The organism is Timonella senegalensis JC301, assembly GCF_000312125.1.
Lineage (GTDB): Bacteria > Actinomycetota > Actinomycetes > Actinomycetales > Cellulomonadaceae > Timonella > Timonella senegalensis.
The window spans coordinates 845,743-898,222 of sequence record NZ_HE978641.1 but is presented as its reverse complement, the minus strand read 5'-3'; the positions used below and the strand labels follow the sequence as shown (position 1 = coordinate 898,222).

Genomic DNA, 52,480 nt, shown 5'->3' with positions numbered 1-52,480 from the left:
CGGCGCAGTTCAAGGCATCGTGGTCCTCCGCGACCCACTCAAGGAGACCTCCGCCGCGGCGATCGCCGAGCTCAAGGAACTGGGGCTCACCCCCATGCTTCTGACCGGCGACAACCTCGGCGCGGCTCGAGTCGCGGCTGTGGCTGCGGGGATCGATGAGTCGAACGTGATCGCACAGGTCCTGCCCGACCAGAAGGTCTCGGTAGTGGAGAAGCTCCGCGCCGAGGGCAAGGTCGTGGCGATGGTGGGCGACGGCGTGAACGACGCCGCTGCGCTCGCCACCGCAGACCTTGGCCTCGCCATGGGAACCGGAACCGACGTGGCCATCGAGGCCAGCGACATCACGCTGGTGCGCGGAGACCTGCGGGCGGCAGCAACCGCGATCCGGCTGTCGCGCCGAACCCTGCAGATCATCAAGCAGAACCTGTTCTGGGCGTTCGCTTACAACGTGGCGGCCATCCCGCTCGCCGCATCGGGGCTGCTGAACCCAATGATCGCAGGGGCCGCCATGGCCGCGAGCTCCGTGATCGTGGTGGGTAACTCGCTGAGGCTGCGCTCCGCCAAGTAGCCTGTACTACCCAGCTCTACCCCGCGAGATTGCACTTGGGGGTCCGAGATTGCCCGGCGGCCGTGCAATCTCGCACCCCCGGGTGCAATCTCGCCTCGGTGAAGGGCGAGGTTGCACCCGCATGTTCACCGCTTCCGCACGTACGCTCCTCGTGCAGCGCAAGGTTGGCCGGTAGACTTTAGCGCGGAAACCGGCCCATTTTCGCCATAGTTGCTAACCCAAGGACACTGACTTGTCGCACTCTGCTCTGCTCTCCGTTGCCGCGACCGCCGCCGACACCGCGAGCACCGACAACCTCAATGGAGTCGCCCAGTGGGCGCTCAACCTCATGGAGAGCCTCGGGGCGCCAGGCGCCGGTCTTGCCATCGCGCTGGAGAACCTCTTCCCTCCGCTACCAAGCGAGATCATCCTTCCCCTCGCAGGTTTCACCGCCTCCCAGGGCACGTTCAACATCGCATCCGTGCTGTTCTGGACCACTCTCGGTTCCGTGGTGGGCGCGCTCGCGCTCTACGGCCTCGGTGCGCTCCTCGGCCGCGAGCGCCTCATCGCAATCGTGGCCAAGGTGCCACTGCTCAAGGTCTCCGACGTTGAGATGACCGAACGCTGGTTCGATAGGCACGGCACCAAAGCCGTGTTCTTTGGCCGCATGATCCCAATCTTCCGCTCGCTCATCTCGATCCCCGCTGGGCTGGAAAAGATGAACATGGGCAAGTTCCTCGGCCTGACCCTAGCGGGTAGCCTCATCTGGAACTCCATCTTTGTCACCGCCGGGTACATCCTGGGTGAGAACTGGCCAAAGGTCGAACACATCGCCGGATACGTCAGCGATGGCGTGCTCTACCTGATCATTGCGGTCATCGTGGTGTTCGTTCTGGTCCGCCTGCGCTCCACGTTCGGCGCCAAGAAGGTCAACCAGCAGGCCGAGAAGCCGGCCGATAAGCAGTAGCTCGCACAGCGGGCGTTCCACGCCCGCTCACCTCGGACTCAGTCGAGCCCCAGATTCAATGGCTAGCATGGTGTCATGCGCGCTCTTTCGAATCCTGCCATCTCCCCGACCGCACCCACACGGCTGGGTGCGTCAATCGTCGAGAATAAGACCCCACGGACCATCCTGGCAGCGGCATTTGCCGCGCTACTCGCCGTGTTTCTGCTGCTCGGCCAGGGGCCGGCAGCAGCGCACGACGTGCTGGTCAAGTCGAACCCGGCCAACGGCGCGACCCTCAAGACGGCGCCAAAGTCCCTGATCCTCGAGTTCAACAACGACATCCAGACTCTCGGCGGTCAGGTCCTGGTCAAGGACGCCTCGGGGGCGGAGATCGCCTCTGGCGCTCCCGCAACTGACGGCAAGATGGCCACGTACGCGCTGCCAGCGCTCGCGAATGGCACCTACACTGCCGCATGGCGCGTAGTGTCCTCCGACGCGCACCCCATTGAGGGCGTAGTGACGTTCACGGTTGAGGACCCGGCTAATCCGATATCCGACGATTCTGCCGCGCCAACCAGCGCACCCGAAGAACCAGCGGAAACGGAATCGTCTGGCTCTGCCGAGCCGACGACCTCACCATCGGCGACCACTTCCTCCACGCAGGACGCTGCGCTCAACGACTCGACCCCGCAGCTGCCTTGGACCGGAATCATCATCGGCGGCGTACTCGGCCTGATTGCGGGGATCATCGGCATGGTCGTAGCCAACAAGCGTAAGAAGTAGGCGCGTGACCGCCGCGCTCCCGCAACTCACCCGCCGCGACCGGCTCATGCTGGGCGCGGAAGTGTGGATCGTCCTGGGCCTGTCCCTAGGCAAGTCGGGCGTGTATGCGGTGGTCAACATCATCGCCCGGCTGACGGCGGAAACCCCGCTGGGTGAGCAGAGCGCGCAGATCAACACGTCGCAGTCCCCGCGCCCGTACCTCGACCTGACCTACCAGGTGCTCTCGCTGTTCTTTGCGCTCATGCCCGTGGCGCTCGCACTGTTCCTGCTGTCGCAGTCGGGGAAGGGTGCGCTGCGCAGGATCGGGCTCGACGGGTCACGGCCGTGGCGAGATACCGGAATCGGGTTCGGGCTGGCGGCGCTCATCGGTATCCCCGGACTCGCACTGTACGCATTCGGGCGGGCCGTGGGCATCACCGTTGAGGTCCAGCCCGCGACCCTCGACTCCCACTGGTGGGCCGTACCCATCCTGATCTTCGCGGCGCTCAAGAACGGGCTGCTCGAGGAAATCATCGCGGTGGCCTACCTGCACGATAGGCTCACCCGGCTTGGATGGAGCACCTGGGGCATCATCGCCGCCAGTTCGATCTTGCGCGGTTCCTACCACCTGTATCAGGGCATCGGACCGTTCTTTGGCAACGTCGCGATGGGCATTGTGTTCGCCTGGTTCTACCAGTCCAAGTGGGGCAGGACGCGCGTGATGCCGCTCGTCATCGCGCACACCCTACTCGACGTGGTGGCCTTCGTGGGCTATGCGCTGCTGCCCGCATCCTGGCTCGCCGCATTGGGTGTTGGCTGAGGCTTACTGGCACGTCCGGGCACCTGCGGTGTGAGTCGAAAAAGAAATGCGTCGACCGGATGGCTTTCCATCCGGTCGACGCATTTCTTGTCTGTCTTCTACCCACCCAACGGTGCTCACGGGAAGGCGGGCCGGGGCTGGGGCGTAACCAGAATCGTCGAAAATCAGTTCTTATTGCGCTGGGCCGTCCTGCTGGTCGGTGTCCTCAACCGTCCGCTCAGCATTCCGCTGCTGCTGCTTAAGCTCGCGCTCGGCCTGCTTCTCTGCCTCTCGAGCAGCCCGCTCCGCATCCTTTTCCGCAGCACGATGCGCCTTCTCAGCCTCATGCTCCGCCACGCGCGCGGCCTCCTGAGCGGCGCTGTTCTGCTCACGCTCAATGATCGCGGCAAGCACAGGCGACTCCCCCTTGAGGGCAGAGTCAATATCCCGGGCCATCGAACGCACGGAGAACGCCGTGACGATCTGGACACTACCCGCAATGAACGCAAACACACCGAGCAACAGACCCACCACGTTAATGGTGCCGGACAGCGAGTCGCCGCCACGGAGGAGCAGCATCACACCGAACAGGACCGCAACCAGACCAAACACGAGCAGCCATGGCCATGCCAAGTCCTTGTTCTTGGCCAGAGTCGCCGAACCAATGATCGCGGTCGCTCCCAGGGCGATCGTCCAGACCACCAGCAGGTAGAAGAACACAACCACCGTCAGGTTTGGCCATAGGAGGATCAGGCCCGCAAAGACTAGGTCCACGAGCCCCTGAACCAGCCACCACTTCCAGCCTGGCTGCTTCCGGTTTGCCACCGCGTGGGCAACCGTAATTGCGGCGTCCACCAGCAGGAATATTCCAAAAATGAGGGTCAACGCAATCAAAGTATTGAGCGGGCGAACCATTACCAAAATACCCAGGGCAATGAGTGCGAGACCGCGCAGCAATGGAATCCACCAGACGGCTTTTAGAGCCGCGCTGACCGACGAAACTACGCGTGCAGAACCTTCATTGGACATTGCTTCTCCGCTGGTTGAGGGTGAAATTTCGGCCGATTGGGCCGCTCACAAGCATCTTTACTCCATGGAATCACAGCAAGAGTGCATTTGCATGACATTCGCGATACGAATTATCGATGTCTTTGCAGGCCATTTCTCATAGACTCGATTCATGCCGTACTCGGAACCCCCCACAACCTCCTCGCACAACGTGGGCGATTATTACCGTTACGGCGATGACTCACGCACCATGATTGACCTGCCTGCAGTAACACTGATCGACGATGAAAAGGTCCGGGTACGTCAGCCACGTGATCTCTTTGGGATGGTGCTTGCACTCCTCGGAGTAGCGGCGCTCATGGTCATCGCCGTGTTTGCGCGCGGCACCGCAGAGGGGGTCCAAGAGGACGTTAAGTCCGCAACCTCCTTTCTCTCCACCATCCTTTCCGTTCCCGTGGTTGTGCTGGAATCGCTGGTCACGCTGCTGATTCCTGCCGCAGTACTTACGGAACTCGCACTGCGCAGACTCGGCCGCCAGGTGCTTGAGGCGGCCGCCGCGTTGGCCCTTGGCCTGATCTTCGCACTGCTGTTCACCTACGGAGTCAGCGCGTGGGGTTCCACCACGCTCATCCACGGGCTTTCCGTGCTCCTCCCCACCGGCTGGATCATTACTGTTCCCGGTTACGTGGCGGGGTTGTGCGGGCTTCTGACCGCAGCAGGTCCACGTCAGCGCCGACGCACGGTGAGCGCATCGTGGAGCGCACTGTGGATCTCGTTGGCGATTGTCCTGATCTTCGGCCAGGTCAACATCATCGGCGTGTTCTGTGCCGTCCTGCTCGGCCGTGTTGCCGGACTGACCGTCCGCTACCTTTCCGGGGTTGCCAGCGAACGTGCACAGGGCGAAGAGCTCATCGCCGCCGTGCGCAAGGCCGGCTTTGATCCCATCTCCCTCATGCGCATCCACGAGTACGCTGACTACGGTCAAGACATCTCGGAGCTCGCAGTCCCCGAGGATGCACCCCTCCCAACCTTCTCCAACGACGCTGAAACGCGCGTGTACGCGATGCAGCGCCTGGACGGCCCCCGCCTAGACGTCTTCGTCCTGGACGGCGACCGACAGATCATCGGTTTCCTGCAGCGCCTGTGGCGGTCCCTGCGCGTGCGAGGCATCGAGGGTCGCTCCGCGATCTCCCTGCGTGCAGTCGCCGAACGCGCCGCGCTACTGAGTTACGCGTCCACCGCGGCGGGCGTACGCACGCACAAGCTTCTGGGCGTCTCGCAGGCAGCCGACTCCATGCTCCTCGTGTTCGAGCACCCAGAGCGCACCGTTCCGCTCTCCTCCATGACCGAGGAGCAGGTCACCGACGACATCATGCGCGAGGCGTGGCGCCAACTCGACATCGCGCACAAGGCAGGGTTGGCACACCGCAACCTCGCCGCCGAGGTCCTGCTCGTGTCCTCGCCCTCTTCGATCGACCCTCACTTTATTCACCCCGAAGCTCCCAAGGTGTGGCTCTCGGGCTGGCAGTCCGGAGACATCGCGGCGGCCACCCTCAGCAAGCACATGGACAACGCCCAGATGCTGTCCCTGCTGGCGCTCAAGGTCGGCCCCGACCGCGCGATCGCGTCAGCCCGCGAGGTCCTGCGCGAGGAAGACCTCATGGCTGTTGGCCCGCTCTTGCAGTCTGTGGTCCTGCCTCGGACCACACGCACCCAGCTTCGAGCGCGCAAGAACCTCATCAACGAGATCCGCAGTGCACTGGTTCAAGAGATCCCGGAGACGGACATTGAGCCTCGCGCCCTCATCCGGTTCGGCGCCAAGACCATCCTCACGTGGGCTGTCACGATCATCGCCGTGTTCATCGTGTTCACCACGATCAAGCTCGACGAGATCACGGCAGCCGTGTCCGAGGCCAACTCGATGTGGGCGATCGTTGCCCTAGTGCTCGGCCTGCTCACGTGGTTCGGCGCCGCCCTCACGCTCATCGGATTCTCCCCGGTCAAGCTACCCATCATCCGCACGACCCTGGTTCAAGCGGCGGCATCCTTTGTGGCGCTTGCTGCTCCCGCGGGGATTGGCCCGGCCGCACTCAACCTGCGCATGCTGACCAAGCGAGGTGTCGCAACGTCACTCGCAGTGGCAACGGTTGCGCTGGTCCAGGTCTCCGCGTTCGTGGTGACTGTTGCGATCCTTGCGGTCCTGTCGGTCTTCACGGGACAGGGCGGCGGCGCGCTGAGCGCCCTGCCATCCACCACCGTGATCGTGGCGATCATCTCGATCGTTGCCGTGGGTGGCATTGTCTTCACCATCCCCAGCCTGCGCAAGTGGTTGCTAGTCAAGATCGAACCCACCGTCCGCCAGGTGTGGCCACGCCTGACCGAGCTCCTCTCGAACCCGTGGCGGCTGACTGTAGGTATCCTTGGGCACGTCGTCCTGACGCTCGGGTACGTTTTTGCGTTCGACGCATCGCTGGCCGCCTTCGGCTTCAATCTCACGCTGCTCGACGCGGCGATCGTGTACTTGATCGGTAACACGCTCGGCGCGCTCGCTCCAACACCCGGCGGCATGGGCGCGATCGAGGTCGCGCTCATCACGGGTCTGACCACCACCGCCGGTGTACCCGCCGCGATTGCGACCTCCGCAGTCATCCTGTTCCGGTTTGCCACCTACTGGATTCAGATTCCGCTTGGCTGGATGGCAATGCGCTACCTGCAGCGCAAGGGCGAGCTCTAGCCCACTCTCGCCTCACCCAACCCCCTCGCAACCCCCACCCTCGCATCGAGAGTATTCCTGAGCCCACTCTCGTCATCGAGAGTGGGCTCAGGAATACTCTCGATAGAAAGAGTGGGTGGGCGCTGCCCCACGAACACAACAGGGCCGTCCGCACAGCCCCGCACACCCCCCCACAAACACAACAAGGCCGCCCGCGCTCAGTGAGTGCGGACGGCCTTGTTATTAGCGAAGCTAGTTAGTTCCCTGTGAGGGGAAAAATCACTTAGCAACAGCCTTCTTGAGGAGGCTTCCAGCGGAGATCTTCACGCCGAAGCCTGCTGGGATCTCGATCTCTTCACCGGTGCGTGGGTTGCGGCCGGTGCGTGCCTTACGCTCTACGCGCTCTGCGGAGAACAGACCGGTGACCTTTACTGCCTCGCCTGCACCGAGCTGCTCGATGAGAACTTCCTGGAATGCGGAGAGTGCTGCGTCTGCGTCGGTCTTGGTGAGGCCGGACTTAGAGGCAATTGCCGAAACGAGTTCGGAGCGGTTCAGAGCCATGAACTTCCCTTCTTCGGTCTGGGAGTAATGACGACCCTCAGACGTACCTTGCCCAGCCGTTCGGCGGGCTTACCAGCATAAGACTAAGGGAAGTTTTGGCGTGCGCGGGGCCATTTCTCGCGGTTTTGCGGGAAAATCTTGAAATTAGTAAGTGCTCAGAGCGTAATCTCCCCCAATCGCGTTCATTTTGCCCTTTTTAGCCGCTTTCCGGAGCCACAATTGGCGTGTTTACTACCTTGCGTGGCGGGTGTCACGCCGATCGTGTTGGTCAGTGGTCGCGGCGTGTCGCCGGGATCGGGGACACTGGATTCATGGCTCTGCAATCCAAGTTGGCGGCTTCCTCCGCGTCCGATTCCGCTCCTACCCTCGATGGGGTGGACCGCCTCCTGCTGGCGCAGGCTGAGGAGGCAGTGGCGGACTCTGTCCGCCGGATCGTGGTGGTGGACGCTGAAGCGCCCCAGATTTTCGACGATCTTGGTCACCTCTTCCCCTCCGCCACCTTGGTTGCGCACAACGATTCGCTGGTTGACCAGCGCGCCGTTGCCTCGTCAAAGGCGGTTATCGCCACCGAGTCGTCAGCTTGCTCGTCGAGCCTCTATCCAAGCGACCTGTTCGCAGAGGCAGACCTCGTGCTCGTGCGCTTGCCCAAGTCGCTGGACGCCTTGGATGAGCTCGCGCAGGCTGCTGCGGGTGCGCTTAGCCAGCACGCGGTATTCATTGGGGCCGCGCGTACTAAGCACATGACGCCCACCCAGAACGATGTACTGGGCCGTTACTTCTCGAGCGTCAGCGCCTCGCTCGGCAGGTTCAAGTCGCGCGCGCTGATCGCCAGCGCTCCAAAGGCCGCAGACCATGGCGCGCTCTCGCCCGTCCACGCGGGAGCAGGCACGTGGCCTCGCACCGTCTACAACGCCGAGGTCGATCTCGACCTCGTGGCACACGGTGGTGTGTTCGCGGGCACGAGGCTAGACATTGGCACGAGGGCGCTGCTGCGCGAGCTCGGCGAGCTTCTAGAGGTGTTTCCTGAGGCTATCGACTTTGTGGACTCCGGCTGCGGCAACGGAGTGCTCGCGGCGGCCGTAGCCAAGGCCCGCCCAGATGCCCGCGTAACAGCAGTGGACGTCTCGCGCGCCGCCGCCTTCTCAGCCACCGCCACGGCGCAGGCAAACGGGCTAGCTGCCAATATCGTCGTGAATCAGGACGACGCCCTGACAGGGCTACCCACTGCGAGCGCCGACGTGGTTGTGTGCAACCCGCCATTCCACACCGGAACGTCGCTGGATACGGACGTGGCCGAGCGCATGTTCGAGCAGGCCCGCAGGGTTCTGCGGCCGGGCGGGGAACTGTGGACGGTGTTCAACACGCCGCTGCCGTATCAAGGCGTGCTGCGCCGCACTGTGGGTCGCACGAGCACCGTGGCGCAGGACCGGAAGTTCACGGTCACGCGGTCGGTGACGCCACTCGCGCGCGACTAGCAACCAGCGTAGAGGGCACCTGAGCGGCCTTGCGGCTAGCGGCCGAGGGCCGTGGCGATCCGGCGCAGGATCTCGGCGATGGCCTCGCGCGAGGTCGCGAGGTTGACGCGTACGAACCCCTCACCACCCGCGCCAAAACTCAGCCCCGGGTTGAACGCTACTTTGGCGTGCTCCAGCAGGAACGCGCCAGGGTCCTCGCCGAGTGGTTCACCGTCCGGGCCGGGGACTCGGGAGAAGTCGACCCAGGCAAAGTACGTGGCCTCGGCGGGCTGAACCCACGCCTCCGGGGCAATCCGGTCCAACCCCTCAATGAACTGTGAGCGGCGGTCGTCGATGTCGGCGCGGACTTGTTCGAGCCAGTCATCACCGTAAACCAGCGCGGCCGTGTGCGCGGCGAGCGAGAGTGTGCCGGCGCCGTGCGTAATGAGCTCGGGGATCTCTGCGACGAACTGGGCGGCGTCCGCCCCTCCAACCATGAGAGCCGACTTGAAGCCCGCGAGGTTGAACCCTTTTGCGGCCGAGAACAGCACGATCGCGCCCTCGCTGCCCGGTACGGACAGGGTCGGGGTAAATGGGTCGGCGCCGCGTTCTACCTCAGCAGCCGGCGAGGTGAGCGGCGCGTGGATCTCGTCCACGATGACGCGGATGCCGTGGGTGTTGGCCAGTTCGAAGACCCGAGTCAGTTCTTCACGCGTGTGGGCCACGCCGGAAGGATTGTGCGGGTTGCACAGGAGGAAGCCGTCCGCGTCCTTAAACACGCGTTCCAACTCGTCAAAGTCGAGCCGTCCCTCGCTGGTCATTCCCGCCTCGATGACTTGGGCACCGGAGGCCGCAGGGAAGGCGCGGAACGGCGGGTAGACGGGGGTCGTGATCGCGATGCGCTTCAGGCCAAGTAGCGCCACCGCGTGCCCGATGCCCTGCATGACGTCTGGCATGAGCGCGATCGCGTTGGGATTAACCTCGACGCCCCAGTGCCTGCGCGCAAAGTCGACATAAGCGTCCTGGTAGCGAGGGAGTTTGCGGTAGTCAACGGGGGCCAGGAGATCGACCGCCACTGCGGGATCTGCTGCACCGGGATAACCGGTGTCTCCAGCGGTCAACATCTGTCCAACAACCTCGGTGACCGCAGGAACCGTGGTCGCATCCATCTCAGCCACCCACGCGGGCAGCACGTCCTGCGGATAGAAAGACCACTTGACGGAGGTGCGCGTCCGGAGCTCTTCAAGCGTGAAGCAATCCAGCGGTCTAGCAACCTCCCCGAACGGGGTAGCGGCATCTTGGCGGGCGGTGTGTGCAGACGTGCTTTCCATGCCTCAAACCTAGGCCATGAACGGTTGCGGATGGAACTTTTCAGGTGGACCATATGTTGGTACTTAATAGAACCTGCGTCAGCTGCCTCGCACTGGACATCGACCGAGAAGATCGAACCATAAGCGCCGAGGGACCGGCGCACGAAGGGTCCAGTGCACGCACTTGACCACACCAATATGACGAGACGAAGGTACTGAACGTGAGCAGCTCCGCCCACACGTCACACACGCCAGGCACCGCCCACACCAGCGAGAGCACTGAACTCCGGCTCCTTCCAGAAAAGGACCTCGTTGCCGTGGCACGGCAAGAAATAGCTTCCGTCCCCGTCAACGATTCGGCCACCACTGCGGCCTTCATCGAGCGCTTCGAGCGCATCCGCCTCGTACTGGACGGGCTCAACCACGGCCTCGAACAGTTCACGTCCATCAAAACCAGCCAGCACTTGGTGCTGCAGGCGCTGTCTAGGGGTGTCACGCACCCTCGCCACATTGGCAAGCAGATCGGCATGGACGTTGCAGCGGTGCAGGTAACCGTGGAAAAGCTCGAGGAAAAGGGTCTGGTCTCGATTGATGAGCGGCAAGGCTCCCGCATCATCGAGGTCACGCTCACGCACGCTGGTGAGGCTGCGCTCAGCCAAGCCGAAGCGGTCCAGTTCCGAGCGCTCGACGCCATCCTCCAGCAGATCTCCACTGAGGACCTTGAACGCCTGATCACGCTTCTCGATGAGGCCGACTCAATCACCTCGCGACTGCTCAATGCGCTGGTTCGCCAACAGGGCTAGTCTCCACGCTGGAACCCGACTTTTGGCCGATGCTCAAGCAGAATCGCTAGTAATCAATTGTGCGAAAGGCTGATCCGGGGCCACTGCACCCGGACGTAGGCTTGGATCATGCCCCCGCATTACCAACCGCTGAACTTCCTGCAGAACGCCGCTGCGCGGCTGCGTTCAGCGATGTCCCCACCTATCATCAAGCCCGCACCGCTCACTGTGTGGGGGCATGTCTGGCGATGGACGCTTGCGCTAGTGATCGGCGTGTTCGCCTCATTCATGATCATCGGCCTGCACGTCAGCGACTCCTCCGAGGAGATTCCGGGATTCGTCCGGCTGGACGACCGGGCCATGGCGATCTTCATTACCGTGGACGTAATCGCCGGAATCATTGCGTTCGTGTGCATGGGTTTGCGCCGCAAGTTCCCGCGTACAGCGGGGACCATCAGTGCACTGACGGCGAGCCTGACCGCGTTCGGTTCGATCGCCAACATGATCACGCTCATATCGGTGGCGGCCCGCCGTCAGTGGCGCGAGATCGTGCCAATCTCCCTGCTGTGGATCGTCTCGGCGCTGGCGGTCGAGCAGTACTACTTCGGGACCTACCTCCCCGGCCTCAGTTCCAGTTTGCTCGGTGTACTCTCCTCAACCACTGGGCTGGTCGGAGTTGCACTGGCGATTGGTGTTGCCATCGGCTCTCGCCGCGAGACACTGGCCAACCAGCGCTCCCAGCTCATGTTCTTGCAGGAGACCCGAGAGGCCCGTGAACAGGAGGCCCGCGTGGCCGAGCGAGCCCGCATTGCGCGCGAGATGCATGACGTCCTCGCCCACCGCATCTCTCTGGTGTCGCTCCACTCCGGTGCCCTTGCCTACCGCACGGACCTCACGCCGGAGCAGGTCCGGGAGACCGCCCAGCTCATCCGGGACAACTCCCACCAGGCTCTCTCCGAACTTCGACAGGTGCTTGGTGTTCTACGCGATCCCAATTCGCTAGACATGGACGGCCCGCCCGACGCGCCGCAGCCCACGCTGACCATGATCAACAGCCTGATTGGAGACGCCCAAGCCGCGGGCGCCTCCATCACCCTGAACGTCACGCCCGAGCTCGCGGATCAGCTGGACAACCTGCTCGATGCCACCAGCCGTAACGTGTACCGCGTGCTGCAGGAATGCCTGACAAACGCCCGCAAACACGCGCCTGCGGAGACGGTGTCCGTCTCGATGTACCGCCCCACCGACGGACCGCTGACCCTCGAGGTCGCGAATGCCCTACCCACCAACGAGAACGAGGTGCCGGCCGTCCCCGGCTCCGGACTTGGCCTGGTTGGTATGGCAGAGCGCGTACGCTCATCAGGAGGAATGCTCTCGAGCGGCAAGATTGGCGGGCTGTTCTTTGTGTTTGCCGAGTTCCCTTGGATTGAAAAGGATGACAAATAGTGACTACCGTTGAGGGTGCTAGCGCACCCATCCGTCTGATCTTGATTGACGACGATGCCCTCGTCCGTGCGGGACTGCGCCTGATCCTTGGTGGTCACCCTGAGATCGAGGTTGTCGGCGAGGCGGGGAATGGTCGCGAGGGTGTCACCCTGTTCAACGAGGTTAAGCCCGATGTGGCGCTCATGGACATCCGCATGCCGGAACTCGACGGCCTTGCCGCGACCGCGGAGATCTTGCGCTCCCACTCCAGCGCGAACGTGATTGTGCTGACCACGTTCGACACCGACGAGTTCATTGTGAAGGCGCTGCGGGTGGGTGCTCGGGGATTCCTCCTCAAGGACACGAGCCCCCAGGAGCTCGTGCGCTCGGTGACACTTGCGGCTGCCGGCAAGACCACGCTTTCCCCCACCGTGACGGCCCAACTCGTGGCAAAGATTACGCAAGAGCACCCGGATGACACTGCCCAACGCGAAGCTATGGAACTGGCGGGTCGACTAACGGAGCGAGAGTATGAGGTTGCCCAGGCAATCGGCCGAGGGCTGTCCAACTCTGAGATCTCCGCGGAACTGTACATGTCTGTTCCCACCGTGAAGACCCACATCTCCCGGATCTTTACCAAGTTTGGCGTGGAAAACCGTGTGCAGATTGCCATCAAGGTACACGAGGCCAACCGCGGTTCGTAGGTAACCCACCTCACTTACTTGAAGATTCAAGCAAATCTGGTAGAATTGTCAGCATGACAGACTCGACGACAGAAGATGTACAGTGGCTCAACTCCGCCGAAAACCGCGCGTGGGTTTCCCTTGCTGACCTTCTGTTCCGGCTGCCATCAACCCTAGACTCCGACCTTCAGCGCGAGACCAACCTGAGCTTCTACGAGTACATGGTGCTCGCCATGCTCTCGGAAACGCGCAACCGCACGCTCGGCATGGGGGAACTCGCGGGGCTCACCTCCGGCTCGTTGTCCCGACTGTCCCACGTGGTCAAGCGCCTTGAGGTTGCAGGCTTTGTCACCCGCACCCGCTCCGACCACGACAAGCGCCACACCAACGCGCACCTGACCGAGGCCGGCTGGGAAAAGATCGTCGCCAGCGCACCAAGCCACGTGACCAAGGTTCGCGAGATCGTCTTCGACGCCCTCACCGAGGAGCAGGTAACCCAGCTCGCAGAGATCACCACCGCAGTTCGCGAACGCCTTGGCTCAGCTCGCCTTCCCGGTACCTGCACCGAGGATGACGCCGACTGCGAAACCGCCTAAGCTCCTACGCACCCTCAGGACGCGGCTCGCGATCTTCCTCGCGCAGACGGGGCTCCGTGCGCAGTTCCGGCTTGTAGCCGGCCTTGTCCTTGTAGAACTCTCGGACAATGTCCATGTCCTTGTGGACGTCACCCGTCACCTCGAACGTCATGCCCAGGCCCGTGGTCATAGTGGTCTTGTCCACGTATCCCAGCGTCACGGGAAGCCCCGTCTGCTGGGCAATGCGGTAGAAGCCCGACTTCCAGTACTTGCCCGCACCACGAGTGCCCTCCGGCGTGATCACGAGCAGGAACGCATCGTCGCCTTCCGCCTGCTTGATCAGGTCCTCCACCAGGCCGTAGGGACGCTTCCGATCCACAGGGATACCGCCAAGTGCGCGCATCAGGATTCCCAGCGGGAACTTGAACAGCGAGTCCTTGCCCAGGAACCGGACCTTCACGCCCAGATCCCACGCGATCCCCAGCATCAAAATGAAGTCCCAGTTGGACGTGTGGGGCGCACCAATCAGAATGCCGGGCTTACCTGGCTCCGGGACCACAATCGACTTGTGCTCCCACTTGCTCATCTTCCAGCCCAGCTTGGCGACTCCGCGCCTTAATCCACCGCTCATACGGCCTATTCTCCCACGGCTACGTGCCCGGATTTCCCGGTCCCGCTGGGACCTGACCCACTTATCGACGATTGACCTGGCTCGGTCCTACCAAGCCGGGTCAATCGTCGATAATTTTGTGCGCGAAAGTGCGCCTAAGCCGTGATGGCGAAGACGTTGCGTGCCTCTTCGAAGGCACGACGGGCATCCTCGTTGCGTTCGAGTGCGTGGTAGATGTCCGCGAGCGCTACCATGCATTCGCCGAACTGATGCTGCTGCTTGCGAGACTTGAAGCCCTCACTTGCGGCGAGGAAGTACGGCTCGGCCTCTTCGTAGTGGTTGCCGTTCAGCAGGACGCGGCCAATGCCCAAGCGGCATTGTCCGATGCGGCGCTCATTGCCTGATTCGAGGTAGTACTCAAGCGCGTCCTTGTATGCGGCGAGCGCGAAGTCAAACTCCTCGAGGGCCTCGTGGACGCCAGCCAGTGAGAGCTTGGCCGAGACTGCCTCCTTGGGCGAGCCCGTGGACTCGTAGTACGCGAGTGCGTCAAGGTACAGGGCGCGGGCAGCGGACAGGTCACCTGTGCTCCACCGCACCATCGCGAGGTTCATGTTTGCGCTGGCAACCTCGTGCGGCATGCCGGCAATGTCGAACTCGTCGCGGGCGGTCTCGTAGTAGGAGGTGGCGGTGTCAGCGTTACCTTGGCTCCAAAACAGGTCGCCAAGGTTGAGTGCGCAGGTTGCTGCCTGCGGGTACGCCTGCTGGGAACTAAAGAACGTGCGAGCCTGCTTGAGGGCCTCCACGGTATTGCCCTCAGCAATGCCGTGCGATTCTTTGAGAGCCTCAACCGCGCGCTGCACTGCGTCTGCGGCGCCGGAGGATCCAGCGTGATCAGGAGAAGTCATGGTGAAGACCTTAGTTGTTTTTTGGGGCCACTGGTAGGACGTGTGACCCGTGTCTTAGGCGGCAAACTACACGGGGAGATCAGCACGTGCCGATCACCCCATGCACTACTGTGGCAAATCGCCCTACTACTGCTGCATGTCGACAAAACGCGAGTAGTGGCCTTGGAAAGCAACCGTGATATCTGCGGTAGGACCGTTACGGTGCTTGGCCACAATCAGGTCTGCCTCGCCCGCACGAGGGTGTTCCTTTTCGTAGGCATCCGGGCGGTGCACCAGAACCACCATGTCCGCGTCCTGCTCAATCGAACCGGACTCACGGAGGTCGGAGATCGCCGGGCGCTTATCCGTACGCTGCTCCGGTCCACGGTTCAGCTGCGAAATCGCGATGACCGGAACTTCTAGCTCCTTGGCCAACAGCTTGAGCGCACGGGAGAACTCAGAGACTTCCTGCTGACGGGACTCCACGCGCTTACCCGAGCTCATGAGCTGGAGGTAGTCGATGACCACGAGCTTGAGGTCATGGCGTTGCTTGAGCCGGCGGCACTTAGCCCGGATCTCCATGAGGGACATGTTCGGGGAGTCATCTATGAAGAGCGGCGCGTCCTGCATCTTGGTCTGTGCCGCGGCGAGGCGCTGCCAGTCGGACTCGTCCATGTCACCGTTACGGAGCTTCTGCATGTGGATGCGCGCCTCGGCGGCAATCACACGCATCGCGATCTCGTTACGGCTCATCTCAAGTGAGAACACAACAGCAGTTTGGCCGTGCTTGATGGCCGCCGAGCGTACAAAGTCGATGCCGAGCGTGGACTTTCCCATTGCTGGTCGGGCCGCGATGACGATCATCTGTCCAGGGTGCAAACCGTTGGTGAGACGGTCGAAGTCCGCGAACCCAGTGGGAACGCCGACCATACCCTCGGTGCGGTTCTGGGCGGCCTCGATCTCGTCGATTGCGTCCGAGATGAAGTCACCAATAACCACGTAGTCTTCCGACTGCTGGTTCTCGGTGACGTTGTAGACCTCGGCCTGCGCATTGTTGACAACCTCGTCAACGTCCGCGCCGTCCGTGGCGTATCCAAGCTGAACAATTCGGGTCCCCGCCTCAACGAGGCGTCGCATGATGGAACGCTCGCGAACAATGCGTGCGTAGTAGCCTGCGTTGGCCGCGGTGGGCACCACGGCGATGAGGTCGTGGATGTACGGGGCACCGCCGATGCGGCTCAGCTCTCCGCGCTTGTTGAGCTCGGCCACCACGGTGATCGCGTCGGCTGGCTCGCCATGCCCGTACAGATCGATGATCGCGTCAAAGATGGTCTCGTGGGCGGGCTTGTAAAAGTCGTGGGCCTTGATCTGGGAGATGACGTCCGCGATCGCATCCTTGGACATGAGCATTCCACCGAGGACTGACTGCTCGGCTGCGATGTCCTGCGGGGGTGTCCGGTCGAACTTCCGCTCGTTATCGCGTGGCTCTGGCGCATAGGGCGGTTCCATTGGCTCGATCGACATGCCTTACCTTTCACACTCCGGTGTTGCTCCGGCTTCACTCTGGCTGTGCACAGGCCGTGCTCGGGCCGGGTATGGCCTTGCACGGGCCTGGTGTGGGCACGCATGGGCCGCGAGTGGCGCAGACTCGACCCCTCCAAGATGAGGGGCCACCATATGAAGGTTAGTCGCTTTACACTCACCCAACCTAAACATGCAAGAGTGAGTTTTCTACATCCCATGAATCCTCATCCACAGGTTTTTGCACACCCCTGGGGATAACTGTGCGCGATCGCATAAACACGCCATCCACAGTTGTGGACAAGAATGGGGATAACTGTGGATACCTGTTGTTAACTCCGCAACACCTGTCCATCATCCGCCATATTTAGCCAATATCTCTGTGGATAGGTAGGTTAGACGAGGAACTCCGAGCTTCACCCATAGAAAGACCAACAAGTGGACAGCAACCAAACAAGACGTGGATACGACCGCCAGATCCTCGCGCTCGCCATCCCCTCCCTCGGCGCACTCATCGCCGAACCGCTGTTCATCCTCATCGACTCCGCGATCGTCGGCCGACTCGGCACTCCCGAACTGGCCGGGCTCTCGGTGGCCTCGACACTTCTCATGACCATCGTGGGACTGTGCGTTTTTCTCGCATACGCAACTACATCGTCGGTAAGCAGGCTCCTCGGCGCAGGGCGCCGCGCAGAGGCGCTGCGCTCCGGCGTCGACGGCATGTGGCTCGCGCTGGGACTCGGAGTCCTCCTCGCCGTGGGCTTCGGGCTTGCGGCGCCGTATGTCCTGGGCGCACTCGGCGCCTCCGACGAGGTCCTCACGCATGCCACCAGCTACCTGCGCTGGTCGGTGCCGGGACTGCCTGGAATGCTCCTCGTCATGGCGTCCACGGGCGTGCTGCGCGGCTTCCAAGACACCAAGACTCCACTCATCGTGGCAACCGCCGGAGCCATCGCGAACACGATCCTCAGCTTCACGCTGGTCTACGGCGCTGGAATGGGGATCGCCGGTTCGGGGCTTGGTACCGCGATCGCACAAATCGGCATGGGAGTTGTGCTTTCCGTCGTGGTCGTTGCACGGACGCGCTCGGAGGGCGTCTCCATCCGCCCCGCGATCCATGGGATCCTCTCCAACGCCAAGTCCGGCGCGCCCCTGTTTATCCGCACGATCTCCCTGCGCGTGGCCATCCTCGCCACCGTGTTCGTGGGCACCCACTTGGGTGCGGTGGCGCTCGCCGGACACCAGGTGGTCAACTCCCTGTGGAACTTTGCGGCCTTCGGGCTCGATGCCCTCGCAATCGCCGCGCAGGCCCTCGTGGGGCACGCAGTTGGTGCACGCGACAAAGCCGCCACCTCCGCCGTGCTGCGCCGCGTCCTGCAGTGGGGCGTGGGCGCCGGGGTGGTCCTCGGACTGGTCATGGCAGCGGCTTCGCCTCTGATTGCTCCCCTATTTTCCGACGATCCTGCCGTCCGTCACGCCATCATCGTTGGCCTGATTGCCGCGGCAGTTTTCATGCCGATAGCGGGCTGGGTGTTCATCCTGGACGGCGTCCTCATGGGGGCAGGTGACGGCCCATACTTGGCCAAGGTTGGTGTCATCAACGTGGCGGTGTACCTTCCTGTGGCCGCGCTCGTCTACTTCTTCGCCCCCTCCGGGGCCGCGGGACTAGTCTGGCTGTGGGTCGCGTTTGGGCTCGTCTACACGGGTGCCCGTGCGGTGTCCAACGGTGTGCGTCTGCGCTCGGAGGCGTGGACCGACCACGCAATGTAGCTCCCCCCAAAAAACCAACGAGAGTATTCCTGAGCCCACTCTCGACGTCGAGAGTGGGCTCAGGAATACTCTCGTTGGGAAGTGGCAGGAAGCGCAGGGGCGGGACTTTGGCCCGTGGCCCCGGGGGACGAGTGGTGGTTTGATTGAGAAACGGACAACGCTGTCCGCAGAGTTCTCGGATAGGAGTTTCTCATGGCACCAACCACGCTCTCCGCTCAGTCCACCGTCGGCGAATGGCTCGAACACCCCGTTGGTGGGCCGAACCTTCGCGCGCTTTTAGCGAAGGGTGGGACAGACGAGTCATCGCTCGCCCCGGTACGCGGCCTCCCACTGGCCAAGCTTGTCGAGATGAGCAAGGGCGCGATGCCCATGGAGGTAGTCGATCACCTCATCGCCCAGGTCGAGGCAGGAATCGTGCCCGAGGATGCTCCTCCGGCCCCCGAAAAGCCAGCCGAGCCCGCCCCAGTCCCCTTCGCGTTCAAGGAGTATCTGTCTCAGGGCAGGTTCGAGGGAAAGACCATCATCGTCACTGGCGCAGCCTCGGGCATTGGGCGCGCAACCGCGAGCCGCATTGCCCGCGAGGGCGGGCGTGTCATCGCCACGGACATCACCGAGGCGGGGCTCGAGACCCTCAAGGCTGAACTCGAGGGCCACGCCGTAGAGACCGTCGCCGGAGACGTAAGCGATGACGCCTCGATCGCACGCATCCTTGAGGCTGCTGGACCCGCCATCCACGGCTTGGCCAATGTCGCAGGCATCATGGACAAGATGCAGCCCGTCCACGAGGTCGAGCAGGACCTGTGGGACCGCGTGTTCCGGATTAACGTCACGGGCCCCATGAAACTCATGAAGGCTGTCATCCCCGCCATGCTTGAGGCAGGCTACGGATCGATCGTGAACGTCGGCTCCGAGGCATCTCTGCGCGGCTCCGCAGCCGGAACCGCCTACACGGCCTCCAAGCACGCGGTAGCAGGACTCACCAAGTCCACTGCGTTCCTGTACGGAGACTCTGGCATTCGCGTCAACATGGTCGCCCCTGGTCCGACCGCCACCGGCATCGAGGCCTCGTTCGCGTCCGAGCTCGCGGCCCGTCGAATCCGCCGGGCGATGGCCGTCCTCCCGGCAATTGGCTCCGCCGAGTCCGTTGCCTCGTCGATTGTGTACCTGCTCTCGGATGACGCATCCAACGTGTCCGGCGCACTTCTCCCCTCGGATGGAGGTTGGTCCGCCGTCTAGGCACACCACTCCCCCGCCCCTGCCTCTGCCCCGCCCCTGCCTCCACCCTCGCATTCCTCGCATCGAACGGATGATTATTGATCCGTTCGATGCGAGGAAAGGTCATGCAATCTGGAAGTCACGGGCACGGCAGCACGGGCAACGCACAAGGACCCTCCCACTCAAACGAGTGGGAGGGCCCTTGTGTTGATTGCGTTCTACGCCGATTCGCCGTCAACCTGGAGCACGCTAGGCGCCCCAGACTTCATGGCATGAAATCAGGAAGCGGAAACGACAACCTTGATCTTTGCGTCAACCTCAGGGTGCAGACGAGCAATCACGTTGTGAGTGCCGGTTGCCTTGATTGGAGCTGGGATCTGAACCTTACGACGGTCGATCTTCAGGCCCTCAGCCTCAACTGCAGCAGCAATGTCTGCGGGCGAGATGGAACCGAAGAGACGTCCACCCTTGCCTGCAGTTGCAGAGATGGTGAAGGTCTTCGACTGAAGGGTGTCGCGCAGTGCGCGAGCCTCGTCGAGGTTAGCAATCTCGCGCGACTTGCGTGCGCGGCGGATTGCCTCGATCTGTGCCTCTGCGCCCTTGGTCCAAGGGGTAGCAAGGCTGCGTGGGATCAGGTAGTTACGTGCGTAACCGTCCTTGACCTCAACAACGTCGCCTGGCTCGCCGAGACGGTGTACTTCGTGGGTAAGAATGAGCTTTGCCATTGAAAGTTCTCCCTATCAGCGTGCGGACGACGAGTAAGGAAGAAGAGCCATCTCGCGTGCGTTCTTAACTGCACGAGCAATCTGGCGCTGTTCCTGTACGGAAACACCGGTTACGCGGCGTGCGCGGATCTTTCCACGGTCGGAAATGAACTTACGCAGGAGCGCGGTGTCCTTGTAGTCGATTGCCTCGATCTTGGCGGACTTCAGTGGGTTGGACTTCTTCTTTGGCTTACGCACAACTGGCTTTGCCATTGTGATTCTCCTTCACAGGATGCCCGGGGTTTTCCGGGCCAAGTATCTACTTAAGTTGGTTAGAACGGTGGCTCGTCGGCGAATCCGCCGCCTTGCGCTGGACCCGCGGTTGCCCATGGGTCTTCGTTCCGAACACCTGAACTAGCGCCAAATCCGCTGCCACCCTGGTTGTTGCCACCGCTGAATCCGCCGGAGTTTCCTCCGCCAAATCCGCCGCTGTTGCCACCACCAGAGTTGCCGCCGAAGCCTCCACCGTTTCCGCCGCCACGGGCGTTACGGGTGACCTTGGCTGATGCGTACCGCAGGGAAGGACCAATTTCCTCAACCTGCAGTTCGATGACGCTACGCTTTTCGCCCTCGCGAGTTTCAAACGAACGCTGAACAAGGCGACCCTGTGCGACAACGCGCATGCCCTTTGTCAGGGACTCGGCGACGTTCTCAGCAGCCTCGCGCCAGATCGAGCAACGGAGGAACAGCGCTTCGCCGTCCTTCCACTCGTTTGCCTGGCGGTCGAACGTGCGAGGAGTCGATGCAATGGTGAAGCTCGCTACTGCTACACCGGATGCGGTGAAGCGAAGCTCTGGGTCTCCAGTAAGGTTTCCCACTACCGTAATGACGGTGTCACCAGCCATTGTTTCTCCTTGTTTTTAGCTTGTATGAACTTCAGTTGGGCTCAGCGAAAATCAGGCTGCGTTGCGCAGGACCTTGATGCGGAGAACGGACTCGTTGAGTCCGAGCTGACGCTCGAGTTCCTTCGACGTTGCAGGAGTAGCAGTGAAGTTGATGACCGCGTAGATGCCCTCGGACTTCTTTGCGATCTCGTAAGCCATACGACGACGGCCCCAGATGTCGGTGTTGTCGATGGTTCCGCCTTCAGCTGGAACAACGGCAACAAGCTTTTCGATGGTTGCAGCGAGTGCACGCTCGTCGATCTCTGGGGAGAGAATCATCATCAGTTCGTAACTACGCATGGTTACCCACCTCCTATGGTCTTAACGGTCACGGTCGTTCCGTGACAAGAGGGTTCATGCTTGCTGAGTGGCTTCCGGACAGTCGTCCGGAAGCGGATACACAGCAGTCTAGAAGTTTACTCTGACATTGCAGTGTGCGACCAGTGTTATCCACAGATGTCGGCTCACTTCACATTTATTTCTTTATTAACGACGATAGAGCGAGTTCCTGCTGGAACTCGCTCTATCGTCGTTAATCAGCCTGTTGGCTTGTCGGTGGCACCGCCACCGGCGCCACCAGAGTTTCCGCCGCCGCCTCCGGGCGGCTTGGGTTTATCCGTTGGACCTGTTGGCGGATCGACCGGTGGAATGGTCGGCTCCTCCGTGGTTGGTGGATCCGTTGGCTCCTGAGTTACGGGCGGCTCAGTGGGCTCCGGGGTGGTCGGTGGAGCCGTTGGCTCCTCCGTGGTGGGCTCCTCGGTAGGCTCCTCTGTGGTGGGCTCCTCCGTGGGCTCCTCCGTGGCCGTTTGTGTTGGGGTCGGCGTCGGGGTCGGCTTCATCGTGGGCTGGTACGTACGATCTGGGAACTGCTCCACGGGCTTGTCAGATAGGAGCCGGCCCATGTAGGTGGTCCAGATGTCGAGCGGCACGGAACCACCCGTGATCTCGTTGTATCCGCCAAACGGTGTGATCGACTCCTGGCTACCCGAGTCACTCGACTGGTAGAGGGCGATCGCTGTGGCGTAGCTCGGGGTGTAGCCAACGAACCACGCGGACTTGTTGTCGTTCGAGGTTCCGGTCTTGCCTGCGAGCGGGTGGCCGATGACCTTGGCTTTGGTGGCCGAACCCTGTTCGACGACCTGGGAGAGGGCGTAGGTCAGCTCCGCACCAACGGCCGCGTCATATGCCTTCTTGCCCTTGATGTTCGGCTCATAACGCGTCGATCCGTCAGCGTTCTTCACCTTGGCGACCATGTGGGCGTCGTGGCGCTTGCCGTTGGCGGCAAAGGTTGCGTACGCGTTGGCGAGGTCAATTGGACGGACCGTCGCACTTCCGAGAACGTTTGATAGGACAGGGTTGAGGTCTGGCGTGCTCTTAGGGATACCGATCGAAACGGCTGCGTCCACTGTGGCCTGCGGAGTGACCTGCTGGTTGAGTTCAACAAACACGCTGTTTACGGAGTTCGCGATGGCCTTGGTGAGGCTAATCCAACCCCAGTTGACCATGCCAAAGTTGTTCGGCTTCCATTCCGTGCCGTTGTCATCGAACGTACGGCCGTTATTGCCGTTGTAGTACGAGTCGAGCGAGTAACCCTGCTCGAGAGCGGCGAGTAGCGTGATTGGCTTGAAGGTGGATCCCGCCTGGGCGGATCCCTGCGTAGCGTTGTTGAACTGCTGCTTGAGGTAGTCCTTGCCTCCATACATCGCCACCACGCCACCAGTCTTGGGGTCGATCGTGACGCCAGCGGCGCGCAGGTTCTTGGACGCGCCATCAGGCATCGTCTTCATTGCTGCCTGGAGGTCCTTCTGGGCTGCGTAGTCGAAGGTGGAAATGATCTTGTAGCCACCGGTATCGAGATCATCCTCGGTCATGTTGTCGACCTTGCTCAGGACTTCCTTCCGCACGCCATCAAGTAGGTAACCCTTGACGCCCTGGTAGCGATTGGTCTTGTCGTACTCGATGGTCTCGGGGAACTCCATGTTTGCGCGATCCGCCTGGGTGATGAACCCGAGCGAAACCATGCCGTCCAGCACGTAATTCCAGCGGCTCTCAGCCTTCTCCGGGTTGTTCTGGGGGTCCCAGTTAGTCGGCGAAGGAATGACGCCAGCGATCAATGCAGCCTGCTCGACCGTGAGCTTGGATGCGGGAACGCCGAAGTAGCGCTGCGCGGCCATCTCAATCCCGAACGCTCCGCGACCAAAGTAAATGGTGTTCATGTAGCCGTCGAGCACTTGGGCCTTGTCCTTCTCCTGGCCGAGCTTGAGCGCAAGGAGGGTCTCCTTGATCTTGCCCGCGTAGGAGGTGTTCGTGCCCATGTAGTAGCGCTCAGCGAACTGCTGTGTGATGGTCGAGCCACCCTGCCGTTTGCCCTGGGTGATGTTGATGTACAGCGCGCGTGCCATACCCTTCACATCAATTCCGGAGTTCTTGTAGAACGTGCGGTCCTCGGCAGCTACCACAGCCTGTCCCACGTGTTCCGGAATCGCGGTGGTGTCAATGATCTTGCGGTCCACCTGAGAGAACTCGCCGAGCACGCGCTTGCCGTCCGCGTAGTACACGGTGGTGGTCTGCTGCATTGCAATCGACGAGGCGTCATCAGGCACAGTCACGCTGTTGTACGCGGCGATGAACACGCCGACGCCCAGCGCAAAGAATGTGAGGAAGGTGCCAAGCACGAAGCGCCACGACGGGATCCAGCGGCGGATGCCGCGCTTCCCGTAGCGGGGATAGTCGATAAGTCGACGCTTCTTTGGCCTACTGACCTGAGTCAATCGCCCGTTGTTGGACCGCGCCACAGCTGACCTTTCCATTTCATGTGCATGATCTGGAGCCGCCCTCGGGGCAGAACTCCACACCCTGACTTTAGTGTGCGACGGTAGCCGATGGAGGAAACAGTGAGAAAAATCAGTCGGTCCCCGCAAGGTCTCCCCAGCTTTCCGCGTCTTCTTCACAACTAAATTTTCCGGATTTCTCGCGGTTTTGGTTGCACGGAGGACCTGTTCAACATATTGTTGCGATGTATCGATTCGATACATCGAATATCAAAGCCTGGTGTGTAGAAGGGAGCGAGAGCATGCGTAGCAAGTCCTCTGTACTTGAAACCGCGATCCTCGGATTGCTCAACGACTCCCCTCTTCACGGCTATGAACTGAGGAAGAGACTCAACTTGGTACTTGGCTCGTTCCGAGCCTTGTCCTACGGTTCGCTCTACCCCGCTCTGAAGTCGCTGGAGGCACGCGGTCTTATCGCAGGCCGCGACACTTCCGAGGCACTTCCGCACGCACTGTCAGGCAAGCGCGCCCGCATCGTTTACGAGCTCACTGCCGATGGCAAGGACTATTTTCACGAGGCGCTTTCCACCTCGGGTCCGGCGGCTTGGGAGGACGAGAGCTTTGACGTTCGATTCGCGTTCTTTGGTCAGACTGATGCCGAAACAAGGATCCGCATCCTTGAGGGGCGAAGGTCTCGTCTGAATGAGCGTCTAGAGACTGTGCGAGAGTCCAACTCGCGCACCCGCGAGCGGCTCGACGAATACACACTCGAGTTGCAACGACACGGTCTAGAGCAAGTGGAACAAGAAGTTCGCTGGCTCGATGGACTGATTAATACAGAACGCGACCGTCGTCGTGCTCGAGATGTTGGGGGCAGCTCCCGCTCCTCCGATCACTCGGGCAACTCGTCGTCTGCACAAGATTCCGAATGACAATTGCCCCAATGGGCACTAACTGCAAGGAGCGAGGATGTCTTCCATCCGCGTCGCCATCGTTGGTGTAGGTAACTGCGCAACTTCCCTTATCCAGGGTGTGGAGTACTACAAGAACGCTGACGCACATGACAAGGTTCCAGGACTGATGCACGTTCAGTTCGGTGACTACCACGTCTCAGACCTAGAATTCGTAGCGGCGTTTGACGTTGACGCTAAGAAGGTCGGCGTTGACCTCGCAGACGCAACTCGCGCCTCCGAAAACAACACCATCAAGATTGCTGACATTCCTCCAACTGGAGTTACCGTTCAGCGCGGCCCAACCCTTGATGGCCTCGGCAAGTACTACTCCATGACCATCGACGAGTCCGCAGCTGAGCCTGTTGATGTTGTTGCTGTGCTCAAGGAGCGCAAGGTCGACATCCTGGTTTCCTACCTCCCAGTTGGATCTGAGGAAGCCGACAAGTTCTACGCACAGTGCGCTATCGACGCTGGCGTTGGCTTTGTGAACGCTCTTCCAGTCTTCATTGCTTCGGACCCTGAGTGGGCCGCAAAGTTCGAGGCTGCTGGTGTTCCTATCGTTGGTGACGACATCAAGTCCCAGGTTGGCGCAACCATCACCCACCGTGTGCTTGCACGCCTCTTCGAGGACCGCGGCGTCATCCTTGACCGCACCTACCAGCTCAACGTTGGTGGAAACATGGACTTCAAGAACATGCTCGAGCGTGAGCGCCTTGAGTCCAAGAAGATCTCGAAGACCCAGGCTGTTACCTCCAACCTTCACGACGGCCCTCTTGCCGGCAAGAAGGAAGACCGTAACGTCCACATCGGTCCTTCGGACTACGTTGCTTGGCTTGACGACCGCAAGTGGGCTTACGTCCGCCTTGAGGGTCGCGCGTTCGGTGAGGTTCCTCTGAACCTTGAGTACAAGCTTGAGGTCTGGGACTCCCCTAACTCGGCCGGTATCATCATCGACGCTATCCGTGCGGCAAAGATCGCTAAGGACCGTGGCATTGGTGGCCCAATCCTCTCCGCTTCGACCTACTTCATGAAGTCCCCACCTGTGCAGATGGAGGACAATGAGGGTCGTGCGCAGTTGGAGGCCTTCATTCGCGGGGACGTCGAGCGCTGACGGAACTTTTCGTAGCTAGCTCTGGAGCGAAGCGAGAGAGTTGGCGGAGAAAAGTGGAGTCTTGCGCTCGACACTAAGTACAGAGCGCTGACGGAACTACTTCGTGGTGGGAACCGAAGCGAAGCGAGGTTCCCGCCTAAGAAGTAGTGGAGTCTTGCGCTCGACCCTAAGTACAGAGCGCTGACCCAACACGGGCTGCTCATCCAGCAGCGGCTGCTGACCCAGCACCGGCTGCTCATCCAGCACCGGCTACTGACCCAGCACCGGCTGCTGACCCAGCACCAGACAACCCCAAGGGGCCAGTTCACTTTCGTGAACTGGCCCCTTGGCGTCTCTTTCCCAGGCTTCCCCCCACTAGCACTTCTCCCACACAGTCCCGAACTCGTCACTGCCGCGCCAATGTATGGCGGCTTAACCGATGTATGACCGCCATTCATACATCAGTTATCTCTTCAAACATCGACCAGAATGCTTCACGACGATCTTGGCTGGCTACCTTCATCATCTTCAGTCCGCATGACCTCCAGCCCCTTCACTACCCCGTGAAGGCTCAGTGTCGAGGTCCGGCGGTTTGCAATCACCGCGTGAAGTCTGAGAACTCCCTGTACTTACAACCGTTATCAACCCGTTTCTTTTACAACGGTCTGATCTCAACTATTTACGCGATATTGGCGAGTGGGTGACACTGGAGACGACTTCGGAGCGGGGCGCTGGGCACAAACTCCGGCAGTCAGGTTTGTGCGGATTACCTGTTTCACACCCTTTATTCAGCGGCTCGACAGCTCACCCCGATGTTCACAACTAAAAATTCCTAGGTGAATTTTCAGGTGGCCCAGTTAACACTTTCGAACGGGGTGACCGAGAAAATGCCCGATTACAGGTGATTTAGGGCCAAAACATTTGGTAACGAAACGGTAACTACTTGCTCAGTAAAATTACTTTCCGGTAACAAACCCGTCTGCGGGCTTGTTTGTAAGTAAACCGTACTTACTATTGAGATAACCCTCGAGCGAGGGACCGGGTTCTGATGTCATGTCGGAGTCCGATCTCCCGCCCAAGACTGGGGCCTGGCAACCACCAGCTAGGCCCGCCTCCACCAGAACGGAGTTCCTTTTCCGCCACCACGGATTAGGATCACAACCCCGTCTGTCTTCGAAAGGAACGATGATGTTTCGTATGTCTCGTGGCAAGCGCGTAGTACCAGCAATGGTCCTCGCAGCTTCGCTTACCCTGCTTGCAGCATGTGGCACCGACACCGACAAGGGTGAAGAGAAGCCAGGCGCTGACGGCACCACTTCCGAGGCTCCCAAGGAAGGCCGCCCACTCGTAGTTTGGGCCGGTTCGCAGACCCCAATCGTTGCGAACTTCAACCCCTACTCGCCAACTGTTCTCCACGCAGCACTCGGTTCGATCTACCAGTCCCTGTTCTTCTACAACAAGGCTGCTGCAGGCGACCCAGTTCCAATGCTCGGTGAGTCCGCTGAATGGGCAGAGGACGGCAAGTCCCTCACCATCAAGATCCGCCAGGGTGTTAAGTGGAACGACGGTACCGACTTCACCGTCGACGACGTGATCTTCTCCTTCACCAACGACACTGCCAAGGCAGACTACGTCGACTCGGTTGAGAAGATCGACGACTCCACTGTCAAGATGAACTTCAACGCTGTTTCGTTCACCAACGCGTACTCGATCCTCGGTGCGACCTACATGGTTCCAAAGCACATCTTCGAGAAGGAAGCTGACCTCGTCACCTTCGCAAACGCAACCCCAGTTGGCACCGGACCATACAAGGTTCAGGCTGTCACCGACGCTTCCTACACCATCGTTGCTAACGAGAACTACTGGGAAGAGGGCAAGCCACAGGTCAAGGAAGTTCAGTGGATTGGTGTTGACGCCAACAACTCCGCTGAGTCCCTGTTCAAGGCAAAGCAGCTCGACTGGGCCACCATGTTCATCGCTCAGCCTGACACCCTCACCGCTGACGGGACCCTCGGTTACCTCGCGATTCACCAGAACCCAACCACCCTGTACACCTGCTCGAACGCAAAGCTCGGCTGCACCGGTGCACAGACTGACACCGCGGTTCGCCAGGCTCTGAACCTTGCAATTGACCGCAAGACCGTCAACGAGAAGGCATTCTTCAACCTCTCGGGCGACATGTCGCCAACGTTCGCTAAGCCAGGCCGCGACGACCAGTGGGTCGCCGAGGGCATGCCAGCAACGTCGCCACAGACCGCTGACGTAGCTGCTGCTACCAAGATCCTCGAAGACGCTGGCTACACCAAGGGTGGCGACGGCATCTACGAGAAGGATGGCAAGAAGGTCTCGATGAAGCTGATCTCCGTTGACGGATGGTCGGACTACAACGCGGCTGCAGAGCTCATCCAGGCACAGGCTAAGGAAGCCGGTATCGAGATCAAGGCTGAAACGGTTACCTGGGACGAGTTCTCTGACTCCCGTATGACCGGTAACTTCGAACTCATCGTCGGTGGTGTGGTTGGTACTCCAATCGCAGACCCATACCAGATCTACCGTGACTGGTTCTCGGGCGACTACACCCAGAAGGTCGGCACCCAGCTTGAGTCCGGCGAGTGGAACATGGCTCGCTACGACAACCCAGTTGTCAACGAGGCCGTGAAGAAGGCCGCTGCCACCAACGACGAGGCAACCAAGAAGGAAGCTTACGCAGCTATCCAGAAGGAAATCGTCAACGACCTTCCATACATCCCAATGTTCCTGAGCGCGTCGCAGACGTTCTACAACCAGGTCGACTTTGACGGATGGCCAACCCAGGACAACCTGTACTCCTTCCCACCAGCTTGGGATGGTATGTCCTCCGGTGTCGTTCTCGCGAACCTCACCTACAAGTAAGTCCCAGCTTCAACAGCGTGGTTCAGCCCTTAGTGGCCTGACCTAAATGTTGGAACAAAGCCGGGCGGCCCAACCTCCCTTTGGCCGCCCGGCTTTGCACTTTCGAGTGCAGCACTCTCGAGTGCAGCACTCTCGAGTGCACAATCGGTCCGTGTCCCGCAATGACGAGGCAGTCATTTCATTGGTGCCGCGCTTACGCGCTCTGCCAAGGCTCTGCGGGACCCGGCCATTGTTCTCTGGTCCTACTCCCCTCACAGAGGCCTCAGTTGGCCCGCTATCGGTCGCACGCCGGTGGCACCAGGCAAGCTGAGACACCGAGTGGCGGGGATGGATGATCCTCACGCACACCACACACCCCCCGCGTAGAGAACCATCCTGGCGAGAACCGAGAATCAACGACGATCAACTAGACAGGATGTAACTAGTCGTGAAGTACTATCTGCGGCGGATCACGTTTTACGTGATCACCCTGTGGGCCGCAATCTCACTTAACTTCCTCATCCCGCGCCTTATGCCTGGTGACGCACGAACCATCTTCGTGGACAAGTTGCTTCGCAAGGGCGGCGAGATTACCCCCGCCATGGAGAAGTCGATTGACCTCCTCTTTGGCGCATCGGATGCCAGCATCTGGCAGCAATACTTCGAGTACTGGGGAAAGCTCTTCCAGGGTGACCTCGGTGTCTCCCTGACCAAGTTCCCAGCACCGGTTACCGAACTCATCGGTTCGGCGCTCCCTTGGACGCTCGCCCTCGTTGGCTTGGCCACGATCATCTCCTTCATCCTCGGTGTAGGGATCGGCGCGTTCGCCGGCTGGAAGCGCGGAACCGCTGCTGACGGCATCATCCCAGGAATGACCCTCATGCAGTCCGTGCCTTACTTCTGGCTCGCACTCATCCTTATCTCGGTCTTCTCGGTGAACCTCGCGATCTTCCCCATCATCGGTGGATACTCTCTGCGCGACTTCCCTGCCGGTCCAGAAATGACCTGGGAGTTCATGAAGTCCGCTATCTACCACGGAACGCTTCCAGCGATCACGATCGTTCTGGCTTCCGTTGGTGGTTGGGTGCTCGGTATGCGAAACATGATGGTTTCCACCTTGTCCGAGGACTACATCACCACCGCAGAGGCCAAGGGCCTCAAGCGCTCCCGCGTGTTCTTCTGGTACGCAACCCGTAACGCAGCCCTTCCATCGCTCGCCGGCTTCGGCATCAGCCTTGGATTCGTGGTTGCAGGTTCGATTGTCATGGAACAGGTCTTCACCTACCCAGGCATCGGAAAGCTCATGATTAACGCTGTTCAGGACAAGGACTTCGCGCTCATGCAGGGCGTGTTCCTCGTCATCACGCTCACCGTGCTTGCAGCGAACTTCATCATGGACCTGATTTACGGCTTCATCGACCCAAGGGCGCGCGCAAATGTCTAACAACAACCTTCACCCAGACTTCGACAGTGACGGCGCTATGAGCGCCGGAGCAGGCGACGAACTTGTTGCTGCTGCTACACCCGGCGGAACTCTTGTTATGGACAAGGACGCTGGCGTACCAGAATTCGAAGAGGCCGCTGCAAACAGCGGACCAGTTAAAACCCGTCGTTTCAAGGACATGCTTCCTCGCTTGGACTTCAAGCTTGGACTTGGTCTTTTCCTGACACTCGGCATTGTCCTTTTTGCAATCATCGGTCCTTTTGTCACTCAGGACCCACGCAACTACGACAACGCAACCTTCCTCAAGCCAGGTGGCGAGCACCTTCTTGGCACCAACAACCTTGGCGCTGACCTTTTGGCTCAGCTCGCTGAGGGTGCTGCTGGCTCGATCATGGTCGGTGTTGTCGCCGGTATCATCGCCGTTACGCTTTCGCTGTTCTTCGGTATCGTTGCCGGTTACGTTGGCGGATACGTCGACGAAGGCCTCTCACTGATCACCAACATCATGCTGGTTATCCCCGGTCTTCCTCTGATTATTGTGATCGCTTCCTACATGGAGTCCCGCTCCATGATGGTCATCGCAGTCGTCCTGGGTATTACTTCCTGGGCTGGTGCCGCCATCGTTCTTCGCCTCCAGGCAAAGTCTCTTCGAAACCGTGATTACGTGGCTGCGTCCCGTGTAGCCGGTGAGAAGACTTGGCGCATCATCTGCGTTGAGATCCTTCCAAACCTTCTTCCACTCCTCGCGGCTCAGTTCCTTTCCGCAGTGGTGCTCTCGATCCTTTCCGAGGCGGGTCTTTCCTACCTCGGTCTGGGCCCATCAGGATCCATCACGTGGGGAACCATGCTGAACCAGGCCTCCCAGCACAATGCGTTCTACATTGGCGCGTGGTGGTGGTTCATTCCACCAGGGCTCATGATTGCGCTCCTCGGCTGTGGTCTCTCGCTGATCAACTTCTCGATCGACGAGACCATTAACCCGAAGCTGCGCACTGCACCCGCTGCTGTGAAGGCAATCCGCAAGGCCGAGAAGGCCGCCGCGAAGGCTGCAAAGAAGGGGGCGACGGCATGAGCGCCGAGACCTACACCGGTCCACTGACCACCGCGGGCCATGAGGCTTACCTGGCTACCCAGACTCCAGTCCTCACCGCTTCAAACATCTCCATCGAATACCAGGTTGACCCACCTGTTAAGGCAGTCCGCAACGTATCGCTGACCCTTAACCGCGGTGAGATTCTCGGCCTCGCAGGAGAGTCGGGTTGTGGCAAGACCACGCTCGCGTACGGAATCAACCAGCTGCTCAAGCCACCGGCATTGCGCACCTCTGGTGAGATCACCTTCCACGACAAGGAAGGCTACGACATCAACGTTGCTCAGCTTTCCGGTGACAAGCTCCGTGCTTTCCGTTGGGACAAGATCTCGATGGTGTTCCAGGGTGCTATGAACTCCCTGAACCCTGTCATCTCGATCAAGGCTCAGCTGTTCGACGTCCTGACCACACACCGTCCGGACATGACCAAGGAAGCCAAGCAAGCGCGCGCCGAGGAGCTCCTCACCCTCGTGGGTGTCGACCCTCGCCGTCTGGACTCGTTTGCACACGAGCTCTCCGGTGGTATGCGCCAGCGCGTCATGATCGCCATGGCTCTTGCCCTGAACCCTCAGGTCATGATCATGGATGAGCCAACCACTGCTCTCGACGTGGTGGTCCAGCGCGGTATTCTCCGCGAGATCATGCGACTACGCGAACAGTTCAACTTCGCAGTCATCTTCATTACTCACGACCTTCCATTGCTCCTTGAGATCTCTGACCGCATCGCGGTTATGCTCCAGGGTGAGATCGTCGAGCTGAACACCTCGGAGAACATCTACGAGAACCCTCAGCACGAGTACACGAAGAGGCTCCTCGGCTCGTTCCCGAGCCTGACCGGCGACCGTGGCTCGTTTGTCCGCACTGGCGTCGACGAGACTGCAACGCGGAAGGAAGGACTGTAACTATGTCCCTCGAAGTCAAGAACCTAACCAAGGACTTCAAGATCCGTAGCGGCATGAAGTCTTCGAACTTCCGTGCCGTGAACGACGTCAGCTTCACCCTTGAGCCTGGCAAGACCATCGCTCTCGTGGGCGAGTCTGGATCCGGTAAGTCGACGATCGCTCGCATGATTGCGAAGCTCGAAAACCCATCCGCGGGCAACATCGTGGTTGATGGCAAGGACTCGAACGTCCACGGCCGCGCGCTGCGCGACTACCGCCACAACGTGCAGATGGTGTTCCAGGACCCATTCGCATCACTGAACCCGTTCCACTCGATTGCTCACCACATCGACCGCCCACTGCGTCTCCACGGCAAGGCAAGCAATGCCGCAGAGGCTCAGGACCAGGTCATCGAGCTCCTCGAGCGCGTAAACCTGAAGCCAGCTGGCGACATCGCCAAGCGTCGTCCACACGAACTCTCGGGTGGTCAGCGTCAGCGCGTTGCTATCGCACGTGCGCTGGCTCCTGGTGCAAAGTACCTGATCGCTGACGAGCCTGTTTCGATGCTTGACGTGTCGATTCGTCTCTCGGTTCTGAACCTGCTGGCTCGCCTGCAGCGTGAGGATAACCTCGGCGTTCTGTACATCACCCACGACCTCGCAACCGCGCGTCACTTCTCCGACGAAATCCTTGTTATGTACAAGGGCAACATCGTGGAGCGTGGCCCGTCAGATGAGGTCATTCTGAACCCACAGCACGAGTACACCAAGCTCCTTCTTGGTGCGGCTCCGAACCCTGCGAACCACGGCAAGCTCCGTGATTCGGTTCGTGCCGAGCTCGCTGCAGGTTTGAGCGAGGACCGCGACCAGTTTGGTACTCGCGGACTCTAAATGATGTCTGATTCCGTTTCGGGTGTGCCGGCTCAGGGTTCTGAGCTGGCACGCCCGGCGGGGTGGGATTCCCTTCTGCCTCGCCCCCAGGGTGTTCGCGCCGAGAGCGCGTCCGAAACTTTCTCCCTGACAGCCGGCACCGGCATCATTGCTGATGCTCCCCTGCTTGCTGCCGCACGCTTGTTCGCGCAGCACCTTGCAGATGGCTGTGGGGTTGCCCTTCACTGTGTCGACGCGGCCGCGCCTTTGGCGCAGGCGCTCCAGGTGTCTGTGCGCTTCATTCACGACGATTCACTTACGTCGTCATATTCTCTTGCGGTTGACGCCGTGGCTGGGATTGAGGTGCGCGCGCGTGACGCTGCTGGCGCCTTCAATGCTGTGGCTACGCTGCGTCAGCTTGCTGGTGTCCCAGCTTTCCGTCGCTCACACTCGGCGGCTAGGAGCGTCCAGTTCGCTGTGACCTCGTTTGAGGACTCGCCTCGCTTTGGCTGGCGCGGCGTGCTCTTGGACGTTGCCCGACACTTCATGCCTAAGCACGATGTGCTCCGCTACCTTGACCAGGCTCACGCCCACAAGTTCAACGTGGTGCACTTGCACCTCACTGACGACCAGGGCTGGCGCGTGGAGATCAAACGTTACCCACGCCTGACCGAGGTCGGCTCGTGGCGCACGGAATCGAACGTTGGTCCTTGGCGCCACAACATTCATGACGGGCGACCACACGGTGGTTTCTACACGCAGGAAGATCTGCGCGAGATCGTTGCCTACGCTCATGCTCGCGGCATCACTGTGCTCCCGGAGATCGATGTTCCAGGGCATGCCGAGGCTGCTATCGCCGCCTACCCCGAGCTTGGTTGTGCGCTTGAAGGCGACGTCCCAGCAACGGTCCGCACGAGCTGGGGTATCTCCACGAACGTGCTGCGACCCAACTGGGAGACTCTAGAGTTCTTCAAGAACGTGTTCGACGAGCTCATGGACATCTTTGACGATCCATTCATTGGGCTCGGCGGTGACGAAGTGCCTCCGCTGTTGTGGCGCGAAGACGAAACCGTGGTCGCGTTTGCGCGCGAACAGGGCATGGACTCCGTGGACGAACTCCACGGTTGGTTCCTGGGTAAGCTCGGCGAGTTCGTGGTGTCTCGTGGACGCCGTCCTGTGGTGTGGGACGAGGGCGTCAGCGAACACCTTCCGCTCGAGTCCGTTGTCACCACATGGCGTGGGTACGTTTCCGGCGCCAGCGCGATGGCGCAGGGCTACGACATCGTCCTGGCCCCTGAGCAGGACCTGTACCTCGACCACCGCGCGGCGGAGGGGGAGCAAGAACCCATTCCCGTGGGCTTCGTTCGCACTCTTGAGGACGTGTTGGCTTTCGAACCAGACGCGATACCGCACTTTGAGAATCAGGGTGAGGGAATCGTCGAGAATCAGGGACGTGTTGGGCGCCTGCTGGGCATCCAAGCCCAGTTGTGGACCGAGCAGCTCGACTCGCCGCGGCGAGTCGACTACGCAGCGTTCCCGCGGCTCTGTGCAGTGGCCGAAGTGGCGTGGAGCCCTAAGACCGATAGGTCGCAGGGCACACCAGCATCGGCCGAATTTGTTGACCGTTTGGTCACTCATCATCTTCCTCGCCTTGAAGCGGCGGGGGTCGAGTATCGGCCGCTAGACGGGCCGTTACCGTGGCAGCAGCGTCCAGGGGTTTCCGGGTGGCCGCGTGATCTCAACGAGGAAATCGAAGCCTCTGGCTCCGGCGAGTTCGTTGGGGGATGGCATGAGGGAATGGAACTCCACGTAAGTGAACTGGACGTGTACATGGAGGGTGCGACCTCCGCTGCCACCAGTGAGGTGCGCCCCGGATGATCGTCTCCGGGGTGCGCCTCCCTGCTCATGATTCGCAGCTTGTGGACATTCACGTGGAAGGCGATCGCATCGCAGCGATCACCGAACACGATCCGAGGCTGCTTGCCCAGATCTCCACATCTGAAACCGACGCTCTAGGCGCGTCAAACACCGCACCGGCCGTCATCGACGGACGTGGCCGCGTGGCCTTCCCAGGCTTCATCGACACGCATGTTCATGCGGAAGGCGCGCTCTTTGACGAGGACGTCCAGTTGGCGCTCTTGCGCCAGGGCATCACTTCCGTAATTCTCGGTCAGGACGGCGTCTCGTTCGCGCCCTCCCCCGTGGACGGCGCGTTCGACGCGGCGGCCTGGTCCGGTGACTACTTTGCCGCGATCAACGGACCTGCACCCCGTGGGTTCGCCGGCGGAAGCGTAGCAGACTTCTTGGCGCTGTACGACGGGTCGACGCCCGTCAACGTTGGGTACCTGATCCCCCACGGAACCGTGCGGTATGCAGTCAAGGGTGGCGGACCTGGCGTTGCCACGGATGCCGAGCTGGCCCAGATGTCCGCGCTGGTCACGGACGCACTGAACGACGGTGCGTGCGGGATGTCGACCGGACTCGAGTACACGCCGGCCAAGTTCTCGGATGTGCGCGAACTCGAGACCCTGTTGACACTCGTTGCACAGGCGAATCTCCCCCACGTCAGCCACATGCGAGGCTACGAAGCCGCTGCGGTTGGTGCGTTGGAGGAGCTCGCCGCCCTGGCTTCGGTCAGCGGCGTGCACACCCACGTGTCCCACTTGCACGGACCGGTCTCCGAGATTGCCCCTGCACTGGATGGGTTTGAGGCCGCAACGGGCGGACCGGGTATCACCTTTGATACGTACCCCTACCTGCGCGGATGCACCATCCTCTCCATGTTGGCACTACCGTCCTGGCTTCCTGTTGCGGACGTCGAGGCAACGCTGGCAGAACTGGCACGTCCCGCAGTACGCACGCGCCTGTTGGAGGAGCACCTCTCCGGTCTCACAGATCTGTGGCCACGCGTGACTCTCGCGGCGGTTCCGGGCGAACTCGCCTGGGCGGAGGGCATGACGCTCCTCGCCGCGGCGGAACGCCTGGAACTCGGGCCGGCGGAGGCACTCATTGAGATCCTCGTGGCCAGCCGCCTGCGCGCTTCCGCAGTATTTGCGCAGCCGCCAACAAACAGCCCTGCCTCCGTGGAGGCACTCGCCATGGATCACCGCCACGTTGCCGGTTCGGACGCGATCTACCAGGGCGGGGCTCCACACCCCCGCGGCTGGGGAACGATTGCGAGCTACCTCAAGACCTACGTCCGCGAAAAAGGCGCGTGGAGCCTCGAGGACGCCGTGGAGCACCTCACCGCACGCTCCGCGCGGATGTACCGATTCCTCGATCACGACCAGATCGCCGTGGGCAAGATTGCCGACATCGCACTGGTAGACGTGGACACGGTGACCGACCGCGCAACCTACGAAAGCCCACGTGAAGAGGCCGAAGGCGTGGACGATGTCATCGTCCGCGGCCAGCTAGTGCTCCGAAACGGTGCGCTGACGGGAGTCCTCGCCGGACGCCCACTAACGCCGCACCAAGCAACCAAGTTGGAGACCCTGTGAGCACGCACGTTGGACCGGGCACCAAGGGCCTCGCGCTGACCACCTGGCAGCCACTGACCGAGGTCCGGGCAGCTGTTGCGCAGGCGCGGCCGGCCATTGGTTCCGAGTGGACCCGCTACCCCGTCCTCGAGTTGAGCGACTCCGCGATGGAGCACAACCTAGCGCTCATGGCCACGGCCGCGGACCGCGCTGGATGCGTGCACGCGCCCCACATCAAGACGTCCATGTCACCGCAACTGGTGGAACGCCAGATCGCAGCGGGATCGTGGGGAGTTACCACGGCGACGGTCGGGCACATCGCCGCTGCCCTGTCCTGGGACATCCCCGGGCTCGAGCGCGTTTTCCACGCGAACGAGGTGGTTGTCCCATCCGAGATCGCGTTCCTCGCGGGCTCCATCCTAGAACGCCTCCGGACCGGCCGCGACCTCACCATCTACCTGTATGCGGACTCCCTTGACGGCGTGGCACTCATCGCCGCAGGTCTGGAGCAGTTCGCGCAGGCTCACTCCGGTGACCTCACGGATTCAGAGCGCGCACATGTGCACGCCAACCTGTGCATAACGATCGAGCTCGGCGTCCCCGATGGCCGCACCGGCGTGCGGAACTTCGACCAAGCAATCGCGGTAGCCACCGCGGCGCGTGACGCAGGCCTCAGCGTACGAGGAGTCTCCGGATACGAAGGTTCCGTGGCCTCCGCACACACCGCTCAAGACCTCGAGAACGTTGCTGCCTACCTGCACCAGCTGCGCGACCTCGCCGGAATACTCATCGCAGGAGACCTGATTGACCTACAGGACGGCACAGTGGTGGTCTCGGCCGGAGGCTCGGCCTACCTCGACGTAGTCATGAGCGAGCTCCCCGGCCCTCTCACTGTCACTAGGCGAGGCCACGACGAAAGCCAGCCAGAATCGTCGATAATTAGCGTCATTCCCGTGGTGCGCGCAGGCGCATACATCATCCACGACCACGGGCTCTTGGAACGCGCGAACCCATGGGTTCGCATGCCCGCCACGTGGCTAGACGGGGCCGCAGACGCCCCGCTCCCACGCGCTGCCGCACACGTTCACGCCGTAGTGCTGTCCACCCCCGAACCTGGACTCGCACTCCTGAACGTGGGGCGGCGAGACGTCCCGTTCGACATCGATCTGCCGCTCGTGGTCAGCCACAACGGCTGGACCGTAACGAGCGTCAACGACCAGCACGCCTTCGTGCGGGCAGACGCCGAACACCAGCCGCTCGCCCCCGGCGACGTGGTCAAGCTCGGCATCTCGCACCCATGCACAATCTTTGACAAGTGGGCCACCGCGCTCGTCACCAACGACGCCCACGAAATCATCGACATCATCGAAACCCAGTTTTAGGAGTCCTCCCGTGACCGAATGGACCAAGTCAGCAATCTCGACCCCCAACGCACCGGCACCAGCGCACACATTCCACCAGGGCGTCCGCAAGGGCCCGTTTGTGCAGGTCTCCGGCCAGGGCCCCGTCGACCCCGCAACCGGCACGTACCTCTACGAAGGCGACGTCAAGGCGCAGACCATCCGCACCCTCGAGAACGTCAAAGCGATTGTTGAGGCCTCGGGCGCGACATTCGACGACGTGGTCATGCTCCGCGTGTACCTCACCGACCGCGACAACTTCGGCGCCATGAACGAGGCATACGGCGAGTTCGTAGCCGCTAACTGCCCTTCCGGCGTTCTGCCGTCGCGCACCACGGTCATGACTGGCCTGCCACGCGAGGAAATGCTCGTGGAGATTGACGCAATCGCGATCACCAACAACTGATCCATCGTATGCAGATCTGTAGTTTGCGGATCTGTTGAACGCATACAGCCCTCGGCCTGACGGCCGGGGGCTGTTGTGTTGTCCCGATTTTCGACGATCGTGGTCCCGACCCACCGCCACCGCCACCGCCACCGCCACCGCCACCGCCACCGCCACCCGAGATTGTAGTTGGGGTGAGGGTGGGGTGCTGGTTTGCGGCCTACCGCAGCTCGTAAGCCGCGAGCGCCACACACGCCGCCGTCCACGCCAGGGGCGCCACGGCCGAAGGGCTGCCGTCCGCAAGAAGTTTTTCTGGGTACGAACCGGAAAGCGTACGGTTGGCGCCTAGCCACTCCACTGTCTTGCGCGCCCTAGCCCTAGTCGCCGAATCGGGGCTGGTAGCGTCCACCAGTGCAAACACCGCCGTCTCCGGGGTCCACGAAACCCCATCCGGCTCCCACCCCTGGCCCGGTGTGATTCCACCTGCCGGCTGGCCGAGAACTTCCCACGCCCGTGTGAGAGCACTGCGCACGCCGGCCTCGTCCGGGAAGTCCCACACGTACGGCGGCAGGAGGAAGGCGACCGCGGCGTCGACTGCGTCCCCGCCCGCGTACCTGGGATACCCGTTGGGGGCGAAGTCCCGCAGGATACTCGCCGTAACCTGCTCGGCCGCGAGCGCGGCCGCACGTGACCTCGTGGCGTCCCCAAGATCGTCGAGAAGCGGGATGAGGGCCGTCAGGCCCGCAAGAGTGGGGGCAATCGTGCCGAGAGTGAGGGTCTTCTCGCGTTTTTCCCAGTAGTCGGGAGAGACGGGCGCGGTGCCGCGTGCGGCGACAACGGCGGACGTCATGTCGTCGCAGATACCGGCGATCAGGGGCGCAAACTCGGCCAAGAAGTCGCTGCGAGTGACCCCAGCAGCGGACCAATCCACGCGCTCCGAGACCTCGCGCAGGGCCCAGGCTACCCAGCCGAGGCCGTCGAACTGGTCGGGGCGGTTGTCAGGGGTGCTGTGGCCGTCGAGCGTGTAGCGGGCTCTGAACCAGCCCTGCTCTGTGCGGGGAACCCGCGCGAGGAAGCGAAGGCACTCTAGTGCCCCGGGGACATTCCCCGCCTGTGCAAACGCCACCGCGATGTGGGCGGTATCCCGCGGCCACACATACCGCCATGAGGGACTCCACCCGGCAACGGGGGCTGGTAGACCCACAGACAACACGAACAGGTCGAGGTACGCCGCCTGGATCAGCTCCGCGTGCGGGCCGCTCCGGGTCCACGGCGCGAGAGCCTCGAGCCAGCGCCGTTCGCGAGACACCAACTCATCCCGGACCACCGACTGCGCGAGAGATCGAGTGCCGGCCACTACGTCCCGGTGATTGAATGCGAGCTCGCGCGTGGATAGCGAGGAGAAACCCACCGTAGAGGAGAACAGGGGCTTGGTGTCGAGTCGAGCAAATGCCACAGCGGAACCGCGATCCGTGAAGAAGCCCCATTCGGCCACCGTCGCCGCGCCTGCGAGGGAAGCGATAAGGACCGTGCGCCGCGCAACAAGGGCGGTGCTCGGGGTGTGGGAGGGCTCGGCGAGCACGACGATCTCCATGACTAGGCGACGTTACCTAAGCGCCCGGTAGGGCGCGGGAATGCACTGAGCGTACCGCAGCACGGGCCCTCTGGAAAATGGCGAAAGCACCACCCCAGACCTGGACGCTGAGGTGGTGCTTTCTGGCTTGGGTGGAATCGTGTCGAGCGATTGAGCGGCTACTTGACCTCGCGGTTGAGCGTCCGCCACACGCCGATCGCGGCGGGAAGCCCGATCCACAGGAGTGCGCTCACCAGGAAGTGGGTAACATTCGATCCCCCGAACTCACCCACGCTTATCGGCGAGGAGGCCACGTTGATGTCAATCCATTCGCGGATGTCCCGCAGAAACGGCACCAGCGCGGTCAGCAGCGATACCGCAGTGGGAAGCATCGCAAAGAGAATCAGCGCGCCGGCCGTGTTGTGCACTGCCGCACCAAACGCGATTCCCTGCGCCACATACGTGACCAGCATGATCAGGCTTCCGGCAACAATGGCCTCGTTGATGTTCCAGTCCAGCTCACTGCCGGTCAGTCCCGCAATGCCCAGAGACAGCGCGGAAGACGCCGCAACCGCCACGAACCCAAGAAGCGCCACAATCAGGGCTGCCACAAACTTGGCTGCGAGCACTCGCGCGCGCCTCGGCTCCCACATGAACGTGGTGAGTGCGCTGCGCTGCGACCATTCACCCGTCACCGACATGATCGCGATGATGGGTAGGAGGAATCCGAGCGGAATGAAGCTCCCTTGGATGAACGCGTCCAGCGACTGTGGTTCCCCGCGCCCCACGATCACGCTGATGATGTTGACCGCGAGCACCCCGATGACCATGAGGATCACGAGTACCCGTGCGGCCCGCGTGTCGAACAGTTTGCGCAGCTCCACCCGCAGCAGCCGGCCGAATGGGATTCCCGGCGCGCCCGCGGTGAACTGCCCGCCTGCAGCAGGGGTGAGTGTGGTGGCCGCGCTCATTTGCTTGCTCCTTCGCCTGTGGCGGAACTGATTGTCGACGATTGTGGCCACGTTCCAGCGCCAGTCCCGCCCGCGTGCGAGCCGGCCGGGTTGGGTGTGCCTTCGCGCGAGCTGTCCTGCGTGAGGCCAAAGAAGAGGTCCTCGAGCGCTCCTGCGCTGCCCTCGGACAGCGCGGTCAGGATGATGCCGTGTTCGAGCGCAGCGCGGCCCACCTGCTCTGCGCTCGCGTTGGTGGTGAGTTCCCCGGCCTTGCCGGGTTCGGCCGTGAAGCCCGCAGCGCGAACCGCAGCATCGAGGGCGAGCATATCCGTTGCCCGGGCGTGGGTCTGAGCACCCTTGAGGAGGGAGTGCTTGTCGCCCTGTGCCACGATTCTGCCGTTTCCGATCACCACGATGTCGTCCGCTACGGCCTCGATCTCCAGCAGGAGGTGAGACGACAGCAGGACCGTGCCACCGTCCGCGGCGAAGCCGCGGAGCAGATCTCGCATCCAACGAATACCGGACGGGTCAAGGCCGTTGACTGGCTCATCGAGAATCAGAATGGAGGGTCCACCCAACAGGGCGTTCGCGATGCCAAGCCGCTGGCGCATGCCCAGCGAATAGGCGCCCACGCGGCGCTTGGTCTCCTTGGGCGTCAGGCCCACGAGTTCGAGGGTCTCGTCCACGCGCTTGCGCGGGACGTCCATCGCGATCGCGCTAAGCAGGAGCGACTCGTAACCGGTGCGGCCATCGTGCTGGGCGCTTGCGTCGAGCAGCGCACCAACCTTCTGGGCGGGGTTGTGGACCTGCGTGAGCGGCACGCCACCGATGAGGGCGCGGCCCGAATCGGGCTTGGCCAGCCCGCAGATGATGCGCATTGCGGTTGACTTACCTGCACCGTTTGGCCCGAGGAAGCCGGTGACCCGGCCTGCCTGAGCAGTGAAGGAAACATCCGCGAGGGCGGCCTGAGTGCCATACCTCTTGATGACGTTCTCGACTGTGATCATGGTTCCATCCTCCCTGCGCCAGGTGGTTAGCCGCATCCGCACATCGCAGGTAATCGCGTCATCTCCATGGACGTTTGCGTGTCATACTTTCGGCCACGCGCTGGCGTTTGCGTGACCCTCGACTCCATTTGTCTTTGGCCCTGCTGAACCGGGCGAATTTGAACCTATAATCGCTAAGCCGGAAGTTATTTTGCACGCACGAATCGAGTCGCGGGCCACTTCCAGGCACAAACGTGACAGGTGGTTATGGGCATCTCAGCCAAGTTACGGGTGCTCATGCACTCGAGCGGATTCAAGCGCTTCTTTGCAATCAGGTTGCTGTGTCAGTCTGGCGACGGCATGTTCCAGGCGGCCCTCGCCACCCTGTTCTTCTTCTCCGCTCAGTCCCAGGGTTCCCCCGCTGCGATCGCCTTGGCTCTGTTCGCGATGCTCGCCCCGTTCACCATTGTGGGTCCGTTTGTTGGCGTGTTCATTGACCGCTGGCCCCGCCGAAACATCATCGTTGTCACGGACTCGATTCGCTTGGCACTTACGGTTCTCATCGTTATTGCGATCGTGACCTCTGGAATCACGCCTGTTGTATACGTGATCGCGATGCTCGCGCTGGCACTGAACCGCTTCTTGTTGGCCGCGCTGGGCGCGTCCCTACCTCGCGTGGTTTCGTCTGAACAGTTGCTTTTGGCCAACTCCATATTGCCGACGATCGGGGCCGCCGCCACCGGAATCGGCGCCCTAGTGGGTGTCATGTTGGGGCTCGTGCTGCCCGTTGGCAACGCTCGCGATGCCGCTACTCTTGCGCTCGCCGGAGTTGTGTTCGCCAGCTCGATTGTGGTTGCCCTCGGGTTCGGCCGCGACGAGTTGGGTCCCACGCACCACGAACTTACGAACTCAGAAAAGCTCTCCGTGGGCGGGGTTCTGCGCGAACTCGTTGCTGCAGGCCGCGTGCTCGTGGAGCTCAACAGCCCTGCCCGTGCGCTCCTCACCATGGGTGCCATGAGGTTCCTTTACGGCGTCGTGTTTGTGGCCTCCATCCTCCTTGCGCGCAATTACTTTGCTACCGGGTCTGAGACAGGGATTGGCTCGTTCGCGCAGATCATTGCTGCAACCGCAGTGGGCTTTGGCCTCGCGATCGTGATTACCCCGTTCGTGGTGGAAGCCGTTGGAGAGCACCGCTGGATCCAACTCTGCATGCTCGTTTCAGCCCTCGCGATGGTGGTTATCTCGATCAAGCTCACCCCCGTCACCATGCTCATCGCTGCGCTCATGCTGGGTGTAGGCACCCAAGGCGCCAAGATTGCCTTTGACACGATCATCCAGCAGGACACTCCCGACGACTATCGCGGCCGCGCATTCTTGTTCTACGACCTACTCTTCAACATCGCGTTCATGACCGCTGGCGGCGTGTGCGCCCTGGTGCTCCCGGACAACGGGATCGCGCCCGTGGTGTTCGCGCTGGTTGGCGTCGGGTTTATTGCGCTTGCGCTGCAGTACAGGGGCTCGCGCCGGGTGCTGGTGTCGGAGGTTATCTAGCTCGACCATATTTGGTGCCTCGCCCCAAACTCCCTCGCCCCGAGATCGAGAGTATTCCTGAGCCCACTCTCGACATCGAGAGTGGGCTCAGGAATACTCTCGATCGGTGAGGTGGAGCGTGATGGGAGAGAATGAAGCCATGGCGCACCTAAACCTCAGCGAAGCTGACATCGACTCCACCGCACAGGAAAACCCCCTTGTAGTGCTCTACTTCTGGGCACCCTGGTGTGCGCCCTGTAAGCAGTTCGGACCAATCTTTGAGGAAGTCGCAGGCCGGCATGGCGACATTGTCTTTGCCAAGGTCAACGCTGACGACAACCCCGGAGCCATCGAACGATTCGGAGTGAAGTCCATTCCGACCGTCGTGATCCTCAAGGGCGGAGAGCCTGTGTACAACGAGGCCGGTGTTATGAATGATCTATCCTTCGACACCCTGGTACGAATGGTCGGAGCATAAGCCACAACAAATGGTGGGCGACGCTGGGAAGGGACCAAGATCGTCGTGAATCAGGGGCCGCCACTCACGACGAGCGGAGCCGCGAGACCCGACTTATGATGACGATATGTCCAGAACTGACACCGCTACGCGGATTGTGCCTGCTGAGGCACCCCAGGCGTTCGCCGCACTCACGAGCAAGGACGCTCTCGAGACGTGGCTGCCACCCACCGGAATGACAGGGAAGATCGAAGACTTCGACGCCAGCGTGGGCGGCGGATACCGAATGACCCTAACCTTGGATGACGAGTCACTCGCCACCGGAAAAACCAACGCCACCCAAGACGTGGTCAACGTGAAGTACCTCGAGATCGTGGAGAACGAGAAGATCGTCCAGGGCGGCAGCTTTGAGACCGAGGACCCGTCGTTTGCGGACGGCATGACGATGACGTGGACGCTCGAGCCAACTCGGCGAGGCACCCAGGTAACTGTCCGCGCCGACAACGTGCCCGATGCGATCGATCAGGAGGACCACATCACGGGGCTCAACTCGTCGCTGGATAACTTGGCCAGGTACTTGGGCGAATAGCAGAGGGGTCTAACAGTCTCGGGTCGAGTTGGGCACAGGGACTGCGATTGCGCACGGGGTTGGCGCGGCTACGCGGCACACGTGACATCGACGGTGAGGGCTCGAGATTTACCATCCGACGGTAGATCTCGAACCCTCACCGTTGACCGCAACAATGCGTGCTCGCAGAGTACGGAACTTCAGAAGCTGCGGTCGAGTGATTCGCCGCCCGCAATATGGTCTCGGTCGCCCTCGTCAAGACTCCATCCGGACTCAGTGCGCACGAGATTTGCAGCCAACGGGAGTTGATGGGACGCGCTCTCAAGAATGTGCATGAGATACCCACCCGTATTGGGGAAAGCAACAATGTCACCTCGCGCAACTCCATCCGGGAAGGTAAACGCGCGACGCATGATCAATTCCTCCTCGATGCAGTATGACCCCACAAAGAAGGCACGCTCGCACTGCCGTGGTGTCATTGCGGTACTGGGCCGGATTAGACGCGGATCCACCAGATAGTCGGCGGAAGTCGAGCGCATTGCTGTGCGATTCATATACAGGCCCACGAGTCCTACGCCATCGCTGGTTTGCTTTTGGAATGCAACTTCTGCAATCGTCATCCCGCACCCATCGAGCATGGCGCGCCCCGGCTCGCATCGAAGTTCAAGACCGCGCTGATTGAGAAGATTTGCGATCGTAGAGTCCGCTTGACCGGTCGGAAGCGCCCTGAAATCCTTGCTGCCTGCCGCTTCACGCACAGACGTTGCTAGAACAGCGTCGAGCCATTCCCCGCGAGTCACCCGCTGATAGTAGGGGTAGGTTTGCGGAGAGGGCCGGTCGGCTTCCGGGTTCTCCATGCCGAGCCGGTCCCCGCGCCACGTGGGCGGGAGAACGTTCTTCTCGGAATCGCTACTGCCAGCGGGATCCGTTGTTTCCGCAAGCATGCGCCAAAAGGCTCGCCACTGCGCGGGGTCGTCAAGGTACGACATGGGGAAGCCCCCACCCATATCTACAAATGTGGGGTGATGCCCCAGACCAGAAAGAGTATCCGCAAGAACACACGACTGAACAAGTGCGATGGCCCGATGGAGTGCCTCGTAGCCGTTGAGGTGGAAATGGACTCCGGCAATAGCCAACCACCCGCTATCATCCCGCGAAAGGTACTCCACCCACGCTGCGGCAGACATTCCAAACCTCGTTGGGGGCACACGCTCATCCATCACCGCGAGACGCAACGCTACTCGAGCTTTGGTCCCTGAATCCCTCGCGAGTTGCTGCACAAGATCTGCCTCATCACGATTGTCCAGGCTAATACAAGTCCCGGATTCGAGAGCTAGTCTGAGCGCAGCGGGTGTCTTGGTTGCCGCAGAGAAGACGAGCCGATCACCGGGTAGCCCATCATCGAGAGCCTGTTGGAGCTCTCGCCGACTAGCCACATCAAGTCCCAAACCCAAGTCCCTTGCTTCACGGACGAGCCCTCGGGTCTTGTTTGCCTTGCGTGCTAAAAAGATGGCGAATGCAGTCCCATGGGAGGCTGCCACCCGCTTCAGTTCGTTCGCATTTCGAGCAAGAGCAGTGAAGTCATGGAGATTGAGCGGGGAACCCCACCTAGCGATGAGATCTGCGCATTCGTCAGGTTGCGCAAGTGCCACCTCCATCCATGGTTCAGTTCGAGCCGTCAGAGGGGGGATCCCCTCACATCCGATTACCGTCATACAAGTGCTCCCTTCGCCGCCAAAACAAGTGTGTGCGCGAGCCGTGCTGCCTCGCCGTGTAGATGGTGATTGAGCGTATCGTGTCCGATAACCGGGTCCTCCGTGGGGCGCCCAAGGGCGAAAAGACCGGGAGTTTCAGCACCACTGCCGCCAACGCACTGACAGCGGCTCGTAGTCAGAACCCCACGCTCTCCCTCCCTGACATGAACGTGTCCAGCCGCCCTCAGGCCCGCCCAGAGTGTGTCCCGATGTTCGTTGACTGCTACTCCTGGGGCCGACGTCACTGCATCTATATCGTGCCGTTCATCCGTTCCCATCTCCCACCTCAACCAGCCTGAGCGGGTGAGGGAAACTAAGCGCCCTACCGTACGCTCCGGAGGCCCGTACGCCCACCGCTCCAAACGCGCTGCCGCGTCCTGGAAGCGCGCCCATTGCTCTGGGTCGCGTTCCTTACGATCCAGCGAAGAAATGATCGTTGCGTATCCTTCCTGCCACACTCGCCCGAGAACCCAACGCTCGTCAGGCGGCACGTCTCCACGGTTCATGGCCAGTGAAGCTTCCATTCGCTGCAGCGCGGTGGGGCTCGCAGCGTCCCCTAGCTCATCCGCAAAAAGTACTTGTCTAAAAGTTTGGGGCGGGGTCTCTAGCCCCCACGTTCGCGCAACAGAAACCGCTGCGGCAATCAACGTGTCCCACCACATAGAGGACGGCTGAACCTCGGATGTATTTGATAACTCACGAAGTGGTTCGCAGGATGCCCGAATGATGTCTCTGCGGTGTTCTGCGATTCGTGGAGGCTTAGGAGAAAGCGGTACGCCGGTCCGTGACACCAACGTCACCGAGCGTGGCTCGTGGCCGGACGGAACGTATCGGAGTGTCTTTCCCTCCTCGAGCCAGACCCCTCCCCTTCCTTCTGTGAGGTCCAAGACCGCGTCGATCGCTGTGAGCGCGGCCCCACGAACCCGTACGTTCGTTCCCGGACCGAGTGCGGGGTCATTCATGATCCGCTGATGCCACGTTGCACTCTGCGGGTTATGGTGCCCGGTTGCAAGCACTACGGCGTCAAACGCTCTTTCCATTGATCCGATGTCCGGAGTGCTGCCTGACATTGGGACAGAGCGCACAAGCCATTGAGTCTCTAGCGCGGCATCAGACTGCTCGAGCCCAGTCACACGCTCGGGTATCCACTCAACGTCGAAGTGTGGACTCTTAGCCACAGCGCGAAACACCTCTGTGAGGTACTCCCCCATCCATCGACGAGGCGGATACTCAGGACTCTCCACACCCTTCACTCGGCTCACCCAATCCCCGAAAGACCAAGACCACGAGGGGCACCGAAAATCGGCGACCTCCGGTCTCACGTTCATGATCAAGTGCTCGGGCGTGCGCGCGTCCCACACCTCACCAGCACCCGGCGGAAACGGATCGAATACCGTGACGTTGAGGGCAAAACTTCCGCTCTCTATCGCCAACTTTTCCAACTCACACAGCAAACCCAACGCTTTTGGTCCGCCGCCCACGACAGCTACATTCATTTCATGCTTCAGCGTCAACTGACCTGCGCTCCCACGCTCACGGAGTAACTCGCCATGGCCGTAGGAACAGTGATCTCATCGCGAGAAAACGGGTTCGCATCACCGAAAGACTCATCCTCGTCCTGGCGGTAACTAAACGTCCGGGCGACCCATTCATCGTTATAGAGGGTGGGCAGATAAGGGGTACCGCCGTCATGTACTAAGAAAACCCACCGCTCTATTGGTGCACTCAAGGAAGTTGAGCGTCGTGCCACATCACAACCCATAGCAGCTACAAGCGCACCAGTTGAGGCACCTGCCAAGATGCCCTCGCGTCGGGCCAGTAGTCGACTGCCCCTCACCATCTGCACTTCAGGAATGCGCGCTAACTCATGGGGTGTCACAGTCCGCGATAGGTCCGTTTCGAATCCCGCGCCTAGTCCCGGAAGGAATCGTTCTGCGGAGTTCCCTCCATACAGTGCAGACCCTTCCGCATCAACTGCAACCACCGTGGTGGATAAGCCAAGATCACGTACGCCGTTCATGCATCCCACGAGCGTTCCCGTGGTACTCGTTGCTACATACAGCCGATCGGGCTCACCTCCAAGAGCCTCACAAATCTCAGGCAAGGTTGAGCTGGCGTGGGCACGCGGGTTGTTGGGATTCCCATACTGGTTGGTAGTCACGGAGCCTGGCAGGCTCTCAAGTAACTCCCTTACTCTTTCCACCCGAGCACGAAGACGGTTCCCGTCCGGTGGAGTCGGTACGAGATCAACTACTGCACCAAATGCCCGCATTACATCGCATGCCGCTTGGTTCGCCCGCTCATCAACCACAGCTACAAACTTGAGGTCACGAAGCGCACACTGCCGCGCAAGAGCCATACCGAGATTTCCTGATGTAGATTCCACGACCGTTCCGCCCGGCTGCAAGGATCCATCAGTCAACGCGCCCTCAAGGAGGGAGTTCGCTGTTCGCTCTTTAGTGCTACCCGACATTTGGAGGTTGTCCAACTTGGCGTAAATTTCGACGGATACATCGGGAAACAAACGCTCAAGACGTGAAGTTGGTGTTGCAACATACGAGGCATGCCTAGACAGCCCCAAAGCCTCGTTCCTTGGCTTTTCAAATGTCATCAGAAGTCCCCCTTGGCGTGTGTAGATACTGTCCCAACTGGAACCATCAACTGGATGTCGTGGAGGGATAAACCCTCAGACGCGCCAGATCCGTCCTGTCAGACTCTCACTAATCGAGTGGACACGCGCGCGGAAAGCATCAAAGCAGGTGAACAGGCGCGCAGGAAAAGAGGTAACCCAACCATGGAACAACTGCAGTAAAGGAACGTCGCGAGAAACTCTAACTACCCGGGCGCAGTCACGAATTGTGACGCGCCTAAGCTAAGACACTGGAGACGAGCACCAGCACAGGAATCGAGCCGAGCGTCGTGATGCTGATGGCGTCGCAGGGGTGAGATCTAGCGCGGGGGTTCGAGATCTATCGTCCGCCGGTAGATCTCGAACTCCCACGGTAGATCTCGATCGGGAGAGGCCGGCCAGAAGGTGCGCCCCTACCCGTTCACGTATCCCATGTGTTGGGCGTTGTACCGGTCCCCTGCCACTCCAACCCGCGACGCCAGGCTCGTCAGGTCCGCAACTTCGTCGGCGCTCAGCGCGAGCCCACAGGCACCCGCGTTCTCGGCGATCCGTTCGGTGCGGCGGGTGCCGGGGATCGGCACGATCAGTGGGGAGCGCGCGAGGAGCCACGCCAGCGCGACCTGCCCAATGATCCGTGTATGCACGGTTCACTCCCTGTTGGGGTAGATCGACGGTTACATTTCCATCGTAGGCTCGTTGGGTCTGCTCGGCGGTTGGGGCGCCGCCGCGGAGGGTGGTGCTGGGATCCAGCCCTATCGTCGAAAATCAAAATGACTACCGACGATAAAGCACCTTCCAGCGCGGGCCCATCCCTAGACTGTCCCCATGGTCACGATCGATGCGGTCATCACCGCTTTCAATCAGCGCGAACTTATGCGCGACGCAGTTGAGTCCGTGCTCGGACAGAGTGTGCCCGTCCGGGAGATGATCGTGGTGGATGACGGGTCGAGTGACGAGGACTCGCTCGAGGTGCTGGCTGAGTTGGTTAGCATCTCGGGGGTTCGCGTGATCCGCCATGCGAATGCTGGGGTTAGTGCGGCGCGCAACGCCGGGATTCGGACGACGTCGGCTGATCTCGTTCTAGTGCTCGACGGCGACGACCTCATCGCACCGACGTTTGTGCAGGAGACTGCGCGGGCGCTCGAGAAGGACCCACCCGGCAAAGACGGCGACCTCGTGGATGCGGATGTTTGGCGAGGCTCACGCTCTGGTGCGGCCGCGTGACGTCCCACCGTGAACCCTTTTCCCCTCTCCCGTGAATACCTGATGTGAGCACAGATAGCGAGATCATCCAGAGATCGTTGGGGCGGCCCTCCGAGTTCGGGGAGCTGTTTTTTCGTCACGCGCCGCGGCTCCACCGATACGTGTCCAGACGTATCGGTGAGGCCGTAGCGGACGACATCCTCAGCGAGACCTTCCTGCTGGCGTTCGAGAAGCGTAGCCGGTTCGATCACACATATTCGAGTGCGCTCCCGTGGTTCTTCGGGATCGCCACCAACCTGATCCACCGGCAGCGTGTAGCAGAGGCCCGAACCCTGAAACTGGCCGAGCGCACATCCGCTGCCCAGACCGTCCCCGACAGCACAGCCACAAGTGACGCTGCCATCGATGCGCACGCCAGTGCGCGGCACTTGGCAGCTGACCTGCGAAAACTATCCAAGGGAGATCGGGACGTCTTGCTCCTGTACGCCTGGGAGGACCTGACCTACGAGCAAATTGGTCATGCCCTCGGCATCCCCACGGGAACCGTGCGTTCCCGCCTCAACCGAGCCCGCCGCATTCTGCGCGAGGCCCCATCACTCAAGGAGAAGGAAAATGAACGAGTTCGATTCGCTTAAGTCCCTCCGCAACGACGTCCCAGAGCGCTCCGTCGAGGAGCTTTCACCCTCCTACACCGCACTCAACCGGGCCATGTTGGCGGAGGAACGCGCGCTTGCGCGCACTGCTGGTGCTAGTGCTAGTGCTGGCTCAGATTCTCGACGATCTTGGTTCCGTTCGCACGTCACGCCCAAGCTAGCGGGATGGTCGGCTGCCGCTGCGGTCGCCGTGACCCTGGGTGTCGTGGCGGCTCAGGTTTTGACGCCTACCGCGCCCGCGGTCGCTGCGGAAATACTGCGCGAGGCCGCCGACAACACGATCAAGTACTCGGACCTAGAGGTCGGCGAGGGGCAGTACCTGCGCGTAGCAAGCGAGGAATACTTCCCTCATGGATTCCCCGCGGACACACCACCCGCCGGGTTTGAGGAGACATACCAGTCGCCTTACTCGACGACCTCGTTCATGTATATTCCTGCGGATCGCGACGAGTCCTGGGTATGGGACCGTTCCGGCATAGTGATTGATGGAAAACAGTTCTCCGAGGGCGAGTTCTTGGTGGCTAAGCGTGGCTTGTTCTACGAAGACACGTCGGATGGCATTGCTGGCGACGGCACCGTGAAGTACGAAGGCAACCTCACACTTGACCGCCTTCAGGAGCTGCCTACCTCGAGCGGCAAGGCCGCCTACGAGTACGTTGACTCCTTCTACGATGGCGGATCGGTTTCTCGCGCGGAGGACAACCTCGGCCGCATCCTCGGCTTCCTTCGGGTTGGCACAGCCACTGCGGAGCAGCGGGTGGCACTGTATGAGGCAATCGCACTGGTACCGGACGTGACGAGCTCCCCTGAAGTCACTCTGTCTGACGGTCGCACTGCTGTGGGCTTCAGCCGCACCGAGGCCAACCGTCAGGACCAGCGCACCGAGATCCTGATTGATCCGTCCACCGGGCAGTTCGTGGGCGAACGCACTCTCAGCGCCGACGGCACGGCGGACTGGGAAGCCCTGTTCACGTACTCGGTGGTGGACGAGGCGCCGACGTCCAAGGAGTAGCGCCCTGCACAGTACGCCTGTCAGTGGGTGGGCATATTGTGAACCCAAGGTGGGAGCATCTGATGCGCGTCGGATGCTCCCACCCTCTTTGCGCATCCAATCCCTAGAGTTCAGCGCGCTGACTCAGCACGCCCCGCACAATTCCAGCAGCCTGCCCCTGCGCCTGCCGCTGATCCAAGGCAGGCCGCGCCAACTCAATCACCGAGTCGACGCCCAGCCTAGTCAGGAAGTCGTAATCGTGGCTGACCACGAGCAATGCTCCCCGGTAGTCCGCGAGCGCCTGCACCAGTTGGTCCACGGTAGCCATGTCGAGGTTGTTGGTGGGCTCGTCAAACACGAGCAGTTGAGCCGCAGGTTCTGCAAACAGCAGCTTTGCCAAGGACACCCTGAATCGCTCCCCACCTGACAGCGTCGACACCGGCCGGTTCACCGAGTCGCCCCGCAGCAGGAGCCTTGCCAACTGGTTCCGGATCTCCCCCACCGTCATACTGGGCGCCACGGGAGAAATGTTCTCAATCGCGCTCAGCTCCTCGTCCAGCGAGTCAAGCCGCTGCGACTGATACCCCACGCGATCCGTTAGCAACTCCGCTCGGGCGCTTCCCGGCATTGGCTCGCCGCGCCCCAGCAGGTTTTCCAGCAGCGTGGTTTTGCCCGACCCGTTGGGCCCAACTAGCGCCACGCGTTCCGGACCTTGCAGATAAATGGTGCGGGAATCGTCG

At 61.3% G+C, this 52,480-nt stretch carries 47 protein-coding genes and 1 pseudogene; 29 read left to right on the top strand and 19 right to left on the bottom strand.

Translation table 11 applies throughout. From position 1 onward, the window contains the following. The 4 genes from HGSM_RS03825 to HGSM_RS03810 all read left to right on the top strand — a co-directional run. The coding region (locus HGSM_RS03825) for an HAD-IC family P-type ATPase (protein ID WP_154646247.1) at positions 1-568 on the top strand (568 nt) is incomplete at its 5' end. Between the two features lie 232 nt (positions 569-800). After that, positions 801-1,514 carry a DedA family protein gene (locus tag HGSM_RS03820; protein ID WP_019147418.1) on the top strand — a complete coding sequence of 238 codons (714 nt, stop codon included), beginning with the start codon at positions 801-803 and terminating at the stop codon, positions 1,512-1,514. Positions 1,515-1,589: 75 nt separating this feature from the next. Next, the gene (locus HGSM_RS03815; RefSeq protein WP_019147417.1) at positions 1,590-2,276 is read left to right on the top strand and encodes a copper resistance CopC family protein; all 687 of its coding nucleotides are present in this window, start codon (positions 1,590-1,592) and stop codon (positions 2,274-2,276) included. Positions 2,277-2,280: 4 nt separating this feature from the next. Beyond that, a complete protein-coding gene (locus tag HGSM_RS03810) occupies positions 2,281-3,075 on the top strand; it encodes a CPBP family intramembrane glutamic endopeptidase (protein ID WP_019147416.1) in 795 nt (264 codons plus the stop codon). Between the two features lie 171 nt (positions 3,076-3,246). Here HGSM_RS03810 and HGSM_RS03805 read toward each other — a convergent pair whose 3' ends face one another. Further along, positions 3,247-4,083 (bottom strand): DUF308 domain-containing protein, encoded by an 837-nt coding sequence (locus HGSM_RS03805; RefSeq protein ID WP_019147415.1) that lies wholly within the window; start codon positions 4,081-4,083, stop codon positions 3,247-3,249. A gap of 151 nt (positions 4,084-4,234) precedes the next feature. Between HGSM_RS03805 and HGSM_RS03800 the strand changes: the two genes are divergently transcribed. Then, entirely contained in the window at positions 4,235-6,796 is a 2,562-nt protein-coding gene (locus HGSM_RS03800; protein ID WP_019147414.1) for a lysylphosphatidylglycerol synthase transmembrane domain-containing protein, read from the top strand. Positions 6,797-7,054: 258 nt separating this feature from the next. On the opposite strand, the gene HGSM_RS03795 is transcribed toward HGSM_RS03800, so the two are convergent. Further along, entirely contained in the window at positions 7,055-7,336 is a 282-nt protein-coding gene (locus tag HGSM_RS03795; RefSeq protein WP_019147413.1) for an HU family DNA-binding protein, read from the bottom strand. A gap of 311 nt (positions 7,337-7,647) precedes the next feature. On the opposite strand from HGSM_RS03795, the gene HGSM_RS03790 reads away from it, so the two are divergent. Then, entirely contained in the window at positions 7,648-8,811 is a 1,164-nt protein-coding gene (locus HGSM_RS03790) for a class I SAM-dependent methyltransferase (RefSeq protein ID WP_019147412.1), read from the top strand. A gap of 35 nt (positions 8,812-8,846) precedes the next feature. Here the strand turns inward: HGSM_RS03790 and HGSM_RS03785 are convergent, their stop codons facing one another. Further along, a complete protein-coding gene (locus HGSM_RS03785; protein WP_019147411.1) occupies positions 8,847-10,121 on the bottom strand; it encodes a MalY/PatB family protein in 1,275 nt (424 codons plus the stop codon). 200 nt (positions 10,122-10,321) lie between these two features. On the opposite strand from HGSM_RS03785, the gene HGSM_RS03780 reads away from it, so the two are divergent. From HGSM_RS03780 to HGSM_RS03765, 4 genes are all read left to right on the top strand, one after another. Further along, on the top strand, positions 10,322-10,903 hold the full coding sequence (locus tag HGSM_RS03780) for a MarR family winged helix-turn-helix transcriptional regulator (RefSeq protein WP_019147410.1): 582 nt from the start codon (positions 10,322-10,324) through the stop codon (positions 10,901-10,903). Between the two features lie 108 nt (positions 10,904-11,011). Further along, positions 11,012-12,328, top strand: coding sequence for a sensor histidine kinase (locus HGSM_RS03775; protein ID WP_019147409.1), 1,317 nt, complete (start codon positions 11,012-11,014; stop codon positions 12,326-12,328). Then, the gene (locus HGSM_RS03770; protein ID WP_019147408.1) at positions 12,328-13,011 is read left to right on the top strand and encodes a response regulator; all 684 of its coding nucleotides are present in this window, start codon (positions 12,328-12,330) and stop codon (positions 13,009-13,011) included. The genes HGSM_RS03775 and HGSM_RS03770 overlap by 1 nt, the downstream gene beginning before the upstream one ends. A 53-nt stretch (positions 13,012-13,064) precedes the next feature. Then, positions 13,065-13,586, top strand: coding sequence for a MarR family winged helix-turn-helix transcriptional regulator (locus HGSM_RS03765; RefSeq protein WP_019147407.1), 522 nt, complete (start codon positions 13,065-13,067; stop codon positions 13,584-13,586). Positions 13,587-13,590: 4 nt separating this feature from the next. Here the strand turns inward: HGSM_RS03765 and HGSM_RS03760 are convergent, their stop codons facing one another. The 3 genes from HGSM_RS03760 to dnaB all read right to left on the bottom strand — a co-directional run bounded on the left by HGSM_RS03760 (position 13,591) and on the right by dnaB (position 16,583). Continuing rightward, complete coding sequence (locus HGSM_RS03760) at positions 13,591-14,196, bottom strand: 1-acyl-sn-glycerol-3-phosphate acyltransferase (protein ID WP_040594292.1); 606 nt, start codon at positions 14,194-14,196, stop codon at positions 13,591-13,593. 134 nt (positions 14,197-14,330) lie between these two features. Continuing rightward, on the bottom strand, positions 14,331-15,080 hold the full coding sequence (locus tag HGSM_RS13580; RefSeq protein ID WP_020693876.1) for a tetratricopeptide repeat protein: 750 nt from the start codon (positions 15,078-15,080) through the stop codon (positions 14,331-14,333). A gap of 126 nt (positions 15,081-15,206) precedes the next feature. Beyond that, entirely contained in the window at positions 15,207-16,583 is a 1,377-nt protein-coding gene (gene dnaB / locus HGSM_RS03750) for a replicative DNA helicase (protein ID WP_019147403.1), read from the bottom strand. Positions 16,584-17,018: 435 nt separating this feature from the next. On the opposite strand from dnaB, the gene HGSM_RS03745 reads away from it, so the two are divergent. Together HGSM_RS03745 and HGSM_RS03740 are read left to right on the top strand one after the other, a co-directional pair. Further along, positions 17,019-18,350 carry an MATE family efflux transporter gene (locus HGSM_RS03745; protein WP_019147402.1) on the top strand — a complete coding sequence of 444 codons (1,332 nt, stop codon included), beginning with the start codon at positions 17,019-17,021 and terminating at the stop codon, positions 18,348-18,350. A gap of 192 nt (positions 18,351-18,542) precedes the next feature. Further along, positions 18,543-19,586 (top strand): SDR family NAD(P)-dependent oxidoreductase, encoded by a 1,044-nt coding sequence (locus tag HGSM_RS03740; RefSeq protein ID WP_019147401.1) that lies wholly within the window; start codon positions 18,543-18,545, stop codon positions 19,584-19,586. Positions 19,587-19,843: 257 nt separating this feature from the next. On the opposite strand, the gene rplI is transcribed toward HGSM_RS03740, so the two are convergent. The 5 genes from rplI to HGSM_RS03715 form a co-directional block, all read right to left on the bottom strand. Then, entirely contained in the window at positions 19,844-20,290 is a 447-nt protein-coding gene (rplI, locus tag HGSM_RS03735) for a 50S ribosomal protein L9 (RefSeq protein WP_019147400.1), read from the bottom strand. Between the two features lie 15 nt (positions 20,291-20,305). Beyond that, the gene (rpsR, locus tag HGSM_RS03730; protein WP_019147399.1) at positions 20,306-20,542 is read right to left on the bottom strand and encodes a 30S ribosomal protein S18; all 237 of its coding nucleotides are present in this window, start codon (positions 20,540-20,542) and stop codon (positions 20,306-20,308) included. Positions 20,543-20,601: 59 nt separating this feature from the next. Then, positions 20,602-21,174: a single-stranded DNA-binding protein gene (locus HGSM_RS03725; protein WP_019147398.1), complete on the bottom strand. Its 573-nt coding sequence runs from the start codon at positions 21,172-21,174 to the stop codon at positions 20,602-20,604. 51 nt (positions 21,175-21,225) lie between these two features. Next, a complete protein-coding gene (rpsF, locus tag HGSM_RS03720; RefSeq protein ID WP_019147397.1) occupies positions 21,226-21,513 on the bottom strand; it encodes a 30S ribosomal protein S6 in 288 nt (95 codons plus the stop codon). 236 nt (positions 21,514-21,749) lie between these two features. Then, a complete protein-coding gene (locus HGSM_RS03715; protein WP_230197476.1) occupies positions 21,750-24,023 on the bottom strand; it encodes a transglycosylase domain-containing protein in 2,274 nt (757 codons plus the stop codon). 263 nt (positions 24,024-24,286) lie between these two features. Between HGSM_RS03715 and HGSM_RS03710 the strand changes: the two genes are divergently transcribed. From HGSM_RS03710 to HGSM_RS03660, 11 genes are all read left to right on the top strand, one after another. Continuing rightward, positions 24,287-24,916, top strand: a complete 630-nt coding sequence (locus HGSM_RS03710; RefSeq protein WP_019147395.1) for a PadR family transcriptional regulator — start codon at positions 24,287-24,289, stop codon at positions 24,914-24,916. A gap of 37 nt (positions 24,917-24,953) precedes the next feature. Continuing rightward, positions 24,954-26,048, top strand: a complete 1,095-nt coding sequence (locus HGSM_RS03705; protein ID WP_019147394.1) for an inositol-3-phosphate synthase — start codon at positions 24,954-24,956, stop codon at positions 26,046-26,048. Positions 26,049-27,215: 1,167 nt separating this feature from the next. Beyond that, entirely contained in the window at positions 27,216-28,919 is a 1,704-nt protein-coding gene (locus HGSM_RS03700) for an ABC transporter substrate-binding protein (protein WP_040594607.1), read from the top strand. Between the two features lie 427 nt (positions 28,920-29,346). Next, positions 29,347-30,342 carry an ABC transporter permease gene (locus tag HGSM_RS03695; protein ID WP_019147392.1) on the top strand — a complete coding sequence of 332 codons (996 nt, stop codon included), beginning with the start codon at positions 29,347-29,349 and terminating at the stop codon, positions 30,340-30,342. After that, complete coding sequence (locus tag HGSM_RS03690; protein ID WP_019147391.1) at positions 30,335-31,414, top strand: ABC transporter permease; 1,080 nt, start codon at positions 30,335-30,337, stop codon at positions 31,412-31,414. Before HGSM_RS03695 ends, HGSM_RS03690 begins: the two co-directional genes overlap by 8 nt. Further along, positions 31,411-32,334: an ABC transporter ATP-binding protein gene (locus HGSM_RS03685; RefSeq protein WP_019147390.1), complete on the top strand. Its 924-nt coding sequence runs from the start codon at positions 31,411-31,413 to the stop codon at positions 32,332-32,334. The genes HGSM_RS03690 and HGSM_RS03685 overlap by 4 nt, the downstream gene beginning before the upstream one ends. Positions 32,335-32,336: 2 nt before the next feature. Continuing rightward, positions 32,337-33,203, top strand: coding sequence for an ABC transporter ATP-binding protein (locus HGSM_RS03680; RefSeq protein WP_019147389.1), 867 nt, complete (start codon positions 32,337-32,339; stop codon positions 33,201-33,203). 3 nt (positions 33,204-33,206) lie between these two features. Continuing rightward, entirely contained in the window at positions 33,207-35,060 is a 1,854-nt protein-coding gene (locus HGSM_RS03675; RefSeq protein ID WP_081581331.1) for a beta-N-acetylhexosaminidase, read from the top strand. Continuing rightward, positions 35,057-36,682: an N-acyl-D-amino-acid deacylase family protein gene (locus tag HGSM_RS03670; protein WP_019147387.1), complete on the top strand. Its 1,626-nt coding sequence runs from the start codon at positions 35,057-35,059 to the stop codon at positions 36,680-36,682. Before HGSM_RS03675 ends, HGSM_RS03670 begins: the two co-directional genes overlap by 4 nt. After that, positions 36,679-38,043, top strand: a complete 1,365-nt coding sequence (locus tag HGSM_RS03665; protein WP_019147386.1) for a type III PLP-dependent enzyme domain-containing protein — start codon at positions 36,679-36,681, stop codon at positions 38,041-38,043. Before HGSM_RS03670 ends, HGSM_RS03665 begins: the two co-directional genes overlap by 4 nt. Before the next feature lie 10 nt (positions 38,044-38,053). Beyond that, on the top strand, positions 38,054-38,467 hold the full coding sequence (locus HGSM_RS03660; RefSeq protein ID WP_019147385.1) for a RidA family protein: 414 nt from the start codon (positions 38,054-38,056) through the stop codon (positions 38,465-38,467). Positions 38,468-38,666: 199 nt separating this feature from the next. On the opposite strand, the gene HGSM_RS03655 is transcribed toward HGSM_RS03660, so the two are convergent. From HGSM_RS03655 to HGSM_RS03645, 3 genes are all read right to left on the bottom strand, one after another. Next, positions 38,667-40,040 carry a glycoside hydrolase family 15 protein gene (locus HGSM_RS03655; protein ID WP_019147384.1) on the bottom strand — a complete coding sequence of 458 codons (1,374 nt, stop codon included), beginning with the start codon at positions 40,038-40,040 and terminating at the stop codon, positions 38,667-38,669. Positions 40,041-40,198: 158 nt separating this feature from the next. Then, on the bottom strand, positions 40,199-40,990 hold the full coding sequence (locus HGSM_RS03650; RefSeq protein WP_019147383.1) for an ABC transporter permease: 792 nt from the start codon (positions 40,988-40,990) through the stop codon (positions 40,199-40,201). Continuing rightward, positions 40,987-41,976 carry an ATP-binding cassette domain-containing protein gene (locus HGSM_RS03645; RefSeq protein ID WP_019147382.1) on the bottom strand — a complete coding sequence of 330 codons (990 nt, stop codon included), beginning with the start codon at positions 41,974-41,976 and terminating at the stop codon, positions 40,987-40,989. The genes HGSM_RS03650 and HGSM_RS03645 overlap by 4 nt, the downstream gene beginning before the upstream one ends. A gap of 246 nt (positions 41,977-42,222) precedes the next feature. Between HGSM_RS03645 and HGSM_RS03640 the strand changes: the two genes are divergently transcribed. The 3 genes from HGSM_RS03640 to HGSM_RS03630 all read left to right on the top strand — a co-directional run bounded on the left by HGSM_RS03640 (position 42,223) and on the right by HGSM_RS03630 (position 44,531). After that, a complete protein-coding gene (locus tag HGSM_RS03640) occupies positions 42,223-43,506 on the top strand; it encodes an MFS transporter (RefSeq protein WP_019147381.1) in 1,284 nt (427 codons plus the stop codon). 139 nt (positions 43,507-43,645) lie between these two features. Then, complete coding sequence (locus tag HGSM_RS03635) at positions 43,646-43,963, top strand: thioredoxin family protein (protein WP_040594600.1); 318 nt, start codon at positions 43,646-43,648, stop codon at positions 43,961-43,963. Positions 43,964-44,069: 106 nt separating this feature from the next. Then, the gene (locus HGSM_RS03630) at positions 44,070-44,531 is read left to right on the top strand and encodes an SRPBCC domain-containing protein (protein ID WP_019147379.1); all 462 of its coding nucleotides are present in this window, start codon (positions 44,070-44,072) and stop codon (positions 44,529-44,531) included. A gap of 179 nt (positions 44,532-44,710) precedes the next feature. Here HGSM_RS03630 and HGSM_RS14935 read toward each other — a convergent pair whose 3' ends face one another. The 4 genes and pseudogenes from HGSM_RS14935 to HGSM_RS03615 all read right to left on the bottom strand — a co-directional run. Beyond that, positions 44,711-46,168 (bottom strand): alanine racemase, encoded by a 1,458-nt coding sequence (locus HGSM_RS14935; RefSeq protein WP_019147378.1) that lies wholly within the window; start codon positions 46,166-46,168, stop codon positions 44,711-44,713. A 53-nt stretch (positions 46,169-46,221) separates the two neighbouring features. Next, positions 46,222-47,760 (bottom strand): FAD/NAD(P)-binding protein, encoded by a 1,539-nt coding sequence (locus HGSM_RS15065; RefSeq protein WP_081581293.1) that lies wholly within the window; start codon positions 47,758-47,760, stop codon positions 46,222-46,224. Positions 47,761-47,774: 14 nt separating this feature from the next. Beyond that, positions 47,775-48,875 (bottom strand): cysteine synthase family protein, encoded by a 1,101-nt coding sequence (locus HGSM_RS15060; protein WP_081581292.1) that lies wholly within the window; start codon positions 48,873-48,875, stop codon positions 47,775-47,777. 431 nt (positions 48,876-49,306) lie between these two features. Next, positions 49,307-49,519: pseudogene (locus HGSM_RS03615) on the bottom strand (aldo/keto reductase); the annotation flags it as partial. 199 nt (positions 49,520-49,718) lie between these two features. Between HGSM_RS03615 and HGSM_RS03610 the strand changes: the two are divergent. From HGSM_RS03610 to HGSM_RS03600, 3 genes are read left to right on the top strand one after another with little or no spacing between them, the layout of a single operon-like run. Further along, entirely contained in the window at positions 49,719-50,117 is a 399-nt protein-coding gene (locus tag HGSM_RS03610) for a glycosyltransferase family 2 protein (RefSeq protein ID WP_051009572.1), read from the top strand. Positions 50,118-50,161: 44 nt separating this feature from the next. Continuing rightward, complete coding sequence (locus HGSM_RS03605; protein ID WP_019147375.1) at positions 50,162-50,731, top strand: RNA polymerase sigma factor; 570 nt, start codon at positions 50,162-50,164, stop codon at positions 50,729-50,731. Next, positions 50,709-51,761, top strand: coding sequence for a hypothetical protein (locus HGSM_RS03600; RefSeq protein ID WP_019147374.1), 1,053 nt, complete (start codon positions 50,709-50,711; stop codon positions 51,759-51,761). The genes HGSM_RS03605 and HGSM_RS03600 overlap by 23 nt, the downstream gene beginning before the upstream one ends. Positions 51,762-51,864: 103 nt before the next feature. Here HGSM_RS03600 and HGSM_RS03595 read toward each other — a convergent pair. Then, positions 51,865-52,480: ATP-binding cassette domain-containing protein (locus tag HGSM_RS03595; protein ID WP_154646245.1), on the bottom strand; the 616-nt coding region annotated here is incomplete at its 5' end.

Excerpts from the sequence above, each read along its gene's own strand:
- HGSM_RS03815 (WP_019147417.1), top strand. The coding sequence starts at position 1,590 with ATGCGCGCTCTTTCGAATCCTGCCATCTCCCCGACCGCACCCACACGG.
- HGSM_RS03805 (WP_019147415.1), bottom strand. The coding sequence starts at position 4,083 with ATGTCCAATGAAGGTTCTGCACGCGTAGTTTCGTCGGTCAGCGCGGCT.
- HGSM_RS03800 (WP_019147414.1), top strand. The coding sequence starts at position 4,235 with ATGCCGTACTCGGAACCCCCCACAACCTCCTCGCACAACGTGGGCGAT.
- HGSM_RS03795 (WP_019147413.1), bottom strand. The coding sequence starts at position 7,336 with ATGGCTCTGAACCGCTCCGAACTCGTTTCGGCAATTGCCTCTAAGTCC.
- HGSM_RS03790 (WP_019147412.1), top strand. The coding sequence starts at position 7,648 with ATGGCTCTGCAATCCAAGTTGGCGGCTTCCTCCGCGTCCGATTCCGCT.
- HGSM_RS03785 (WP_019147411.1), bottom strand. The coding sequence starts at position 10,121 with ATGGAAAGCACGTCTGCACACACCGCCCGCCAAGATGCCGCTACCCCG.
- HGSM_RS03775 (WP_019147409.1), top strand. The coding sequence starts at position 11,012 with ATGCCCCCGCATTACCAACCGCTGAACTTCCTGCAGAACGCCGCTGCG.
- HGSM_RS03765 (WP_019147407.1), top strand. The coding sequence starts at position 13,065 with ATGACAGACTCGACGACAGAAGATGTACAGTGGCTCAACTCCGCCGAA.
- HGSM_RS03760 (WP_040594292.1), bottom strand. The coding sequence starts at position 14,196 with ATGAGCGGTGGATTAAGGCGCGGAGTCGCCAAGCTGGGCTGGAAGATG.
- HGSM_RS13580 (WP_020693876.1), bottom strand. The coding sequence starts at position 15,080 with ATGACTTCTCCTGATCACGCTGGATCCTCCGGCGCCGCAGACGCAGTG.
- dnaB (WP_019147403.1), bottom strand. The coding sequence starts at position 16,583 with ATGTCGATCGAGCCAATGGAACCGCCCTATGCGCCAGAGCCACGCGAT.
- HGSM_RS03740 (WP_019147401.1), top strand. The coding sequence starts at position 18,543 with ATGGCACCAACCACGCTCTCCGCTCAGTCCACCGTCGGCGAATGGCTC.
- rplI (WP_019147400.1), bottom strand. The coding sequence starts at position 20,290 with ATGGCAAAGCTCATTCTTACCCACGAAGTACACCGTCTCGGCGAGCCA.
- rpsR (WP_019147399.1), bottom strand. The coding sequence starts at position 20,542 with ATGGCAAAGCCAGTTGTGCGTAAGCCAAAGAAGAAGTCCAACCCACTG.
- HGSM_RS03725 (WP_019147398.1), bottom strand. The coding sequence starts at position 21,174 with ATGGCTGGTGACACCGTCATTACGGTAGTGGGAAACCTTACTGGAGAC.
- rpsF (WP_019147397.1), bottom strand. The coding sequence starts at position 21,513 with ATGCGTAGTTACGAACTGATGATGATTCTCTCCCCAGAGATCGACGAG.
- HGSM_RS03715 (WP_230197476.1), bottom strand. The coding sequence starts at position 24,023 with ATGGAAAGGTCAGCTGTGGCGCGGTCCAACAACGGGCGATTGACTCAG.
- HGSM_RS03710 (WP_019147395.1), top strand. The coding sequence starts at position 24,287 with ATGCGTAGCAAGTCCTCTGTACTTGAAACCGCGATCCTCGGATTGCTC.
- HGSM_RS03705 (WP_019147394.1), top strand. The coding sequence starts at position 24,954 with ATGTCTTCCATCCGCGTCGCCATCGTTGGTGTAGGTAACTGCGCAACT.
- HGSM_RS03700 (WP_040594607.1), top strand. The coding sequence starts at position 27,216 with ATGTTTCGTATGTCTCGTGGCAAGCGCGTAGTACCAGCAATGGTCCTC.
- HGSM_RS03690 (WP_019147391.1), top strand. The coding sequence starts at position 30,335 with ATGTCTAACAACAACCTTCACCCAGACTTCGACAGTGACGGCGCTATG.
- HGSM_RS03685 (WP_019147390.1), top strand. The coding sequence starts at position 31,411 with ATGAGCGCCGAGACCTACACCGGTCCACTGACCACCGCGGGCCATGAG.
- HGSM_RS03680 (WP_019147389.1), top strand. The coding sequence starts at position 32,337 with ATGTCCCTCGAAGTCAAGAACCTAACCAAGGACTTCAAGATCCGTAGC.
- HGSM_RS03675 (WP_081581331.1), top strand. The coding sequence starts at position 33,207 with ATGTCTGATTCCGTTTCGGGTGTGCCGGCTCAGGGTTCTGAGCTGGCA.
- HGSM_RS03670 (WP_019147387.1), top strand. The coding sequence starts at position 35,057 with ATGATCGTCTCCGGGGTGCGCCTCCCTGCTCATGATTCGCAGCTTGTG.
- HGSM_RS03655 (WP_019147384.1), bottom strand. The coding sequence starts at position 40,040 with ATGGAGATCGTCGTGCTCGCCGAGCCCTCCCACACCCCGAGCACCGCC.
- HGSM_RS03650 (WP_019147383.1), bottom strand. The coding sequence starts at position 40,990 with ATGAGCGCGGCCACCACACTCACCCCTGCTGCAGGCGGGCAGTTCACC.
- HGSM_RS03645 (WP_019147382.1), bottom strand. The coding sequence starts at position 41,976 with ATGATCACAGTCGAGAACGTCATCAAGAGGTATGGCACTCAGGCCGCC.
- HGSM_RS03640 (WP_019147381.1), top strand. The coding sequence starts at position 42,223 with ATGGGCATCTCAGCCAAGTTACGGGTGCTCATGCACTCGAGCGGATTC.
- HGSM_RS03635 (WP_040594600.1), top strand. The coding sequence starts at position 43,646 with ATGGCGCACCTAAACCTCAGCGAAGCTGACATCGACTCCACCGCACAG.
- HGSM_RS03630 (WP_019147379.1), top strand. The coding sequence starts at position 44,070 with ATGTCCAGAACTGACACCGCTACGCGGATTGTGCCTGCTGAGGCACCC.
- HGSM_RS14935 (WP_019147378.1), bottom strand. The coding sequence starts at position 46,168 with ATGGAGGTGGCACTTGCGCAACCTGACGAATGCGCAGATCTCATCGCT.
- HGSM_RS15065 (WP_081581293.1), bottom strand. The coding sequence starts at position 47,760 with ATGAATGTAGCTGTCGTGGGCGGCGGACCAAAAGCGTTGGGTTTGCTG.
- HGSM_RS15060 (WP_081581292.1), bottom strand. The coding sequence starts at position 48,875 with ATGACATTTGAAAAGCCAAGGAACGAGGCTTTGGGGCTGTCTAGGCAT.
- HGSM_RS03610 (WP_051009572.1), top strand. The coding sequence starts at position 49,719 with ATGGTCACGATCGATGCGGTCATCACCGCTTTCAATCAGCGCGAACTT.
- HGSM_RS03600 (WP_019147374.1), top strand. The coding sequence starts at position 50,709 with ATGAACGAGTTCGATTCGCTTAAGTCCCTCCGCAACGACGTCCCAGAG.